This window comes from Bradyrhizobium tropiciagri, from assembly GCF_001189845.1.
Classification (GTDB): Bacteria; Pseudomonadota; Alphaproteobacteria; order Rhizobiales; family Xanthobacteraceae; genus Bradyrhizobium; species Bradyrhizobium tropiciagri.
Map to the genome: position 1 here is coordinate 56,453 of NZ_LFLZ01000008.1, position 55,841 is coordinate 112,293.

Below are 55,841 nucleotides of genomic sequence, written 5' to 3' on the forward strand. Positions count from 1 at the left end.
TCGTGGTCAATGGCCGCGGTCAGGCCAAGGTCGATGCCGCGGTCGCCGCGATCGAGCAGGCGGTGCCGGGTGCGAAGCTGCGCGGCATCGCGGCCGACGTCTCGACCGCGGCCGGTTGCAAGGCGCTGCTTGCGGCGCTGCCCGAGGTCGACATCCTCGTCAACAATGCCGGGATCTTTGAGCCGAAGGGCTTCTTCGAGATTCCCGATGAGGACTGGAGCCGCTTCTTCGAGGTCAACGTGATGTCGGGCGTGCGGCTGTCGCGCGGCTACATGCAGGGCATGCTGAAGCGCAACTGGGGCCGCATCGTCTTCATCTCCTCGGAGTCCGGCCTCAACATCCCGACCGAGATGATCCACTACGGCATGACCAAGACCGCGCAGCTTGCGATCGCGCGCGGGCTCGCGGAGCTGACCCGCGGCACCGCCGTCACCGTCAATTCCGTGCTGCCCGGACCGACGATGTCAGAAGGCGTCGAGACCTTCGTCAAGGATCTCGCCAAGCAGAACGGCCAGTCGGTCGAGGAGGCGGCCGCCAACTTCGTCAAGCAGCACCGCCCGACCTCGCTGCTGCAGCGCTTTGCCAGCACCGAGGAGATCGCCAACCTCGTGGTCTATGCCTGCTCGAAGCAGGCGTCGGCGACCAATGGCGCCGCGCTGCGCGCCGAGGGCGGCATCGTCAACACGATCGCGTGAGACGCAGCCATGTCAGCCTATGTGATTTCCGAGGTCGACGTGAAGGATGCGGCAGGCTTCGAGGCCTATCGCACGATCGCCGCCCAGGCCATCGCGCAATTTGGCGGACGTTATCTCGTGCGCGGCGGTGCTGCCGATGTGGTTGAAGGCGGGCCGCCGCCGAAGAACATCATCGTGGTCGAATTCCCGTCGATGGCGCGGCTGCGCGAATGGTATGCGTCGCCGGAGTACGCCGAGGCACTCAAGCATCGTGCAACCGCGCTGGAGCGCCGGCTGATCTTTGTGGAGGGCGTGCCGCCGGTCTAGCCTTTGGCGCCGTCCAGAAACTCGCTGAATCCTGCGGGGCGATAGGGGCCGAAGCATATCTGCTCCAGCACGCCAATTCCGGTCCGGTCGCTTTGGCGGGCGCGCACCACTTGCTGCACGTGGACGTTCTCGCGGGCCAGCGGATCGAGCGTCGCAGGATCGAACGATTCGCCGCCGATCTCTAGCTCGCCTTTCCACATGCCCTGGCCCCATTGCGGATGACCGTAGCCGAGACCCTTCATCTGGAATTTGAGGATCGGATCGAGTGCGATGGTCGTGGTGTGGCCGTCGATATCGACGAGGTCGATCTCGGCCGACTGCGCCAGCCGGGTGTTCGGAACGTATTTGACGCGATGCCGCGCGGTCGCCATGCGGCGGTCGAGCCCGTCGACGACGCCGGGGATCTCGGCCTCGCTCCGGTACAGCGGCGCCGTGATGCCCTCGCGGACCAGCGCCTCGCCTTGCGTCCCGTCGAAGAAGATGGCGTGCGAGATGTGATCGTCCCAGACCAGCGGCGCCCACAAGAAGAACACGCTCGGCGGCGGCATCGGCGCACCGCCGACGTCGCGTTCACCGACATTGCGGACGCCCCAGGAGCGATCCTTGGTGCCATAGCAGGTGCGATCGTCGACCTTGATCCCGCCGTCGGGGTGATGCACGACCCCGCTCCAGCGGCCGAACTGGTCGAACCGGGTCGAATCCATCGCGCGGCGGTCGCCCGACCACAGCGTCTGGCGGGCTTCCTGGATCGCCGCCGTGCGCGCGGAAAAGGTCAGGTCGCAGGCAAGGCCGGTCGCGTTGTCGTCGAGCACGACGCGGGTCCGCAACATCGGTTCGAGCACCTCGAGCCGGAACGGACCGACCTGCATCTCGGTGCGCTCGATCGGCGCGCGCCGCGAGCCGTAGAAGCAGTGCTGTCGTCCGCCGCGCTCAACCACGCTGAAGGCGCAATCGAGGATCTTGCGATGCGGGTAGATCGCAATCCCGATGCCGAAATAATACGCGCCGTCGGCGGTATAGCCGTTGAACCAGGTGCGGTCATAGACATTGCGGTCGCTGGTTGAGGGAACCGCGATCGGCTCGGGCGTCTGGTGGATGGGGAAGTCGTCAAGTTTGTTGAGCACGCCGATCCCTTTCGCTGTTCTTGGAGCAAGATGAGTTTGGATTGAATCGGTTCGGCTACGCACTCACTCAACCTCGCCCCGATGGGGAGAGGTCGATTTGCGAAGCAAATCGGGTGAGGGGCCGCAGCACCAGCGAGGGACCGTGATCCCTCACCCGGCGCTACGCGCGACCTCTCCCAAGGGAGAGGTGAACTTCCGTCACCGATCCGGCTCAACCAATCTCATCACGTCTTAGTCCCGCCAGTATGAGAAACTGTCGTGATCCAGGGCTTGCGCGCAGGCGCCGCGGGTCATTTTCAGGAACAGCGCATCGCCGCGCTCGGAGCGCTGCACGCTGAGCGCGGAGACGACGCCCATCATGATTCCATGTAGCGTGTAGCGCCGGTAATCCCGCCAGCATTGATCCCAGCCGTAGCCCCGCACGCCGCGGCGGATCAGCTCCGAATGATAGAACCGCACCAGGTCAATTTCATGTAATCGCCGCTCGGACGGGTCGATGCCGGCCGACAGGAAATAGGCGACGTCGACGATCCCTGGCCCCACCGTCAGCGTCTGCCAATCCAGCGTCGCCATCGGATGGGTGTTACCGCGGACGTCAAAGAGGATGTTGTCTAACCTGAAGTCTGCATGTTGCAACGTTCGCGGCGTCGATCGATCGGACTGGTGGCGCGGTATCGCGTCCGGAAGCCGGTCGATCAGATCAAGGAACTCCGGCTCGATCACACCGTGATATCGCTCCTTGTAGTGACCGATGCTGCCGGGCAGCACCGCACGAAGGTCTCTGCGCCGGCTTGCGGCAACCACGAAGCATTGCACCGTGTCGAGCGTCGGGTCGTTCCAGCGTGGTGCATGCAGCGCGGCGGCCTCACGCATCGCCGTCAGACAATCCGCGATCGCGCATCCGGCGAGCTGGTCGCCGGGTCGCGCGGGCGCCAGATCTTCCAGGATCAGCGTAAAGTCGTCGGTCGCCGGATCGATTTCGGCGAGGATCGGCCGCGGCGTGTGAATGGCAACGGTCGCCGCCAGCTCGCGATAGAACGCGACTTCGCGGACATAAAGCGTGTGCGCGGAACCGGAACGGCGGCTGTCGGGATCTGCCGCCGGAAATTTGCCGACGACGCTTGCGGGCGCGCGCGGCTCATTGCCGTCATAGGTCAGGTGAAATCGATAGCTGTCGCCGACGAGGCCATTGCCGACCGGCGTGCACGCGAGATCGATGACCCTGACCTGGTCGATCAGGCCGGCTTCGCGCAGCGCCCGCGTCATCCACTCCGGATCGATCCGCGACGGATCGGCCGTGAGCAAACTCATCGGTTTCCTCCCATCCCCTGTATCCCCTTGGGGCGTCACCACCGTTCCAGCCGCGTCTTGCGCGGCGGGATTGAGGACGGGGTGATCGTTGCCGCGGATCATACAGGCGATGGCGGCTTTGGCAAAAGCGCCGCGCCGGCGTGTGGGGATATCTCGTAGGGCGGGTCGCTGCTCTTACCGCATTGCAGCCGCTTTTCCCCAGATCAAGTGATGGTAAGTGAATTCGGTCGTCATTGCGAGCGAAGCAATCCATCTGCCCGCAAACGCGGTTAGATGGATTGCTTCGTCGCTATCGCTCCTCGCAATGACGACCGAGGCAGAACCGTGACGTAATAGGCCTAATCCCGTGCTGCTGTGGGCCTACCAACCCTCCAGCACGATCTTGCCGCGCGACTTGCCGCTTTCGAGCAGCGCGTGCGCGCGCTTGAGGTTGGCGGCGTTGATGGTGCCGAAAGTCTGGTCGAGCGTGGTGCGCAGCACGCCCTTGTCGATCAGGTCGGCGACATCGTTGAGCAGATGATGCTGGGCGATCATGTCAGGGGTCTGGAACGACGAGCGCGTGAACATCGACTCCCAGTGGATCGACACCGCCTTGCCCTTGAAGGCGGCAACGTTGAATTCGGCGGGATCGTCGATCAGGCCGAACTTGCCTTGCGGTGCGATGAAGTCGGCGATCGACTTGTAGTGCTGGTCGGTGAAGGTGAGGCTGGCGACGAGGCCGACCGGCGGCAGCTTCAGCTTCTCGATCTGCTCCTTCATCGGCTGCGAGTGATCGATCACCGCATGCGCGCCGAGATCGCGGCACCACTTCTGCGACTCCGGCCGCGTCGCGGTCGCAACCACGGTCAGCCCCGTGAGGCGGCGCGCCAGCTGGATCAGGATCGAGCCGACGCCGCCGGCGCCACCGGTGATCAAGAGCGTGCGCGGATCGAGGCTCTTGCCCGGCACCGCGCCGAGCCGGTCGAACAGCAGCTCCCATGCGGTGATCGATGTCAGGGGCAGGGCGGCCGCCTGCGCGAAAGACAGCGATGCCGGCTTGTTGCCGACGATGCGCTCGTCGACCAGATGAAATTCCGAGTTGGTGCCCTGGCGCAGGATCGAGCCCGCGTAGAACACCTCATCGCCGGGCTTGAACAGCGACACGTCGGGCCCGACCGCATCGACCACGCCGGCCGCGTCGAAGCCGAGGATCTTGTAGCCGCCGTCGGTCGGCGCCGCGCGCTTGCGCACCTTGTAGTCGACCGGGTTGGCCGAGATGGCCTTCACCGCGACGCGGATGTCGCGCCCCCTGGGTTCGGGCTTGGCGATCTCGAAATCGACGAGCGAATCCGCCGCCTCGATCGGCAGCGACTTTTGGTATCCGACGGCCTTCATGCCTGGTCTCCCTGGTGGGCGATTGCCTGCCGCTTACCTGTCGCGCTGGCGTCCTTTTGGCAAGTACTGTAAAAACAGGGAACTAGTCCCTGTTTGTATACTATTGGGAAATTACCGATGAAACGGAAGAATTTTGCCCGCCGGCCGGGCTGCGCGGTCGAGGCCGCGCTCGACCTGATCGACGGCAAATGGAAGGGCGTGATCCTGTATCATTTGCAGGCCGGCACCCAGCGCTTCGGCGAGTTGCGGCGTCGGATGCCCGGCATCACCCAGCGCATGCTGACCAAGCAGCTGCGGGCGCTCGAGGACGACGGCCTCGTGATCCGCAAGGTCTATGCCGAAGTGCCGCCGCGGGTCGAATACACGCTGTCCGAGCTCGGCGAGAGCCTGCGTCCGGTGATCGACATTCTGAAAGCCTGGGGCGAGGGCCATCAGGAACGGCTGTCCTGCGCCCCGGCGCCGGAGGTCGTCGTGAGGAAGAAGCGCGCGGCCTGACAGGCGTTCGCGCTTCACCTCTCCCGGAGGGAGAGGTCGGATCGCATCGCAAGATGCGAGCCGGGTGAGGGATTACGCTCCATCGAGGAAGCGGCAGCCCTCACCCGAATTGCTTCGCAATTCGACCTCTCCCCATAGGGGAGAGGTAAGTCACGTCAGAACGCGACCTGCGTGCGCAACGCGACCGCGTCGAACTTCGAGCCGGCGTCGGCAGGCGAGGTCGTCGAGACCTGCTTGGCGATGTCGCCGTGCAGGTAGTTCAGCATGAAGCGGACGTTGTTGTTGACGTACCAGTTCAGCGCGGCGGTGTAGACGGTCTGCCGTCCACCCGCGACGCCGACCGCCTGGCCGACCTGGTCGTTGAGGTTCATCGTGCTGACGCGGCCGGCGATTTCCCAGGCGCCCCAGCCGCCGCCGGCGAGCGATACCGGATCGTGCGGCTTGATACCGCCATAGGAGGCCGTGGCCGGGTTGTAGGCGTGGTTCTCGCCGGTCAGCACGTAGCCGACCTGCGCGTAGCCGCCGTCGAATTTCAGGCTCGGCGCGCCGAACGGCGGCAGCCCGGTATTCGCGGAGCGGTCGACATTGAACCAGTAGTATTCGCCCTGCGCGATGAACGGGCCGTAGGTCGCCGCCGCCTCGACGCCGTAGACCTGAGCGCCAGAGACGTTGGCGATCGTGCCGGTCGAGATCAGCGTCGTCGGGTCGATGCGCAGTTCGGGCCGGTCGCTGAGCGTGAGCGTCTGCGCCTGCGTCAGCTGGTTGCGCGGCGGCTGCACCAGCCATTCCGCGTCGGCGCCAATATGCACCGAGTAGTTCTTGCCGCTGATCGGATTGCCGGCGACGCGGACGACGCCGCCATACTGCTCCGACGTTCCGGCCGGCGTGACCGAGGACGCGGAATGGATCGCGCCTGTCGTCGGCCCGGTGACATAGCCGCCGATCCACAGCTGGTCGTTCCACCAGCGGGTGCCGGCGCCCGAACGGAAATCACCGGCCGCGATGTTCTGCGCGATGATGCCGACCGAGGCGCGCTCCATGAACAGGATGTCGTTGGAGCTGGTCGATTCGTCCAGCGTCCACGGGATGTCCATGATGCCGCCTTCGATCGCCATCTTGCCACCGAACGGCTTGAAGCCGGTGTAGCTCAGATAGGCATTCTCGACGCCGGAGGTGCCGCCGCCGGGCAACGATCCCGGTGCTGCGCCGCCGAAGCCATCGGCCGAGCCGCCGAAGTCGTAGATCAGCGCGTAATTCCAGTCGCCGAAGAATTTGCCGACGATGCCGATGCGGGCGCGGCGCAGGTTCTCGCCGCTGTCGAGCTTCTGCGGCGAGGTGTTCGCGGTGTTCGGACGATAGTCGTAGCCGCCGACATCCCAATGCACGCGGCTCGTGATCGCAACGCAGTTCTGTTCGTCGGCGGTGCAGATCGTCGGCCGGTTGTTCGGCATCGTCACCACGACGCCGGACGGTGCGACCGGGCCCTTCACCGGGATCGCGGCATTGGCGCTTGCGACGCGCGCGGCCTTGGCATCCGCCGCCTTGGCATTGGCGTTTGCGCTGGCCGCAGTCGCGGTATTGGCATTGGTCTGCTTCTGCAGCTTGTCGAGCTTCTGCTCGAGCATCTTCAGCTGCTGCTTCAGCAGCGCGATCTCCGCGTCGCTGCCGCCTCCGGCCGATTGCGCATAGGCCGGTGAGGCGGCGAGCGCCCCTGCTAGCCCGATGGCGATTGCACCAACTTTTGTCGCACCCATTGTGCACCCCTGTTTTGTTTGAAGTCCCCACTCACTCACTGAGACGTCCTAGGAGTCGAACGTGACTGACGCACGACAGTGCTTCCAGGCATCGCAGTTCCGCTTGTTGTCCGCGGGCAACAAGCGGAGCGGCGCAGTGAGATGACAGCCATCATAGATGCTTGGCGGCGCGCTTCAACGCGGCGGCCAGGGGTTTTGCACCGGTCCGGCCGGGGCCAGTTATCCGCCCTGGCGCCCTTCATTTGCCCGGCGAACACGCCTATATTCCGGCGTTTCCACGAGAGGTGAGAATGCTCCAACCCGTCCGATTCGCTGCAATATTCGCTCTGTGCGCCTTGGCTTTCATGGGGAATCCGTCCCCGGCCGCGGCCCAGGATCGTCGCGTGCCGTCGTCGCAGGCTGAGCTCCAGCTGTCCTATGCGCCGATCGTGCAGCGGGTGCAGCCGGCGGTGGTCAATGTCTATGCCGCCAAGACGGTGCAGAACCGCAATCCGTTCCTGGACGATCCGATCTTCCGCCGCTTCTTCGGCGTGCCGGGGCAGCAGCCCGAGCAGATGCAGCGCTCGCTCGGCTCCGGCGTGATGGTCGACGGCTCCGGCCTCGTGGTGACCAACAATCACGTGATCGAGGGCGCCGACCAGGTGAAGGTCTCGCTCGCCGACAAGCGCGAATACGAGGCGGAAATCGTGCTGAAGGACAGCCGCACCGATCTTGCGGTGCTGCGGCTGAAGGGCACCAACAAGGAGAAATTCGCGACCCTCGACTTCGCCAATTCCGATCAGCTGCAGGTCGGCGACGTGGTGCTCGCGATCGGCAACCCGTTCGGCGTCGGCCAGACCGTGACGCATGGCATCATCTCGGCTCTGGCGCGTACTCAAGTCGGGATCACGGATTATCAATTCTTCATTCAGACCGACGCCGCGATCAATCCCGGCAATTCGGGCGGCGCGCTGGTCGACATGACCGGACGGCTCGCTGGTATCAACACCGCGATCTTCTCGCGCTCCGGCGGCTCGCAGGGCATCGGCTTTGCGATCCCCGCCAACATGGTGCGGGTGGTGGTGGCCTCCGCCAAGAGCGGCGGCAAGGCCGTGAAGCGGCCATGGCTCGGCGCGCGGCTGCAGGCGGTGACGCCCGAGATCGCGGAGACGCTGGGACTGAAGCTGCCGACCGGTGCGCTGGTCGCCAATGTCGCACCGAACAGCCCCGCGGCGAAGGCCGGGCTGAAGCTGTCCGACCTGATCGTCGGCATCGACGGCACGCCGATCGACGATCCCAACGCGTTCGACTACCGCTTCGCGACCCGTCCGCTCGGCGGCAACGCCGAGATCGAGGTGCAGCGCGCCGGCAAGCCGGTGAAGCTGACCGTGCCGCTGGAGACCGCGCCGGACACCAACCGCGACGAGATCGTGCTGACCGCGCGCTCGCCGTTCCAGGGCGCGAGGGTCGCCAACATCTCGCCGGCGCTGGCCGATGAGCTGCATCTCGACGCCGGCGCGGAGGGCGTGGTGGTGACCGAGCTCGCCGATGACGGCACCGCCGCCAATGTCGGCTTTCAGAAGGGCGACATCATCCTGGCGGTCAACAACGAGAAGATCGTGCGAACCAGTGATCTCGACAAGGTATCGAAAGCGGGCTCGCGGATCTGGCGCATCACGCTGGTGCGCGGCGGCCAGCAGATCAACGTGACGCTCGGCGGATGAGCCCGAAACAACCGCGCGAGGCCAGCAACCTGTTCGCCGCGGCGGGGATGGAGCAGGACGCGCCACACCCGCTGCCGGACCGGTTGCGCCCGCGCACGCTGGCCGACGTCGTCGGCCAGGATCACATCCTCGGCCCCGACGGCGCGCTGACCCGCATGCTGGAGACGCGCACGCTGGGCTCGCTGGTGTTCTGGGGCCCGCCCGGCACCGGCAAGACCACGGTGGCGCGGCTGCTGGCCGATGCCACCGAGCTGCATTTCGAACAGATCTCCGCGGTGTTCTCGGGCGTCGCCGACCTGAAGAAGGCGTTCGATGCCGCGCGCGCCCGCCGCGAGACCGGCAAGGGCACGCTGCTGTTCGTCGACGAGGTGCATCGGTTCAACCGCGCGCAGCAGGATTCCTTCCTGCCGGTGATGGAGGACGGCACGGTGGTGCTGGTCGGCGCCACCACCGAGAACCCGTCCTTCGAGCTCAATGCGGCGCTTCTGTCGCGCGCCCGCGTGCTGGTGTTCCACTCGCTTGATACGGCGGCGATCGAACGGCTGTTTGCCAATGCCGAGAAGATCGAGGGCAAAGCCCTGCCGCTCGATGCGGAAGCGCGCGCCGTGCTGGTGCGGATGGCCGACGGCGATGGCCGCGCCTCGCTGACATTGGCCGAGGAGGTCTGGCGCGCCGCGCGCAAGGGCGAGGTGTTCAACGCCGAGCAGTTGCAGGCCATCCTGCAGCGCCGTGCGCCGATCTACGACAAGTCGGCCGACGGCCATTACAACCTGATCTCGGCGCTGCACAAGTCGGTGCGCGGCTCCGATCCGGATGCGGCGCTGTATTACCTCGCGCGGATGTTCGATGCCGGCGAGGACCCGCTGTTCCTGGCGCGGCGCGTGGTGCGGATGGCGGTCGAGGACATCGGCCTGGCCGATCCACAGGCGCTGGCGGTCTGCAACGCCGCCAAGGATGCCTATGATTTCCTGGGCTCGCCGGAGGGCGAGCTCGCGATCGCGCAGGCCGTGGTCTATCTCGCCACCGCGCCGAAATCGAACGCGGTGTACGCCGCGTTTGGCGCGGCGATGCAGACCGCAAAGCAGGGCGGCTCGCTGCTGCCGCCGAAACACATCCTGAATTCGCCGACCAGGCTGATGAAGTCGGAGGGCTACGGCTCCGGCTATCAGTACGATCACGATCAGCCCGACGCGTTCTCCGGCCAGGACTACTTCCCGGAGGCGCTCGGCCGTCAAACCTTCTACGATCCACCCGACCGCGGCTTCGAGCGCGAGATCCGCAAGCGGCTCGATTACTGGGCACGGCTTCGCAAGGAGCGGGGCGGGAGCTAGCTAAGACGGCCTCGCATAGGCGGATTGATCGACAGTGCGAGAGCTTGCTAAGGCCGATGATGTCATCGAATAACACGCCCCACTCGTTGCGGCGTGTTTGTCCGCCTCTGGCGCATCGCCGCATAGCCGCCGCCGGCTTCCAAGTCTCAACAAAGCCGCGACTCGGTCAGATTAAAGCGGCCGGCGCGGAGAACCGCGATGGGACGGAAGCCACTCTCGGTCAGGAGCCGATGATATTCCCTTTCGGTCCGTTCCCGTCCACCTGGACCGCGCAGCATGTTTAAATCGCTCATCGCGCACGACCTGCCCGCGTCATCGGGACCGGGCAATTCCGGCATCGCACGTTCGACTAATAGCAGTCTGCCTTTTTGGGGAAGCGCTTTGCGGCAGTTTCCCAGAATGATGCGGCTGCGCTCATCATCCCAGTCGTGAATAATGCTTTTCAAGATGATCGCATCGGCCACTGCAGGCACCGCGCGAAAGAAATCGCCTGCAACAAAGTCGACGCGATCGGAGATTCCGAGGTGCCCGAAGTGCTGGTTGGCGGCGTCGGCGCACCTCGGCAGATCGAAAACCGTTCCTCTGATGGTTGAATATGCCCTCGCCACCGCGCCCATGAGTTCCCCGGAGCCGCCTCCGACATCCATCAAGTGGGTGATCGTGCCAAGGTCGTAGGCCTGCAGTAGATCGTGCGTGACCAGCCGTGTCAGGTCTGTCATGGCTTCATTGAATATCCGCACATGCTCTGGCGAGCGCGCCATCAGGTCGAAATTGTCGTCGACGTCCTGAAGTTGGGAAGCCGTCTTGCCCGACATGATCGAATCCAGAAGACCATCCCACCTCCTGGTCAGCATGGAGCCTTCAAAAATGACCCAGTTCTTGAATGATCGTCCCGCAGCACCGTCGAGTCCCGCTCCCAGTTCGGTTAGCAAGTAGCGGCCTTCACCGACGCGAGAGCAGATACCGACGGTCGAGAGAGCGACGAGCAAGCGGGCAAGTGCGTCCCGATCCGTGTGGGTTCGACTCGCAAGTTCATCGACCGTTCGCGGTCCGTCGCGCAGCAACTCGGCGAGCCCCAGCCGGGCAGCGACATAGATCACTGCCGTCACGCGGTGCGATTGAACAAGATCCAACAACTTTTCGCGGGGATCGGTGGTCATGTGCCGCTCTAGCCTTCGATCGGGAATCCTGACGCCGTGACGATTGGTCCCCAGCGTTCGAACTCGGCGCGCTGGATATGTTTAAGTTCGTCCGATGTCGTTCCTGTTGGCTCGCACCCGATGGCATGAATCTTTGCGCGCATTTCGGGATCGCTCCCGATTGCAATGATCTCTTTTCCCAGGCGCTCAACGAACTGACGCGAGGAATGGGCACGCGCATAGAATGCGAACCACCCGGCCGCGTCGATATCGATCCCGCTCTCCTTCAGAGTTGCGGTCTGGGGCAGGAAGGAAGATCGCGCAGCAGCTGCGGTGGCGATGATGCGTATGCCACCGCCCCCATGTTGCTCCAGGAGTTCGGAAAGAAACGCCATATACATCGGGATCCGGCCGGCCAGCACATCCGGGAGAGCAGCAGACGTACCCCTATAGGGCGTGTGGCGCAGGTTTAGGCCAGTGATCCGGCCAAACTCGCCGCAGATGAAATGAGGTGCTGTACCTGCTCCCGGCGAGCCGTACACGGCCTGTTCGGGATTGGCCTTCATCCAGTCGATGAGTTCGTGCACCGAATGGATGGGCAGTTTCCCGCTGACCGCCAGAGCCAGATCGACCGTCATCACCTGGGAAAGTGGCACAAAGTCGCGCTCTGCATCATATCCCAGGCTCCTGAAGAGATGCGGCTGAAGTGTGAATTGCGAAGCGGAAGCAAACAGCACTGCCTCCTCTCCCGGTGCGGCATTCTTGACCGCCTGAGCGCCGATGCGGCCGCCAGCGCCAGCAAGGTTCTCCACAATCGCCACCTTGCCGAGCCTGATATGAAGCTGCTCGGCAAACAGCCGGGCGATCGAATCTCCCGACCCACCAGGCGCGAATGGAAACACGATCTTCAGCGGCCGGTCGGCAGCAATAACGGGTAGCGGAAGAGCCAGAGCCGAAAACCCGGCCAGTATGGCGCGACGCGAGTAAAGCTGCATGGCGTTCTCCATGTGCTTGGGACAGCAATGCGATGATCCGGCCGGCTTTCCATCTCGCTATTCTGAAGCAACAACGCTATAACCCGAAATTGCATTTTCCTATCGGGCTATAACGTGAGGTGAATACCCATGCAGTGGCACGACCGCATCGGCAGACGCCTACGCCTCAAGGATCTGCATACGCTGCAGACCGTCGCAGAGGTCGGCAGCATGGCCAAGGCGTCTCGCCGTCTCGGGTTGTCGCAGCCGGCGATCTCCAAAGCTATCACCGATATGGAGCATGCCGTCGGAGCTGCGCTGCTGGATCGCACTTCGCGCGGAGTTGAACTCACTCAGTGCGGTCGCCTTCTTGTTGATCGCACGCGCGTCGTTTTCGACGAAATAAAGCTAGGTGTTACCGAAATTGTGCAAAGGTCAGATCCGGCGCAAGGGCTCGTTGCGATCGGTACGACCGAGCCGGTCACCGCCATCGTTACAGAAATTATCGGACATCTCGTCCGCAGATATCCAGGCATGAGGTATCATATCACGATAGGTGATCGGGATGCGCTGGAGCATGCTCTGCGCCAGAGAACGCTTGATTTGGCGATAACGCGCTGGGCGCCGTTGCCGGTCGCCGATGATTTGTCCGCGGAGGTGCTGTTTAGATCCTCCCTTGCGGTGATGGCGGAGCGACGGCATCCGCTCGTGCGATCGAGGAAGAAGTTGAAGCTCGCAGAACTCATGCAAGAGCAATGGACGCTCTCGCCGCCCGATACTTTTTTGGGGCGTACCGGCGCCGAGCTATTTCAGCGACATAACCTGCCGCTTCCGCCAACGACGGTCACCACAATTTCAATCTACATGCGGCTGAATCTGTTGGCGAGCAGCCGGTTTATAACCCTATTGCCCATGCAGATACTCAGAATGCGATCGAGTAGCGCATGGCTGCGCGCGCTGAACGTCGATCTTGGCGATACTTCCGCCCCGATAGCCTCAATCACCTTGAAGGGACGACGGGCCGGAGGTGCCGTCAAATTATTCCAAGAGGCCAGCCGGGAGGTCTGTAAGGCGCTGGTTGGAGTGAGCTGATTGGTCCGAGCGGACTGAGCCCGCAAATGCCATATACAACAGCCTTGGGTCGAGAAGCATTTGCGTGACTTCTGAATATTAGAAATATATCTCTGAGTTGCCCGACGTGTCAAGTTGGCTTGGTCGAATGCCGGCCGTCGACTACTTTGCATGGGGTTGTTTTCGATATTTTGCCATGCCCGCTGCGAAGGCTCACAACTTCATATTCTCTAGCGCGTCACTTGACGCTCCTTCTGTTGCAGCGGTGGGTAGAGCGCGGCGGTCCTGGGCGGGTCGACGACGCGGCCGAGTTCCAGGAGTTTCCAGGCCAAATCTTCCGGCATCCGGCTTTGCTGGGCCAGCGCCGGGCCCGCGAGCATCAGGGCCGCCGCCAAAGCCGATATCGTCGATCTCATTCCAAGGATCCTTCCAAGGATCCTTCCGAGGCTCTGCTGGATTGCCGCAAGCGACCAAACATGGCCGAGTCGCGCCGGATTCGCACCGATTTCGCCGTGACGATTCGCGGCATTTGCGCTAGGCACAGAGCAGGTCTGGAGCCGAAAAACCACCATGAGCCGCCGTATCAAGAGAACCATATCGCCGCGCGACCGTGCCAAAGCAGGCGCGAAGGGATCCGTGAAGGGGCGTGACAGGGATCGCGATCAGGATCGTGGCAAGGCGGTGGCCGGGCCTCGCAGCCGCAAGCCTGACGACCGCAAGTCCAGCGACCGCCCGTTCTCGCAGCGCGCCGCCGCCAAGCCGCCACGCTTCGCCGAGCCGCGTCGCGACCGGTTGCAACGGCCTGAACCCGCGGCGCCGAAGCCCGCAAAGGCTGCGGCCGAGCAGCCCTTGCCGACCAAGGTGCAGACCGTGGTCGTCACGGCAGACGAGAACGGCATGCGCGTCGACCGCTTCCTCGAGGCGCGGTTTCCCGGCCTGTCGTTCTCCCATATCCAGCGCATCGTCCGGAAGGGCGAACTTCGGGTCAACGGCAAGCGCGCCGATTCCAAGGATCGGCTGGAGGAGGGCCAGAGCGTGCGGATCCCGCCGCTGCGGCTCGACACGCCAAAGACTACGGGCACGCTCTCGGAGGCCGAGGCGAAGACGCTGCAGGCGCTGAAGGACATGACCTTGTACGAGGACGATGACGTGCTGGTGCTGAACAAGCCGGCCGGTCTCGCCGTGCAGGGCGGCTCCGGCATGACGCGCCATGTCGACCAGATGCTGGAGGTGATGCGCGACGCCAAAGGGCAGAAGCCGCGCCTCGTGCATCGTATCGACCGCGAGACCTCCGGCTGCCTGCTGATCGCCAAGACGCGTTTCGCTGCATCGTTCCTCACCGGCGCGTTCCGTCATCGCTCTGCGCGCAAGATCTACTGGGCGCTGGTCGCCGGCGTGCCGAAGCCGAAGCAGGGCCGGATCTCGACCTACCTCGCCAAGGAGGAGAGCGAGGAGGACAGCATCATGCGGATCGCCGAGCATGGTGACGAGGGCGCGAGCCACGCCGTGACCTATTACGCCGTGGTCGAGGCCTCCGCGACCAAGCTCGCCTGGGTCTCGCTCAAGCCGGTGACCGGCCGCACCCATCAATTGCGCGCCCACATGGCACATATCGATCACGCCATCGTCGGCGATCCCAAATATTTCAACAAGGAGAACTGGCAGCTGCCGGGCGGCTTGCAGAACCGGCTGCATCTGCTAGCCCGCCGCATCGTGATTCCGCACCCGCGCGGCGGCGTGATCGATGTCAGCGCGCCGCTGCCGCCGCACATGCTGCAATCCTGGAATCTGCTTGGGCTCGAGGCCGACCGGTTCGATCCGATCGAGAACGCGCCCGAGGAGTGACGGGCCGGGCGCCGCCCTGCAATATCCGTCGCGGACAGCAAGAACGATCAAACCGCGCCGCGCACAGCCTCTATGTTGCCGCGCGCCGGTGGTTGCCGGCATGCCATCATCAAAGAGGCTGTCCATGACCGGGCCCTGGCTACGCATCGCGCTCTTCCTCATCGGCTCGGCTGTCGCCTCGGTGGGGGCGCATGCCGAGACCATGGTGCTCCGCGGCGGCACGCTCTACGCGTCCGCCGATGCGGCTGCGCTGCCGGATGCGGTGATCGTGATCTCGGACGGTGTCATCAGCGCGGTCGGCAAGTCCGGCGACGTCAAGGTGCCCGCCGACGCGCGCGTCATCGATTGCAGCGGCCAGACCGTGGTTGCCGGGTTCTGGAACAGCCATGTGCATTTCACCGAGCACGTCTGGCACCTCGCCGGCGAGACGCCGGCCGCGCCGCTGACGCAGCACGTGCAGGAGATGCTGACGCGCTGGGGGTTTACCACCGTCTGGGACCTCGGCTCCGATCCGCGAAACATATTGCCGCTGCGCAAGCGCATCGCCGCCGGAGAAGTCGCTGGTCCCAACATCTTCCTCGCCGGCAGCATCTTTCCGAAGGACGGCCATCCGGCCTATCTGCCTGCTGACATGCAGCTGCCCGAGGCATCGACGCCGGACGAGGCCACGCAACTGGCGCGCAGCTACATGGACCTCAACCTCGATGGCGTGAAGCTCTTCACCGGTGTCTTCAAGGGAAACAAGCCGGTCGTGAACATGGACCCGGCGATCGCCAAGGCTGCGGTCGACGTGGCGCATGCGCAAGGAAAGCCAGCGTTTGCCCATCCGCAGAACAAGACCGGCGTCGAGACGGTGATCACGGCCGGCGTCGATATCATGGCGCACACCGACCCGAGCGAAGGCGGCTATACGCCGGAGCAGCTGGCGCGGTTCAAGGCGCAGGGCATTGCACTGATCCCGACGCTGTCGCTGTTCACGACCGTTGTCCTGGATCCTGCCGTGACAAACCGGCTGCTGGCCGCGACCGTAAACCAGCTCAAGCAATTTTCGGAGAATGGCGGGCCGGTGCTGTTCGGCACCGATGTCGGCTTCACCAAGCTGTATGACACCACGCAGGAGTATCAGCTGATGCACCGCGCATTGTCGGAACGCCAGGTGCTGGCGTCGCTGACGACCAATCCGGCGCAGTTCTTCAAGGCCGCGAAGAAAGGCAAGGTGGAGCAGGGCTTCGACGCCGATCTCGTGGTGCTCGACGGCGATCCGATCAGCGACGTCGCCAATCTCGCGAAAGTGAGCAACACCATCCGCGCAGGTCACGTGATCTATCAGAAGCCGTGAACGCCGGCCGGGGAACTCGCATATCAAGGGTGGCGTTGACGCATCTGGCAATCACTTGAACCAATGCCGCGCCGTCACGAGATATAGGCCATGAAGCGATCCTTGATTGTTGCCTGCACCTTGCTTTGGGTCATCGGCGCGCCGAGCGCCTTTGCGCAAAGGCAAATCCTCGGGCCCGGTGGTTCGATCTACAATCCAACCCTGCCGCCGCCGCCACCGCCACCTCCACCGCCCAAAATCGAGGTGCCGCCGATCCCCAAGATGGACGCGATCACGCAGCCGAACCTGCGTGCTCCCGCGCGCAGCTCGTTCGGCGACCGTGTCAGCCGGTGCCTCGACGATGCCGCGGCCAGCGGCCTGAACCAGAGCGACCGCGCCGCCTATTCGCGATCCTGCGCCAACACGCGTGACTGACACGTCAAATCCCGACCGCGCTATTGGGCGGGAAGGCGCAACGTCGTGACGTCGGAGCCGACGATCGTCGTCCCCGTGAAGCCGCCTGCCTCGGCGGCGGTGCGGTAGTCCGCTTCGGTCAGCGCACCACCAGGCACCTTGTAGGGACCGTGATGCGTCGCCCCGACCTGCGGCGCCAGATGGGTCAGCATCAGGTATTTGGCGCCGGTGCGTCTCGCCATCGCGCCAAGGTCGGGCGTCAGGCTCTGGCGATAATAAACCGGAGGCGGCATGCCGCTGTCGCGCTCCGGACCCATGACCGGATGCATGGTCGAATGCACGATCACCTCGGCGCCCTGCGCCAGCTTCTCGACTTGCGCCGATGTCGAGGTCGGGCGAGGCGGCGCCGAGCTGTCGTTGCTGGCATCGCCGCCGATCACGACGCTGCCGGCAGGTGTGTCGACGCGGAACGAGGCATGGCCGGCGACGTGGGTCGAGCGGATCGCGCTCACCTTGACGTCGCCCTTCGTCCAAACCAGCTGCGGCTCGTCGCTCGGCTCGAACGTGATGAGGTGCGCGAGCTCGGTAGGTCCGCCCGCCAATCGTCTCTTATCCTCCGAAACCCGCTGCGCGATTTCGCCGGACTGAACGAAGGCGTCACCGATATGTGTCACGAACTTGCCGCAGCTCATGGTGAAGCCGAGCGGTGAGGGCGCATCGCTGCTGCAGACGACATCGACCTTGGCTCCGCTGGAACTCCAGTTCCAGCGCGCGAGCAGGAGGTCAACGAAGCCCTCGGTGTGGTCCGAATGCATATGGGTGAAGAACACGGCATCGATCTCTGCGGGATCGATGTTCAGTTGTGACAGCCGCAAGACGGTGCCGCGGCCGGCATCGAACTGCAGCTTCGTTGTGTTGCAGCCGGCACTGTCGTCGCCATAGCGCACGAGGGTGCCGGCACCGGCGACGCCATTGATGAGGGCCGGCCCGCTCATCGTGCCGGTCAAGGTAACGAGCATGCAAGGCGCCGATTGAGCGGGAAGCGGGACGTGCAACCACGCCGCGGTCAGCAGGGCTATCGGAAGAGAGAGGCGTCGCATGCTGTCGGCTCCCGTGTTCATTCCGCTGGTCGCGGAGACTGCCGGACTTCGGGGCGGTCCACAAGCGCAGGGAGATCGGCGGCCAGGCTCGCGCAGCTTATGATCATCCAGCCTGGCACAAACGAAATCCGCCGGCCTTTCGGGCCGGCGGATTGTGTTTCATCAAAAGCGGTCGTCAGTTATTCCAGTTGCCGCCCTGGTCGTTGCCGTCACCGTGGTGATGGCCGCCGCCGTCGAAGTCGAAGAAGTCGAACAGATCGCTGAGCGCCGGGCTGTTGACCGGAACGTAGGGATTGCCAGGCGCCGCAACCGGGTTCGGGAAGTTATCGCGGCTGCGATGGGTGATCGGCTCGAGGCGCCAGTTCCGCTCGATGAATTTGATGATCGAGACGTGATCGGCATATTCATGCGAGATGTGGCCCTGCCGCGCGAACGGCGACACCACGATCAGCGGAATGCGCGTGCCGTCGCCGAAATAGTCGAGCGGCTGCACGTAGCCGGAGTCGAAGTAGCCGCCACCTTCGTCGAACGTGATGAAGATCGCGGTATCCTTGGCGTAGTCCGAGGCCTGGACCTGGTCGACGATCTTCTTTGCGAAGCCTTCGAACAGGTTGAGCTTGGACGACGACGGGTGACCGTCGGTGAAGCCGCTCGGCTTGACGATCGAGACCGCCGGCAGCGAGTGCTTGGAGAGGTCAGAGTACAGATCAACCGAGTCCTTGATATGGGCTGCGACCTGTTCCGGATGCGACATGATCGAGGTGTCGTACTGGAACGGATTGCAGATGTTGCAGTACTCGTCGGCGGTCGGACCGGCTACGCCCCAGTTGAGCTGGTAGGGATCGTTGACGTAGTTGTTCCACTGGTCGCCGTAATACTTCCACGAGATATTCCGCTCGTTCAGGCTGTCGCCGATGCTCTTGCGGGTCGACGGCGGGATCGTGAACGGCGTGTTGGACGGGTTGGTGTCGGTGTAGGCATTCTTGCCGTTGCCGAAATAACCCGGATTGTAGTTGTTCAACAGATAATAGTGCCCCGGTTCGCAATTCGCGTTGATCCGGATGTGCTTCAGATAGTCCAGGATCGGCTTGACGCCGGGCTGGGTCGGATCCGAGCAGTCGCTGTAGGAGCCGCCGCCGGACACCGGGCTCGTCTGGAAGGGCGGCGGGAAGCCGCCATTGCCGCCGGCGCCGTAGCCGTCCTCGGTGTACCAGTTGTTGGTGCCAGCAGCCGGGTTCGGATTCTCGATCTCATGCACGATGCCGGCGTCGGGCGTGCCGCCGAACACCTGCGTGCCGTTCGGCGGTACCGCGGCGTTGCCGTAGGTGTCGCTGAAGTAGAGCATGTCGGCATGGCCGAACATGATGTGGTTGGCACCGGTGCGCCGTTGACCGACTGGTGGAAGTTGTCGCTCATCGCATATTTCTGCGCGAGTGAGGTGAAGTAAGGCACATCGCCCTTCTGCACGTTGTAGAAGCCGAGCGCGGTCGAACCTTCGCCCGTGGTCGTCGCCGTCGGCGAATAGTCGGTGGAGAAGTTCGAGGGCTGCGCCGCGCCGTTGGCACCGGCGCCGACCGTCACTTCAACCCAGGCGAACAGATTGGCGCCGCAGCCCGACGGATTGTCGCGGCTGGCCGCCGAGTGGTTGCAGTTCAGCTGCTGCCACATCTGGTAGAAGCGATGCACCGGGCTTGCCGAATAGGAGTCGTAGGGCATCGCGTCGCTATTGGTCAGCTGGAACGGACCGGCCGGCAGCGTGCTGACATTGGTGATGCGCTGATCGGGGGTCTGCGAGGTCTGGCCGGTGCCACCGGAGAGCAGGAACTGGTAGTACTCGGACGGCAGGCCGGATTCCGACTGCTGCGCCAGCACCAGCGAGGCCTCGCAGGTGGTGATCGGCGAGCTGCCGCACTTGTTCGGGATGTAGGAGACCTTGGGACCGCCGACCAGCGGAGCCGGCAATTGATCCTTCGGGAAGTTCTGCTTCGGCGGGCTCAGCAGGAATGCATCGTTCGGGCCGTTATCCATCGCCGCGTGCTGATGCGCCTTTTCGAAGTTCGGCCCGGGGATCGCATTCTTGCTGGCGTCGAGCTTGACGATGCCCTGCGAGAGCAGGTTGAACACGCTCTCGCCGTGTCGCTCGGGCACGTAGGTCGCGAACACGTGGTCGAAGCTGCGGTTCTCGCCGATGATGACGATCACGTGCTTGATCGGCGAACGGGTCTCGTGTCCACCGTGGTGATCCCAGTCCTGCGCAAGGACGGGGCCGGCGGTGAACTGGCCCAGCGCCAGTGCGCTGAGGGTGAGGCGGCAACTCTGCAGCCAACGTGACTTCCGCTTGTCGCGCATTAAAGCTCTCCTTTTTGCTGGTTGAGCGGCTTGGTAGAACTTGCAGTGTCTCGCGGCACGACCTTGATCCGCCCCATCATGCCGCCGTCCTCATGCTCGAGGACGTGGCAGTGGTAGACGAAGGTGCCGACGATGTTGGGATCGCGGAAATCCATGCGCAGGCGCACGCTCGGATATTTCAGCATCCGGGTGTTGTAGTAGGGCACGTTGACGGTATCGCGCAGGAACGGCTCGTTGACCGCGACGCCGGACCAGTCGAGCAGCTGGAAGTGAAGCTGATGGATGTGGAAATCATGCAGCTCCATCGAGCGGTTCTCGATGATCCAGTCCTCGACGTCGCCCTGCCGCACGGTGATGTCGGGAACGTCCGAATGCGGATCGAATGGCTTCGGCGTCTCACCGTCGAGGGTCATGAAGAACTTGGTCGGGCTGTTCGGGTCGTTCGGATTCTCCGGCTGCTCGGAGAAGAACAGTTTTCTGACGCGCACCGGGGCGACATTGCCGACCCACGGCCGCTCAGGTCGCGCCAGCGGCTCGGCGTGAGCGGGCAGGGCGGCCTGCGGCTCGCCAGCGTTGGCCGAGGCCGTGACGGCGAGCAGCGCGCGGTTGGGATCGTTCTCGCCGGCCGGCCCGGTGTCGACCGCGCGCGTCACCAGCAAGGCTGACGCGCCGGCGGGCGGTCCCTCGACGATGAACTCGGCGCGCGAGCCCGGAGGCAGGCCGATATGGTTGACCCATTGCACCGACGGCGACGGGCTGCCCTGGAATTGCAGTGGCACGCCATCGAGCCCTACGATGCCGATCTGCTGCGGCGCGCGGCCGACCAGCAGCGCGAGGTTGAGATAGGTGATCGCGGATGCGTTCAGCACCCGCCAGAGCTGCCGCTCGCCGGGCTTCATCGTCAGCCTCGCCGGCGGATAGTTCGGATAGGGCACCGGCACGAAGTTGACGGAGAGATCCTTCGACGGCTTGCCGAAACCGGTGCCGGAATTGGCGACGTCGCCGTCATTGTCGAGCTGGCTCTTGGTCATGACCGGCTCGAATTTCGACGGCGGCGCGTCGGGATTGACGAGATCCTGGTCGCGGATCACGAGCACGCGCTCGGGCAGGCCGGCGAGCTGTGGATCGGCGCGCTCGATGCCCTCGATGATGATGGCGCCGGAGGCGCCGCCGAGCACCTGTGTCTTGCTGAAGCCGTGCAGATGCGGATGATACCAATAGAGGCCGGGCGCCGCGTCGTCGGCAATGCGCAGACGATACTCGAACGGCGCGTCGTCGGGCTGGATCGAGGTTTTCAGCACATCATCCTGGTGGCAGACCGGCGGCACGGTCAGCCCGTGGAAGTGCAGATTGGTCGAGATCGGCGTCATCGCGCCGCTCTCGCAAATGTCGGCCTTTGGTCTCGTCGTGCAGATCGGCGCGCCGGCGAGCGGACGGTCGATCGCGGGCGTTGCCGTATCGAGATCGACGAGGTCGTTCTTGAAATGGATCACCAGTTGATCGCCCGGCTTCAGCCGCAGGGTCGGCGACGGCTTGCCGTCCGGTGTCAGGTAGCAGTAGCGGCTCGTTCCATCCGGCAGCTTTTCATCATGGATGGTGAGGTCGGTTTCGAGCACACCGTCGCGGCTGCGCAATTCGGCGGGTTCCTCGATCGCGCTTCCGGGGGCGGGCCGCGCACAAACGTCCTGCTGCGTTCGCGGCGCATCCTGCAAGCTTGCGGCGGCGAGCCAGGTCGTCATGCCGCTCGCAGCCAGCCCGAGGCAAGCTGCGGCGATGACACAACAAACGGTCGAAAGTCGTCGTGCCACGCCGCCCCGCTTATGCGCCGCCACGCGCGCGCAAACGCGCGACCGACGCCACGCGTGACGTCAGTTCACGTCTTGCGACCGCAATGGTCGGCAAATGCTTCTGTTTGGTATCGGGACGCTAGCCGCGCGTTGTTGCCGAAATCTGGCAGGTTTCTAACACGCAGATGACAGGAATTTGCGGCACTTCGACGCAGCGGCGTGCGCGATGTTCAAACCTGCTGAGCGATCAATCGGATGAGCCATTCACCGACTGAATTGCGGAGATACGGAGACGCGCAGGCAATCGGCAGAAATTTTTTCGGTATCGCCGATCCTGTCATCTGCCGACGTGCCGATAAGTGAGTTTAGCGCCTGAACTGCGTCAGGAACATCCGCAATGAATCGTGCGGGCTCTCGACATCCGCGATCACCCAGCCGTCGGGGCCGTTGACGACGATGAAGTTGAGTGTGACCGCGCGGCCCTCATTGTCGAAGGTCACAGTCACATCGGTCTTGTCGAACTGGCGGCGCGGCGTTGCGATCGAGATCGGGCCGATCCGCCAGCTCGGGCTCTGGACCAAGAAATCGTACGGCGCATCGTGCAGGGCGGTCCAGGCGCCGCGCAGGCCGGGATCGAAGAACTGCCGGGCGGTTTCCTCGTCGCGCGGCAGGCCATTGGAAAACGCGGCGCTGCCTTTGCCATAATGGGCATAGACGTTGCGGATCAGCGATTCCGGCGTGCGGAACCCGGCGTCGGCGGCGCCGGCTCCGAAAACCGCCGCAACGAGGGAGACACCCGCGAGGAATTTGCCGCGTCCCATCAGCTTTATTTGCCTCTGCCGCTGACATATCTTGCAGGGAAATCCCTGGAAACGAAAGCCGGCCGGCGCGATGCGCGAACTCTTCGACGATATCCCTGAACAAGCTCCGCTCGATCCGCAGGAGGCGGTGCGGCGCCACATCCGCACGCCCAAGCGCAAGCGCTTCTACACCAGCGCCGCCGTCGCTGACGCCGACGGCGGATTTGCGATCATGCTCGACGGCAAGCAGATCCGCTCGCCGTCAGGCAACCCGATCGTGGTGCCGACCCGCGCCATTGCGGATGCCGTCGCGGCCGAATGGAATGCGCAGGGCGACACCATCGATCCCGTGACCATGCCGCTGACGCGCCTCGCCAACAGCGTGGTCGAGGGGGTGATCGATCGCGTCGACGAGGTCGCTGACGATGCGGCCAAATTCCTCGGCAGCGACCTGCTGTTCTACCGCGCCGGTCATCCCGAGACGCTGGTGGCGCGCGAGGCCGAGCATTGGGACCCGATCCTGTTCTGGGCCGCCGATGCGCTCGGCGCCCATTTCGTGATGGCCGAAGGGGTCATGCATGTCGGCCAGCCCGAGCCCGCGATCAGGGCGGCGCGCGCCGCGTTCCCGACCGATCCCTGGCCGGTCGCGGCGCTCCATGTGGTGACGACCTTGACCGGCTCGGCGCTGCTGGCGCTGGCCTTGGCGCATGGTGTCCGTGACGAGGACCAGGTCTGGGCCGCCGCCCATGTCGACGAGGACTGGAATATCGAGAAATGGGGCGTCGACGAGGAGGTCGCGGCGCGCCGCGCGGCCCGCCAGGTCGATTTCAAGGCCGCCGCCGGCGTCCTCAGGGAGTTCAGGCCGCCTGCCGGTTAACGAGACCTTTACGGCGCCGGGCTAGCCTGCGGCACATCCCTTGTGCCTGGCCGAGACCTCCGACATGGCTATCGCCGTCAATCCCGTGCAGCCGGTGCTCGCCTCGAAGGAGGCGGACAGCGTTGCACCGGACCTCACGCTGGAGGCGGGCAGCGTCATCAATGCGCAGGTCCTGAAGGTGCTTTCCGCCGATCTGGTGCGGATCGCGATCGCCAGCCTGTCGATCGATGTCCAGACCGAGGTGCCGCTGCAACAGGGCCAGAACCTGCAGCTTGCGGTGTCGCAGAGCAATGACGGCATCCGTCTGCAACTGGTTGGATCGGGCGCGGACACCGGCGATGCGGTGCAGCTATCGCCGGGCGCGGCCAACGCCACGGCCGCGCCGCAACCCGTCGCCACGGCGCCGAAGGCCGCGCTGACGCCGCTCGAGCGCGTCACCATCACCGCCACTGCACAGCACGCGGCGGCCGTGCAGGGCAGTCAAGCGCCGCTGTTTGCCAATCTCACGGCGGTCGCGTCAGCCAATCTGCCGCCAAAGCTGCAGGCCGCGATCGCCCAGGTGCTGGCGCAGCAGACCGGCCTTGACGAGAATTTGAGCGGCGATGCCGTCAAGGCCGGCTTCCAGAAGTCCGGCCTGCTGCTGGAGGCGACGCTCGCATCTAGCGTCGCGCCGGCGAGCGGCAGTGCGCCCGATCTGAAGGCCGCGCTGATCGTGCTGCGCCAGGCGCTGACCTCGCTCGGCGCGGGTGACGCCGCGAGGCCTGCGCCCACGCCGCTGCAGCAACCGGCGTTGCCCGGCGTCGGAGCGGCGCCGAGCCTCGTGCCGTCAGGTACGCCCGGCCTCGACGTCCAGGAGATCCTGCTGCCGCAGGCCCGCCTGCCGGTGGCCGAGGATCTCACCCGCGGCGTCACTGGGCTCGCCGGCGCGCTCGCGGATGCGCTCGATGCCGGCCCGTCTTCCGGTGGCGCGCTCAATCTGATCCAGGAAGCGCTGCATGAGCTCGGCAACCCGGCACGGCAGGACACCGCGGCCAGGGAGATGCTGCCCGGCGATGTGCCCGCGCGCGGCAGCACGCCGCCACCGCCGTTTCACGGCGCGCTGCCGTCGGTCCAGGCCGTCGCGGAGCCGTCGATCGCGCCAGGCGCGCCGCTCGCAACCACAGCGCATCGCCTGCTGGAAAACACCGATGCGGCACTGGCGCGGCAGACGCTGCTGCAGGTCGCCTCGCTGCCGGGCCACGGCGATGCTGCGCGTCCGCAGCTCGATGCGATGGTGCCACGCTGGAATTTCGAGATTCCATTCCTGACCCAGCAGGGCACGGCGATGGCGCAGTTCGAGATTTCCCGCGACGGCGGCGGCAATGAAGTCGAGGCCGCCAAGCGGGTGTGGCGGGCGCGCTTTACGCTCGACGTCGAACCGGCCGGGCCGGTGCACGCGCTGGTCTCGCTGAACGGCGAGCGCACTTCGGTGCGGATGTGGGCCGAGCGGCCGTCGACCGCCGCGCAGCTGCGCGCCGGCGCCTCCGAGCTGAGCCAGGCGCTGACCAGGGCCGAGCTGACGCCCGGCGATATCGAGATCCGCGACGGCAGTCCGCCGCAACCTGCGCCCGCGCGCGCCGGCCATTTCCTGGACCGCGCATCATGAGCGAGGCGCAGAACCAGCTCGCGGTCGCGCTGCACTACGACCACGCCGGCGCGCCGCGCGTGGTGGCCAAAGGCAAGGGCGCGATCGGCGCCAAGATCATCGAGGTCGCGAAGGCCAACGACATCCCGATCGAGGAGAATGAGGTCTTGGCCGGCGCGCTCTCCAACGTCGAGCTCGGCGACGAGATCCCGGCCGAGCTCTACAAGGCCGTCGCCGAGGTGCTGGTGTTCGTGCTGCGGATGTCGGGCCGGGCGCGGTAGCGCGCGGCGCGCGTCAGTCGAGACCCCAGGTGTGTGGCTCCAACAGTTCGACAGGTGGCTTGATCTCATCGATCGAGACCGGACGCCGCGTCAGGCGGGTCGCAATCCATGTCCTTGCAGAACCCCACGACAACAGGGTTTCCTTGAGAACGAGGCCGTCCTCGCTCAGGCAGTGTATCGTGCCGCCGTCGGCGACTCCCGGATCCATGCGATACCAGCGACACGTCTCACCGAGAATCGTATCGGTTCGACCCAAATCCGTTGGCGTTGTACGCGTCTCCATTGGCGGAGCGAATTTCAACTGCGTGACAGCAAGGTGATCGGGAACCCCAAATTCGTCACTTGTGTAGTAAAGCCGCGCCCAACTCGCATCGCGAGCGATTTCGATCCTGCGAGACCGACCGCCTATCTGCTCTTTGAATTGCCATGGGCCACTCCGGCGGACCGTCTGGATCGGGGGGCTGGTCGGTTTGGCATTTCCCGCTGGCTCCATGATGATCTCATGGTCCGGCTTTGTTGAGCTCATGGGCGTATCGCGCTGCCACCAGTCGAGTGCCAGCAGTGGGCGTGGCGGATGGACCTCGTTGTCGGCGACCGGCCGGCGTTCGATGTTCGTCGCCTCGACTGATCTTTGGACTTCACCCCCGTAAATCGATCTGTGCCAGAGCTCGATGCCATCATCAGTCACGCAGCTGGATTCGGAGGATTTCAGGCGACCATAGTCCGGCTTGCTTCGCAGGGTTTCCCACACCGTACAGCTTTCACCGAGATGGGTCTGTCGCTCACCTGTGTTGTGCGCCTCGTAGTCGATACCGTCCCATCGCAAGCGGCGGCGCCTGATATCAATTCCCCCGGCATAGTACTCAATAGCGACCCCGTTGCCTGCGTAATACACGCCATTTGGCGAGTCCCTACCTGGGGTTGCGCGGGTCCAATGATCGTGGTGTATCACGATCTGGCTGCCTTCCTTAGGATCATAGGATTTCGTAACTGTAGTGGTTACTTCATAGTCCGGTGGAGATATTCCGGGCGGCACGAACGGCGCCTCGGCGGCGGCCTGGCCGGCAGTCACGCAAAACATGATCAGTAGCAGCCCACGCAAGACGCGCTCCTGTTCGAGCATTCCAAGCGCCTCAACCTTGGCGCGAATTGTGCCGGCAAGTTGGCGGCGGAACGCCTGATCTGGCGTTTTTGCTGTCATTGTTTTACCACGATGCCATCCACCATCGTCGTCAACCCGAAACAGTTCAGGTCCCCTCGTGATCCATCGCCGCCATGCGCTCGGTCTGTTTGCCACCGCCGCTATCCTGCCGTCGCGCAGTTTTGCGAATGTGTCCTACCAGCGCAGCGAGTTTCGCGAGGATTTGCAGAAGCGGTTCTTCGATCTTGGCACCGAGGGCACCTTCGTGGGCTACAAGATCGACGACTATCTGATCATCGCGAGCGACAAGGTGCGCTCGGGCGAGGGCAGGCTGCCGGCTTCGACCTTCAAGATCCCGAACGCGCTGATCGCGCTCGACACCGGCGTGGTGCAGGATCCCGACAAGGACGTCTTCAAGTGGGACGGCATCACGCGTAGCATCGAGGCCTGGAACAAGGACCACACGCTGCGCTCGGCGATCGCGGTGTCAGCCTTCCCGGTGTTCCAGGAGATCGCCCGCCGGATCGGCGAGGAGCGGATGAAGACATATCTCGACACGATCGACTACGGCAACCGCGACATCGGCGGCGGCATCGACCAGTTCTGGGTCTCCGGCAATTTGCGGATCGATCCGGTGCAGCAGATCGATTTCCTCGACCGGCTGCGCCGCGGCGTGCTGCCGGTCGGCAAGCGCAGCCAAGAGCTGGTGCGCGACATCCTCCCCGTGACGAAGGTCGGCGACGCCGTCATCCGCGCCAAGACCGGCCTCACCGACAAGGAACACGGCTCGCTCGGCTGGCTGGTCGGCTGGTCCGAGAAGGGCAGCGACATCACCGTGTTCGCGATGAACATGGACTGCAAGACTCAGGCGCAGATCGACGCGCGGATGAGCGTCACGCAGCAATGCCTGACCGATATCGTCGCACTGTGACGGGCTGACCTGCGCGCGCCGCGGCTGGTAGGCGCTGTGCGGCTCGACTAGCATCCTCCGATAAAATCAAGCGGAGGAAATCATGCATTCAGCAACAGTCTGGCTCTCGTCGCTCACGCTGGCCGCGGCCGGCGGCTGGCTCGCGGCCACGGTGTTATCAGTGCCGGCCACCAGCAAGGAGCCGCGCTTCCCGCAGCTGACGATGGATCAGCTCAACGACCTGCAGAAGCCGCTCGGCGAGCAGATCATGAAAGTGTCGAGCGTCGGCATCGGCGGTCCCTACAATCCGATCATCAGGAGCCCGGTGCTAGGCCAGCGGCTCTATGATCTGTTCTATTACCTGCGCTGGCAGACTTCGGTGCCGACCAGGCTGAACGAATTCGCGATCCTGATCATCGGCCGGCAGTGGCGCTCGCAGGTCGAATGGTTCGCGCATGCGCCGCTCGCGGCCAAGGCCGGGCTGTCGGCCGACGTCATCGCCGAGCTGAAGGCCGGCAACCGTCCGTCGAAGATGGCCGACGACGAAGCCGTGGTGTACGACTTCGTCACCGAGCTGACCACGACCAAGAAGGTTTCCGACGCGACCTATGCCCGAGCCAAGACGATCTTCAACGATCAACAGATCGTCGATCTCACCGCGCTCGCCGGCAATTACGTGATGGTGGCGATGATCCTGGCGATGGCCGAGGAGACCGTGCCGCCGGGCAAGGAAGAGCCGTTCAAGGTCGGCGAGAAGTAGCGACGCAGACTTCGCTTCACGTCGCCCCGTAAGAGCGGGGCGACGCAGCGCCGCTCGACCTGATCTCATCTCGCGCTAGTGCCGCGCGAGCGCCAGCGAAACCGCCGTCACGTTGCTCTGCTGCGGACGGATCGACACGGATTGCTTGCCGCCACGCGTGGTGAGCGAGAGGTCGGCGGAGAAATTGTTGCCGCGCGCGGCGGCGTCAACGCGATCGCCGGTCGCGCGCCCCGAGATCGTTCCGGACGCATTCCGGCTCGCCTCGGTCCATGCGCCGGAGATCGCACCACCGCGATATTCGACGTCGCTGGTGAGATCGAAATTGTAACTCGCGCTGGCGCATTTGAGCGACAGGCGAAGTTCGGCGCCGGTGCCGTCGACGTCGTATTTGGCGCGGCAGCGCAGTTGCTCCTGCATGCCATCCGATGTCGTCAGCGTGCCTCCGCCGGACCATGAACCCGCCATGGCGAGCAAAGGCGAGGCAGGCGCGGCTTGCGAGGGCGATGCAAATACGCCGAGCGACAGCAGCACGAGGCTGGTCTTCGCGAGTGTTGATCGAGACATCCTGAGCTCCTCTACCGGTTGATGCCTCATAACGCGGCAGGGTTCCGAAGGTTCTTACCGCGCGCCGTCGCGCGCAAGGCCGGTTCCGCGCCGACCGAAGATTAGCGCCCGATCGCCCGCTGCAACGCAGGCATCAGTTTCGGGTCGCGGCACTGCGCGACGTTGAAGCGCATGAAGCCGGTGGCCGATTGCGTGGTGCTGAACACGTTGCCCGGCGCCAGCACGATGTTGTCGGCGAGCGCAGCGCGTGCCACGTCCGCAGAGTCGCAGCCGTCGGGCAGGCGGCACCAGAGCTGGAAGCCGCCGCGCGGCATCAGCCACGGCTCGATGCCGATGCGCTGCAATTTCTCGCCGACGTCGCGGCGGGCGCGCGCGAGCCGCCGGCGCAGCTCCTCGACATGCTTGCGGTAGAAGCCGGTCGCCAAGACGCTCGCGATGATTTCGGTCGCGACCGCGCAGGGGCCGCCGAACCCGGTCGCGACCTGCAGATCGACCAGCTGCTCGACCCAGTCGGCGCGCGCCGCGATGAAGCCGCAGCGCAGCGACGCCGACAGCGTCTTGGAGAAACTGCCGATCCGGATCACGCGGTTCAGCCCGTCGAGGGCCGCGAGCCGCGCCGACGGCTCCGGCTCGAAATCGGCGAAGATGTCGTCCTCGACGATGGTGAGATCGTAGGCGGTGGCGGCATTCAGCACGCGGTGCGCGGTCTGCGGCGACATCGTCGCCCCGGTCGGATTGTGCAGCCCTGACACGGTGATGTAGAGCCGCGGCCGCTCGGCGTCGAGCACGGCCTCGAAGCTTGCGATATCGGGCCCCGACGGGGTGTAGGGCACGCTGACGAGCTTGACCTGATGGGCGCGCAGCAGCGCCCGGAAATTGAAATAGCAGGGATCGTCGATCAGCACCGTGTCGCCGGGCCGTAGCAGGAAGCGGCAGATCAGGTCGATCGCCTGGGTGCCGGACATCGTGAGCAGCACCTGCTCGGGCGACACTTCGAGGCCCTCGTCGGCGAACCGCGCCATCAACGTGCGGCGCAGGGCCAGCGAGCCGCGCGTCGCACCGTAATCGGCGAGCACGGCGTCCTCGGCCCGCGCCAGGCCGCGGAACGCGCGCCGCAGCGCCTCGGTCGGCATCCAGTCGGCGGGCAGCCAGCCGCAGCCCGGCTTCAGCGCGCCGCTCGCGGCGTCGAGCGATTGCCGCGACACCCAGAACGGATCGACGGCGCGGTCGTGCTGCGGCTGGTCCTTGGCCAGCGAAAGCGGCGGCAGCGCCGCCGACGAGACATAGAAGCCGGAGCCCGGCCGCGCCCGGATCAGGCCCTCGGCGGCGAGCCGGTCATAGGCCTCGACCACGGTCGAGGGCGAGACGCCCATGGTCGCGGCAAAGCTGCGGATCGAGGGCAGGCGGTCGTCGGCGGCGAGCGCGCGGCTCGCGATCCTGGCGCGGATCGCGTTCATCACTTCGGTGGTTCGGGTCGCCTTCGGTGCGTTGGCTGGTCGCTGCAAGTGTATGCCTACCTTTACCCATACAGTCTGGCGATATTGTACTGATCCGTAACTGACTTGGCTAGCCCGTCGCCGCTATCCTCGTCCGCGAAAGACGAGGTACGTGATGAGCGATTCGAAGACGTTGTCGGGAAAGTCCTGGGCCGGCGAGGGGAGCGGCGGCGCGTCGCTGGAAGGCTGGGGCAGCGGCCTGCTCGGTGTGATCATCTTCAGCGGCTCGCTGCCTGCGACCCGCGTCGCCGTCGCCGGGTTCTCGCCGCTGTTCCTGACCTCGGCGCGCGCGGCGATCGCGGCGCTGCTCGGCGCCGTGCTGCTCGCGGTGTTGCGGCAGCCCTGGCCGGAGCGGCGCGATCTGGTGTCGCTGACCATCGTCGCGCTCGGCGTCGTGATCGGCTTTCCGCTGCTGACCGCGCTCGCGCTCCAGCACATCACCTCAGCGCATTCGATCGTGTTCATCGGGCTGCTGCCGCTGTCGACCGCGGTGTTCGGCGTGCTGCGCGGCGGCGAGCGGCCGAAGCCAAAGTTCTGGCTGTTCTCCTGCATCGGCAGCGCGACGGTCGCAGCCTTCGCTCTGTCGGGCGACGGATCGGCGTCGCTGACCGGTGACTTGCTGATGGTCGCCGCCATCATCGTCTGCGGCCTCGGCTATGCCGAAGGCGCGGCGCTGTCGCGCCGGCTCGGCGGCTGGCAGGTGATCTCCTGGGCGCTGGTGCTGTCGGCGCCGGTGGTGCTCTTGATGACCATCATGACGCTGCCGCCGAGCTGGCAGAGCATCGGTGCGCCGGCATGGCTCGGGCTCGCTTATGTCTCGATCTTCAGCATGCTGGTGGGCTTCGTGTTCTGGTATCGCGGGCTTGCGCTCGGCAGCATCGCCAGCGTCGGCCAGTTGCAGCTGTTGCAGCCGTTCTTCGGCCTCGCGCTGGCCGGGCTGCTGCTGCATGAGCCCGTGCCGTGGTCGATGATCGCAGCGACCATGCTGGTCGTCGTCTGTGTCGTGTTCGCGCGGCGTTTTGCTTGAGGGAGCATCGGACCTCCCGCCGAAGTGTAAAGCGCGCGCTAACCATGCCAAGTGGTAATTCATGGCGCCCGCCGCACCGCCCCGCATTGTTGCGGATCGGGTTTCAGTGATCCTTAAGCCGAGCTGCTCACCTTGCGCGCTGACGCGACATCAGAGGGGCAGATGACCTTCAGGTTCATTGCGCCTGACGTGATCAGGTCGGCAAGCCAGCGTGCACTGCTGGCGCAGTGGGATCAACTGGCCGCCGGCCGGCCATTTCCCGCCTTTGCCGAGCTGAAGCCGGATTCGGCGATCCATGATCCCCGGCAACTCGTCGCATGGGCGGTCGAAGGCGAGGGCCGGCTGCGCAAGTTTCGCGCGATGTATCAGGGCGAGAATGTTGCCGAGGCGTTCAATTCGGCCTGGGCCGGAAAGACCATGGAGCAGGTGGTCCCGATGTCGCTCCGGCGCATCACGCTGACGCCGGCGAAGGACTGCGCCGCAAGCGGCTGCGCGGTCTACATGGTGTTCTCCACCGTTGATGCCAACGATCAGCGGGTCGATTGCGAGCGGCTGCTGCTGCCGTTCGGCAATGGCGCGAAGGTCGAGCATCTGCTCGCATCGCTGCAATTGACGGCGGTCGCAAGCAGGCCCCGCATCGTCAAGCATTTCGACATGCAGGCGGACGTGCGGTTGCAGGTAAGGATCCGTTCCGGCTTCTCGGCGGTCGTGACCGCCGGCGACCAGCGCCGGGCTTCCCGGCGCAATGTCGCGCGGGCGGCACGGATCAGCTTTGCCCGGCGCAGCATGACCTGCATCGTCCGCAACCTCTCCACAACCGGCGCTGCGGTCGAGGCCACCGATCCCGCCGCCATCCCCGACAGTTTCCGTCTCGTGCTGGAGATGGAAGCGACCGAACGGCGCTGCCGCGTGGTCTGGCGCAGGAAAGGCCGGATCGGGGTCGAGTTCAGCTGAGCTTGCCGATCCGCCCGAGATGGGTGTAGCCGAACCCTGTTGAATATTTCAGTCCATAGCCGAGCGCGCGGTCGATCCCGATATGGGCGAGCCAGATCATCGCGATCGAGAGCACCAAGGGTCCTTCGCCGGCAAAACCCAGCGTCATCAGCGCCACCGGCGCGAGATAAGTGTGCGCGGCGTTGTAGACGATGGCGCCGACTCGCGGGCTGATCAGGTAGGCGGCAAAGCTGATGTCCGGCACCAGGAACAGCAGGACATAGACCAGCCAGGAACCTTCCCACTTGTAGTAGAGCACGGTCATCCCGACGAACAGCACCAGCCCCTCCAGCCGGAGCAGGGTGCGCACCCCGCCGGTCGCGGCGCCAGTCGCTTCAGTCGTCATGTCGGTCATTGCAGTCTCCCCAGATATCGGAAAATCCTACCGTTTTGGCGCTCAATACCGCCCACAAGCGCCTTTCCGGTTCCGAAATGGCCGTGCTAAAGCCAATCCGAACGAAGCGGACCCGGCTCGCACCGGGGCGCGGACTGTAGCTAACACGGGCGGAAACAAATGAAAGATATCCTCGATACCCTCGAAGAGCGGCGCGCCGGCGCCAGGCTGGGCGGCGGCGAAAAGCGCATCGAGGCGCAGCACGCCCGCGGCAAGCTCACCGCCCGCGAGCGGATCGAGCTCCTGCTGGACAAGGGCTCGTTCGAGGAATTCGACATGTTCGTCGAGCACCGCTCGATCGAGTTCGGCATGGAGAAGAGCAAGATCCCCGGCGACGGCGTCGTCACCGGCTGGGGCACGGTCAACGGCCGCAAGACCTTCGTGTTCGCCAAGGACTTTACCGTGTTCGGCGGCTCGCTGTCGGAAACCCATGCGCTGAAGATCACAAAAATTCAGGACATGGCGATGAAGGCGAGGGCGCCGATCATCGGCCTCTATGACGCCGGCGGCGCGCGCATCCAGGAGGGCGTCGCCGCGCTCGCGGGCTATTCCTATGTGTTCCGCCGCAACGTGCAGGCTTCGGGCGTGATCCCGCAGATCTCCGTCATCATGGGCCCCTGCGCCGGCGGCGACGTCTATTCGCCGGCGATGACCGACTTCATCTTCATGGTGAAGAACACCAGCTACATGTTCGTCACCGGCCCCGACGTGGTGAAGACCGTCACCAACGAGGTGGTGACGGCGGAAGAACTCGGCGGCGCCTCGGTGCACGCGACGCGCTCCTCGATCGCCGATGGCGCGTTCGAGAACGACGTCGATGCACTGTTGCAGATGCGCCGGCTGATCGACTTCCTGCCGTCGAACAACACCGACGGCGTGCCGGAATGGCCGAGCTTCGACGACATCGGCCGGGTCGACATGTCCTTGGACACGCTAATCCCGGACAATCCGAACAAGCCCTACGACATGAAGGAGCTGATCCTGAAGGTGGTCGATGAGGGCGACTTCTTCGAGATCTCGGAGACCTTCGCCAGGAACATCGTCACCGGCTTCGGCCGCATCGCCGGCCGCACTGTCGGCTTCGTCGCCAACCAGCCGATGGTGCTGGCGGGCGTGCTCGACAGCGATGCATCACGCAAGGCTGCGCGCTTTGTCCGCTTCTGCGATGCCTTCAACATCCCGATCGTCACCTTCGTCGACGTGCCGGGCTTCCTGCCGGGCACCGCGCAGGAATATGGCGGCCTGATCAAGCACGGCGCCAAACTGCTGTTCGCCTATTCGCAGTGCACGGTGCCGCTCGTCACCATCATCACCCGCAAGGCCTATGGCGGCGCCTTCGACGTCATGGCGTCGAAGGAAATCGGCGCCGATATGAACTACGCCTGGCCGACCGCGCAGATCGCCGTGATGGGCGCCAAGGGCGCGGTGGAGATCATCTTCCGCAGTGACATCGGCGACCCCGACAAGATCGCGGCGCGAACCAAGGAATACGAAGACCGCTTCCTGTCCCCCTTCATCGCCGCCGAGCGCGGCTACATCGACGACGTCATCATGCCGCATTCGACGAGGCGGCGGATCGCGCGGGCGCTGGCGATGTTGAGGGACAAGAAGGTCGAGATCCCGGCGAAGAAGCACGACAATCTGCCGTTGTGATGGATGGAGACAGCCGTGGCAATGTGGCGTCGACGATCGAGGCTTTGGCAGAGCGCCAATCGATCGTGCGACCTGGGTGTGGTGTCCGCAATACTTGCGATGGACATAGTGTGCTTCGCGCAAGATACCGAGATGATGGTTACCGCCCGGACGTCAGAAGAGGCCGTTATTAATGGCTACGCATTTGCCGACAAAACATGCGCGCCGGTCGAGCTCCCACAGCTCTTGCTCATAAACCCGCCCAAATATGGGACTGTTTGTTTCCGTATCGAGGATTTCGAGGTGGCGGGCGACTCGGGACTGGATCGAGCTTGTATCGGGCGCTGGGTCCGCGGCATAAGCGTTTTTTACCTGGCCCGATCCGGTTACAGCGGGCCGGATAGTCTCCGATATGAAGCGATCGACCGTCGAGGACGGGAGCGAGTGTCTGTTCGTGTCAGGGTCTTGCCCGGCCATTCAAACGCATCGGCCAGCGTTGACGGCTCTTCGCGCGAGTCGGTGATGTCGGCTGGGCCTGTCCCTGCGTGCGTTGTGCCGGTGTCCTGAGAGCGTGTAGGGCGGGTTGGCGAAGCGGCCGCGCCGGGCGTTGACCACGGCGCGAACGTTGCGCTTGGGCCATTGCTTGAGAAACGTGTCGAGCCCGGAGAGACTGTCGGCATCGAGGCCGATCTCGGCGGGAGCCGCAACGGCCCAGCCGTCGTCAAGCATTGAACTGGCCAACATTGATTTGAGTCCCAATTGGATGACCAGGAGCTAGCGCGCCTGTGAAACGTAGCGATTCCTTGCGCAAAAGAACACGCCGGGTTACGGGTTCGCCTGACCCGCCAGACAGGTTCGAACCTGATGACCGAAGACGAGCCGGCCGACGAGATCTCCGAGATCGAGGCGCAGATCGAGGAGCTTGCCGAGAGCGCCGAACGGTCGCGGCGGATCATTCTCGGATCGAAGGTGGCCATCGCCGGCGGGTTCGCGCTGCTCTTCGCTGCGCTGCTCGGCCTGTTGGGCTCAGGAGAAACCGCAGCGCTCGGATCGATTGCGCTGGTGCTCGGCGGCATTGTGTCGCTCGGATCGAACGTCAGCACCTTGCGGCAGACCGAGGCCGCCATCAGCACCGCCGAGGCGCGCCGCGCGCGGCTGATCGGCAACATCGACTTGCGCCTGGTTCACGATGCGCCGCTGAAGCTGATGTGATGTGATGTGATGGGAGCGGGCGCGTCTGATTGGTTCCCCCGCGTCGTCCCGGGCAAGCGACTTGTCCGCCGTAGCTCAACGAGCGAAGGCGGAAGCGCGACCCGGGACCCATAACTAAGAATACCAATTGGTTCGCGAAGCTGGAGCCACAGCGCGCTTCAACAACGCAGCCCTGTGGTTATGGGTCCCTGCTTTTCGCAGGGACGACAATCGGAGAAAGTCGCTCCTTACTCAGACGCCAGCGGCACGTAGTCGTATTCCCCGACGCCTTGCAGGATCAGGAACGTCAGCGACGTCGTGCCGGCGTTGGTGACGAGGTGCGGGCGGGTGGGGCGGACGGCGTAGACTTCGCCGACCTTCAGGTTCACCTCCTCCTTCGGCTCCTGCAGGAACAGCCGCATCTGGCCCTCCAGCACGTAGAACGTGTCGGAGATGTTGCTGTGGGTGTGCCACGGCACTTTCTCGGTCGGCGAGAGCTGCAGCTCCATGATGCGAAAGCCGGGGCGGGCGGCGTGCAGCGCACGGCGCTCGACTTCGTAGAGGTGGCTGGCATCCTTGAGCGGTTGTCCTGACTTCACGGCGGCCTCCCGGAGATCTTCTTATGATGCGCGATGCTAGTCCCGTTCGGCTGTCCATGAAACGGTGGAACGAGCATGACCGATGGGCGCGGACGAGGCCGCCGGATCGTGATGGTTGCGTGACGTCACGGCGTTGTGGACGCTGCAGCGAGACGTCGAGTTCCGCGAAACGTGATCGTGCGGTTCAGCGAACGTTCAGGTCGGGGCGAAAAAACTCAGGGAGTACGGTTGGTCCAACTCAGCAACAAAGGGAAACTCTCATGGAACGCCGCGATTTTCTCAAGATCGCCTTCGGTGTCGCCGCCGGAGCAGCCACGTTCGTAGCAACGGCCCAGGCCGCGCCGCTCGCGCCGCTTCCCCTCAACCAGGATCCACGTGCGCCGGCGGGCCGCGATGCGCATCCTGCCGTCACCACGGGCGACGAGGTTGATCATCTGAAGCCCGAGCAAGTGCGTTGGCATCACGGTTGGCATCATCGGCGCTGGCACCACAGGCATTGGGGTTGGCGCCGCCGTCACTGGCGCCGTCACTGGCGCCGTCATCACTGGCGCCGCTGGTAATATCGACTCCATGTCGAAAAAGAAAAACCCCGCGCGAAGCGGGGTTTTGTTTGTTCGGAATGCGCCGCGATCAGATCGGGCGGCAACGGCCGTAGCGCCAGGCGAAGCCATAGGGGCAGGCGCGGACGCGCGGCGCCACCACGACCGCGCCGGGCGCGACGACGACGGGGCGCTCAACCACGACCGGGCCGGGGGCAACGACGACGGGACCACGATTCCTGACGCAGCCGCCATAGGGACCACGATGCCAGCCGGGACCGCAGCCACCAGCCGCATCAGCGGCGCTGATGCCGGCGAATGCGGTCGTCACCAAAACCGCTGCTGCAAAAAGAAACTTCATGACTTCTCCTTTTATTTGGGCCGCGCTGCGGCACCGCAACAAACTTTTAGATTACCGATTCGCCCGGCCGGATCTTTGCAGAAGCAGCGCCCGATGTCGCCGACCATAATGTTGCGGGCTGAATGCGACATGAATGTTGCAGCTCACAGCTGCGTCAGTGCGCCGCAAGCACGCTCAGAATCATCTCGAAACATTTCTTAGCCACGTACGCAGCGCACGACGCGGGTGCAAATGCATCGGAGCGCGAGACAAGCGCGATGAGGGACGCGCATGAAAGCGCCGACGCTGATTTGAATGCGCGAGGTTACTCGCCTGCACCGAACAGCGCCGCGAACCGCTTCTCGCCGTTGCGCGAGAAATTGACCACCCGGCTGCCGGGCGTCGCGTCGCGTGCGGCCCATTTCAATTCGGTGAAGCGGTCCATCATCGCCGCGCCCAGCGTGCCGGCGAGGTGGTGCCGCCGCTCGCTCCAGTCGAGGCAGGCCTTGCACACCGGACGGCGCGGATGCGTCAGCGCATCGGCGTCGATCTGCAGCTCCTCGGCCATGAAGCGCTTGCCTTCGCCGGTCAGCTCGATCGCCTGCTTGCTCTGGCGCACCAGCTTCTGCCGCTTCATGCTGTCGAGCATCTGCACGCCGAGATCGCCGGCGAGATGGTCGTAGCAGATGCGGGCGTGACGCAGCGCCGGATCCTTCGGCCCGGTGCGCACGCGCATGTGGCCGGCGCGGGCGGCGATGCCCTGCAGGCCTTCCAGCACGTCGGCGACGTCGGGGTCGGAGAGGCGATAGTAGCGGTGGCGGCCCTGTTTCTCGGGCTCGATCAGCCCGCCGGCCTCGAGCTTGGCGAGATGCGAGCTCGCCGTCTGCGGGGTGATGCCGGCCTCCTGCGCCAGCTCGCTCGCGGTCAGCGCGCGGCCGGTCATCAGCGCGGTCAGCATGTTGCAGCGTGCGGGATCGCCGACCAGGGCGGCGATCCGGGAGATGTCGGGTCCTGCTTTCATAGTTCGATGATAGCCGAAGCATCGAGGTCGGGCAAGGCGGTAGTGTCTCACCGTGCCGTCATTGCGAGGAGCTCGCGACAAAATCGCGAAGGCAATTTTGCGCTGAAGCGGCGAAGCAATTCTTGCCGACGCGAGTGGAGCCATGGATTGCTTCGCTGCGTTCGCAATGACCGAGAACAGAGGACATCCCAATGACCATTACCGTTTTCATCCGCTACCAGCTCGATCCGTTCAAGCGCGCGATGTTCGAGGAGTATTCGCGGAACTGGCTGTCGATCATCCCGCGCTGCGGCGGCGATTTGCTCGGCTACTGGATGCCGCATGAGGGCACCAACAACATCGGCTTTGCGCTGATCTCGTTCGAGAGCCTTGCCGCCTACGAGGCCTATCGCGCGCGGCTGCGGCAGGACAAAGAGGGCATGGCGAATTTCAACTTCGCGGAAGAAAACCGCTTCATCCTCGCCGAGGAACGGACATTTCTGCGCAAGGTCGAGCTATAGTCGTTCCGCAACAACAATGAGCGGAGGCGCCTATGATCGCCGTGATCTTCGAAGTCTGGCCGAAGCCGGAGCACCGGAATCTGTATTTCGACCTTGCCGCCGAGCTGAAACCGATCCTGCAGGAGATCGACGGCTTCATCTCGGTCGAGCGGTTCGAGAGCCTCACCGAGAAGGGCAAGTTCGTGTCGCTGTCATTCTTCCGCGACGAGGCCGCGGTAGAAGCCTGGCGCAACACCATCGAGCACCGTCGCACCCAGGCCAAGGGCCGCGCGCGGATTTTTGACAACTATCGCCTGCGCGTTGCGAGTGTGATGCGCGACTACGGCCTGAACGAACGCGAGCAGGCGCCGAAAGACAGTCGCGCGGTACATGAGCAGCACTAGCGCCTACAAACGCGCGTGCCTATGTGTGCGCGGCCAACGACCTTAGGGAGCGACCAATGCCACTGCCAACTGCTGACAAACGCACAGCCTTCAAGAAGCTGCACGAGAGCGGATGCTTCATCATTCCGAACCCGTTTGATGCCGGCAGCGCCCGCGCATTGCAGCATCTCGCTTCAAGGCGCTGGCCTCGACCAGCGCGGGCTTTGCCTGGACCATCGCCAAGGCCGACAACCGCGTCACCATCGACGACGTCTGCGATCATCTGAGAGCGATGTGCGCGGCCGTCGATATTCCCGTCAATGCGGATTTCGAGGGCGGCTTCGCCGTCGAGCCGGAGAAGGTCGCGATCAATGTCGCGCGCGGCGTCAAGACCGGCGTCGCCGGGCTCTCGATCGAGGACTCCACCGGTGACGCGGCCAATCCGCTGTTCGAGCACAAGCTCGCGGTCGAGCGCATCAAAGCGGCGCGCAAGGCGATCGATGCCGACAACAGCGGCGTGCTGCTCACCGGCCGCTGCGAGGCATTCCTGTGGGGCAAGAAGGACCTCAACCTGGTGATCGAGCGGCTGCAGGCCTATTCGGAAGCCGGGGCAGACGTGCTCTATTCGCCGGGCATTTCGACGAAAGAGGAAATTACCGCGGTCGTGAAGGCGGTTGCGCCGAAGCCGGTCAATCTCCTGATCGGCGGCGCGTCCGAGCTGACGCTGCAAGCGGTGGCCGATCTCGGCGTACGCAGGATCAGCGTCGGCGGGGCGCTGGCGCGGATGGCCTGGACCGGCGTCATGAAGGCGGCGAAGGAAATGGCCGAGAAGGGCACCTTCACCGAATTCGCCAACGGCTATCCCGGCGGCGAGCTCAACAAGATGTTCAAGTAGACCTTGCGTGCAAAAAAGCAGCGGGCCGTTTGGGCCCGCTGCTCGCGCCTGGTCAGTGTCGTCAGTTATTGCTTCGAATTGTCGGCCGGCGGGGCGGCGGGCTTGTTCATGTCAGACTTGTTCATGTCCGACGGCGGGTTGGCCGGCTGAGCCGGCGCCGCGCCCGTGGTCGTGCCGGGCTGGCTGTTGGGCTTCGGCGTCACGTCGCGCATGCCCGGAGGCGCCCCGGCCGGATTGGCCGGCTGTTGCTGCGCGGTCTGCGTCGACGGCGTCGTGCCCGCCTCGTGGACCGACGTATTGTTCAACCCATAGAACAGGGCGCCGAGCACCACGGCCACCGCAACTGCGAACATCGCGATCTTGGTGCTGCTTGCCGATCCCTCCCGCAGTTCCGGGTCCGGCTGCAACTCGTTGTCCAGGCTGTTGAAGCGCGCCTGACGGCGGATTTCGTCATCGGTCAGGTTGGCGCGATACGGATCGTCAGGGTTGTAAGCCATTGCAAAGTTCCTCCGTTAGCACCTCAAAGCTAATCGCAGGGGACAATGGCTGGCGCGTTCGGATGTTCCGCGCCAATGTTGCAACCAGTTCATGCAGGAACCGGCGATTCCCAGCGGTTCCAAACCTGTTCCATGAGGCCTTTTCAATGTGGACCATGCCGCCCACCGATTCGGTGCTGCACGTGCTCTCGTTCATTGCCGTTGCGGCGCAATCGATGACGGCGGCGCTGGCCGCCGGCCGACGCAGCATGGATTGGGCCGGCGTCTGCATGCTCGGGGCGATCACCGCGCTCGGCGGCGGCACCATCCGCGACGTGCTGCTCGGGCATTATCCGCTGCTCTGGGTCGCGAACCCGATCTACCTTGCGGTCGCGGCGGCCGGCGCCTTCGCGACCATCCTGCTGGCGCGGCTGGTGGTCAGGCTCAATCTCGCATTCCTGGTGCTCGATGCGATCGGGCTCGTGGTGTTCACCATGGCGGGATGCGACGTGGCCTGGCAGGTCGACGCCTCGCTGCCGATCGTGATCGTCTCCGGCATGATCACCGGCTGTGCCGGCGGCGTGCTGCGCGACATCCTCTGCAACGAGGTGCCGCTGCTGTTTCGCAGCGAGCTCTACGCCAGCGTCTCCGTGGTGACGGGGCTGTTCTATGCGACCGCGTTCGGACTGAACCTCAACCCGCCGGTCTGGACCCTGCTGACCTTCGCGCTCGGCCTGAGCTTCCGGATGCTCGCGATCCGCTACAGATGGGAGATGCCGAAATTCGTGTTCTCTGACGAGGAGCGGTGAGCCGCTATTTCGCCGTCCGCGCCTTCATTTCGCTGTCCGCGCTTTGGCGACCTCGTCCGCGGTCACGGCCGGCGCCGCATTGCCCCAGGAATTGCGGATGTAGGTCGCAACGTCCGCGACCTCCTGATCGCTGAGTTTCGGATAGGCCGGCATCGACCCTGCGTTAGGCGCGCGCGGCGTGGTCACGGTCTGCGCGCCGTCGAGGATGATGCGCAGCGTGCTTGCAGGAGTGGCCGATTGCAGATTGGCGTTGCCGGGTAGTGGCGGATAGATCCGCGGCGCGCCGGAGCCGTCGAGCTCATGGCAGGCGACGCAGGCGCCGCGATAGATCCGCTCGCCGTTGTTCATCTGCGCCGGCGAGGGCGGGGTGACCGTCGGCTCCGGTGCGCCGGCGGGCAGGCTCTTCAGATAGGCGGCGATCGCGCGCACATCTCCGTCGCTCATCTTCGAGGTCGAGTTGACCACCACCTCGGACATCAGCGGACCGGCATGGCTGTGTCCGTTGCGGCCGCTCTGCAGATATTCGGCGATGTCGTCAGCGCTCCAGGACTTCAGCCCGCCGCGCTCCGCGCCATCGAGCCGCGGTGCGAACATGCCTTGCACCATGCTGCCCCCGAGCGCCTGATCGCGCCTGTCGGCGCCGAACGCGTTCTTCGGCGTGTGGCAGGCACCGCAATGGGCGAGCGCCTCGACCAGATAGCGGCCGCGATTCCATTCCGCTCCCTTGCTCTGGTCCGGCTGGATGATGCCCGGCGTGAAGAACAACGCGTTCCAGGCGCGCATCAGCACGCGGTAGCAATACGGCCAGCGCAGCTGCGGTGGCGGCGCCCTGTTGCTGACCGGCGCCAGCGTTGCGAGATAGGCGCGGATCGCCAGGATGTCGTCGCGGATCAGCTTCGTGAAAGAGGGGTAAGGGAAGGCGGGATAATAATGCTTCCCGTTCGGCGAGACGCCGCTGCGCAGCGCGCGGAGGAAATCGTCGTCACTCCAGCCGCCGATGCCGGTATCGCGGTCGGGCGTGAGATTCGCCGAGAACACTGCACCGAACGGCGTGTCGATCCGCTTGCCGCCGGCGAACGGCTTTGCCGGATCGGCGGTGTGGCAGCTCGCACAGTCGCCGGCGATCGTGAGCGCCTTGCCGCCGGCGATGATGTCGTCGGTCGGCGCAGCGGTGCCTTCGCGGGCCGCGAACGCACTGCACAACAGCGCGCCGGCCAGAATCGCACCCGTCGTTCGAAATCGTCGCCGCATCCATTCACCCTCCGGTCAACAAGACGCGTTACGCCATTTCGCCGCGGGCCTGTCCTGCGACAGAAACCGAAACGGCTCTCTGATATTCCCGGCACGATATTGCGATTTTTGAGCGACGGGCCTGGTCGCTCAGAATTGTGCTGCGCGGGCCGGAAAATCCGACATAGAGTGGTTCTAACAAGTTCGGATGACTAGCTAAAAAGCAGCCGTCGCGACCAGCGAAAAGAGGGCTAAATGGGAATCAACCAAGGGCCTATCAGTCTCGACCAGAAATACACCCAAGGCACCGGCCACGTCTTCATGACGGGCATCCAGGCGCTGGTCCGCCTGCCGATGGCGCAGATCAGACGCGACCGCGCCGCAGGCCTCAACACGGCAGGCTTCATCTCCGGCTATCGCGGTTCCCCCCTCGGCGGCTACGACCAGCAGCTGTTCGCCGCCCGCAAGCATCTCGAGCAGTACAACATCAAATTCCAGCCCGGCGTGAACGAGGACCTCGCGGCCACCGCGATCTGGGGCTCGCAGCAGCTCGGGCTGTCGGCCGGCGCCAAGTATGATGGCGCGGTCGGCATCTGGTACGGCAAGGGCCCCGGCGTCGACCGCTGCGGCGACGTGTTCCGCCACGGTAACGCGGCGGGCTCCGCCAGGCACGGCGGCGTACTCTGCCTTGCCGGCGACGACCACGGCGCAAAGTCCTCCACCGTCCCGCATCAGTCCGACCACGCCTTCATCTCCGCGCTGATGCCCTACCTCTATCCCTCCAGCATCCATGAAATGATCGAGATGGGCCTCCTGGGGATCGCGATGTCGCGCTACTCGGGCTGCTGGGTCGGCATGAAGGTGATCACCGAAACGGTCGAGACCACGGCCGAGATCGACCTCACCGACGAGATGACGCCGTTCATCATCCCGGCCGATTTCGAGCTGCCGCCGGGCGGGCTGAACATCCGCTGGCCCGACGACCGCTTCGAGCAGGACCGTCGGTTGCAGGACTACAAGGGCTTCGCCGCCATCGCCTTTGCCCGCGCCAACAAGGTCAACCGGATCACCATGGATTCGCCGAACGCGCGCTACGGCATCATGGCCTCGGGCAAGAGCTATGAGGACATCCGCCAGGCGCTGCGCGAGCTCGGCATCACGCCCGAGATCGCCGCCAAGATCGGCCTCCGCCTCTACAAGATCGGCATGCCCTGGCCGCTGGAGCCGGAGGGCGTGCGCAATTTCGCCGTCGGACTCGAGGAGATCTTCATCGTCGAGGAGCGCCGCGAGATCGTCGAGAACCAGGTCAAGCAGGAGCTGTTCAACTGGCGCGACGACGTGCGGCCGCGCATCGTCGGCAAGATGGATGATCACGACAAGCGCTTCCTGACTTTCGCCGCCGAGCTCAGCGTGGCCTCGCTGGCGAGCTCGCTCACCGAACGGTTGCTTCGACTTAATCTCAATCCCGAAATCGCCGAGATGCTGCGCGCCAAGGCCGACTGGTTCAACGGCCGCCAGTCGACCCAGATGCAGGCGACGGCGCCGGTCAGCCGCACGCCGTATTTCTGCTCGGGCTGCCCGCACAACACCTCGACCAAGGTGCCGGAAGGCAGCCGCGCGCTTGGCGGCATCGGCTGCCACTTCATGGCGCTGTGGATGAACCGCTCGACCGAGACCTTCACGCATATGGGCGGCGAGGGCGTGCCGTGGGTCGGCATCGCGCCGTTCACCAACGAGAACCACATCTTCGCCAATCTCGGCGACGGCACCTACTTCCATTCCGGCATTCTCGCGATCCGCCAGTCGATCGCCTCCAAGGCCAACATCACCTACAAGATCCTCTACAACGACGCGGTCGCGATGACCGGCGGCCAGCGCCATGACGGCGACCTCTCGCCGCAGCAGATCACCTTTCAGCTCCACGCCGAAGGCATTCGCGAGATCTATCTGGTCTCGGAAAATCCCGGCGCCTATCCGGCCGATACCATCGCGCCCGGCGTCAAGCTGTTCCATCGCGACGAGCTCGAGAACGTCCAGAAGATGTGCCGCGACACCAAGGGCACCTCGGCGATCGTGTTCGTGCAGACCTGCGCCGCCGAAAAGCGCCGTCGCCGCAAGCGCGGCCAGATGGAGGATCCGGCGCGCCGCGTGCTGATCAATCCCGCCGTCTGCGAGGGCTGCGGCGATTGCTCGGTGCAGTCGAACTGCATCTCGGTCGAGCCGCTGGAGACGGAGCTCGGGCGCAAGCGCACCATCAACCAGTCGACCTGCAACAAGGATTATTCCTGCGTGAAGGGCTTCTGTCCGTCCTTCGTCACGGTCGACGGCGGCACGCTCAAGCGTCGCGCGCCAACTGAACTCGGCGACATCGGCGCCTTGCCGGAACCGGCCTCGAAGCCTGCGCTCGACCGGCCCTACAACATCGCGGTCGGCGGCGTCGGCGGCACCGGCGTCTTGACTATCGGCGCGCTGCTCGGCATGGCCGCGCATATCGAGGGCAAGGCCTCGATGATCCTCGACATGTCCGGCCTCGCGCAAAAGGGCGGTGCGGTGCTCAGCCATGTGCGGCTCTCCGAGCACACGGCAGATGTGACCTGCTCGCGCATCGTGACCGGCACCGCCGATCTCGTTCTGGCGGCCGACGAGGTCGTGGCGGTGTCGAAGGACACCATCTCGCTGTGTGAGGCGAGCCGCACCGTCGGCATCATCAACAGCCACGTCATCCCGACCGCGGATTTCATCCTGAACCGCGACTTCAACTTCCAGAGCCGCAAGGTCACCGGCGTGCTGGAGACCGAACTGCGCAAGGACTCTGCCTTCTTCGATTTCACCAAGCCGGCCGAAGCGCTGCTCGGCGACTCCATCGCCACCAACATCATGATGATGGGCTTTGCCTATCAGCGCGGGTTGTTGCCGCTGTCGGCGGAATCGATCCAGCAGGCGATCGAGGTCAATGGCGTCTCGATCAAGATGAACACGCAGGCGTTCCAGCTCGGGCGTCTGGCCGCGGCCGATCCGGCGCGGCTCGCCGCGATGATGAAGGGGCAGGATGACGACGCTGCCCCTGTCAAGTCGCTGGATGCGATGTCGCTCGACGAGATCATCACCCACCGCATGGCGTTGCTGACCGATTATCAGAACGGGCGGCTCGCCAGGCGTTACCGCAAGCTGGTCGACCAGGTCCGCGATGCCGCCGCCAAGGGCGGCTATGGCGAGGCGCTGCCGCGTGCGGTCGCGATCAACTACGCAAAACTGCTCGCCTACAAGGACGAGTACGAAGTGGCGCGACTGTTCACCGACGGCCGCTTCGAGAAGCAGCTGCGCGACCAGTTCGAGGGCGACTTCAAGTTCAACTTCAATCTGGCGCCGCCGATCCTCGGCGGTGGGCTGGACGCGCAGGGTCGTCCGAAGAAGCGCGCCTTCGGGGCGTGGATGATGTCGGCCTTCAAGGTGATGGCGCGCTTCCGCTTCCTGCGCGGCACGCCGCTCGACATCTTCGGCTACAACGCCGACCGCAAGCTCGAGCGGGATCTGATCGCGGGCTACGAGAAGGATGTCGCGACGGTGCTGAGCCTGCTGTCGCCGCTCAATCACGACATCGCCGTCGAACTGCTGTCGCTGCCCGAGCGCATCCGCGGCTACGGCCCGGTGAAGGAGAAAGCGGTCAAGGAGGCAAAGGTTCGCTACGCGCAACTCGCCGCCGACCTCGCCAACCCGCCGCCCGCGCCCCGGCAGATGGCGGCGGAGTAGGGTAGCCGCAAATTCAACGTCGTCCCGGGCAAGCGAAGCGCGACCCGGGACCCATAACCACAGGGTCGAGTTGTTGGATCGAGCTGCGGTCCCAGCGTCGCGCTACGATGAACGGCGGTGGTTATGGGTCCCGGCTCCCGTGCGCAATTGCGCACTAGGCCGGGACGACACCGGTTTTTGGGGCGCGTATATCGCGCGTCATTTACAGTCTCGCCTGACGGAATATTTCCGCGCTTGCCAAGGTCGCGTCGTCGGTTCAGAAAAACGCTGGAGCGAAAAACGCCAGCGGAGAGCGATTTGACCATCAAGGGCAAGGCCTACATTGCCGGGATCTACGAGCATCCCACCCGGCATGCACCCGATAAATCAACAGCACAGCTACACGCCGAGGTCGCCAAGGGCGCGATCGAGGATGCCGGGCTCACCAAGGACGATATCGACGGCTATTTCTGCGCCGGCGATGCGCCGGGCGGGCTGTGGCCGATGGTCGACTACCTCGGCCTCAACACCAAGAAGCTGCGTCACGTCGACTCCACCGAGACCGGTGGCTGCTCCTATCTGATCCATCTCGGCCACGCCGCCGAGGCGATCGCCGCGGGCAAGTGCTCGGTCGCGCTGGTCACGCTGGCGGGCAAGCCGCGTACCGGCCCGATGCCGCCGCGCGCCTCCGGCGCTGAGGCCGATTTCGAATTGGCCTACGGGGCTACCACGCACAATGCCTATGGCATGTGTGCTATGCGCCATATGCACGACTATGGCACCACCTCCGAACAGCTCGCCTGGATCAAGGTCGCCGCCTCGCATCATGCGCAGTACAATCCGCATGCGATGCTGAAGGAGGTCGTCACCGTCGAGGACGTGCTGAACTCGCCGATGATCTCGGATCCGTTGCACCGGATGGATTGCTGCGTCGTCACCGATGGCGGCGGCGCGATGATCGTGACGACCCCGGAGATCGCCAAGAGCCTGAAGAAGCCGCTGGTGCGCCTGATCGGTCACGGCGAGGCTGCGAAGGGTCCGCGCGGCGGCAAGGATCTCGACCTGACTTACTCCGCCGGCGTGTGGTCCGGCCCGCGCGCCTTCGAAGAGGCGGGCGTGACGCCGAAGGACATCAAATACGCCTCGATCTATGACAGCTTCACCATCACGGTGCTGATGCAGCTCGAGGACCTCGGCTTCTGCAAGAAGGGCGAGGGTGGCAAGTTCGTCGCCGACGGCAATCTGATTTCGGGCGTCGGCAAGCTGCCGTTCAACACCGATGGCGGCGGCCTGTGCAGCAATCATCCCGTCAATCGCGGCGGCATGACCAAGATCCTCGAGGCGGTGCGCCAACTGCGCGGCGAGGCGCATCCGAAGGTGCAGGTGAAGAACTGCGACCTCGCGATCGCCCACGGCACCGGCGGTCTGCTCGGCGTTCGCCACGCCGCCTCAACCTGCATTCTGGAGCGTGCGTGATGTCTGAAGCCAAGAAGTACAATGCCCCGGTGACCAATCCGGAGACCGCGCCGTTCTGGGAAGCGGCGAAGGCGGGCAAGTTCATGATCAAGCGCTGCACCACCTGCGGCGAGGCGCATTATTTCCCGCGCGCGATCTGCCCGTTCTGCTTCTCCGACAAGACGGTGTGGGAAGAGTCGAGCGGCGAGGCCACGGTCTACACCTACAGCCTGATGCGGAAGTCGCCGACCGGTCCCTATGCGATCGCCTATGTGACGTTGAAGGAAGGCCCGTCGCTGCAGACCAACATCGTCGATTGCGATCTGGAGACGGTGAAGATCGGCCAGAAGGTCAAGGTGGTGTGGAAGCCGACCGACGGCGCCCCGCTGCCGTTCTTCACGCCGGCGTAAGAAGTACCTTCCCCCCTTGCGGGGGAAGGTGCGTAGGCGGCCTTCGGCCGCCGTTCAACTAACGCCGATGCCCTGCATCGGCTATGGAAGCTGCCGGAAGAGGGGTGTCTCTCCACGGATCGAGTCTCCCTGCGGAGGCAACCCCTCTCCCAAGTGAGTTTGTGACTGATGCCGGTGTAGCCCTCTCCCGCAAGGGGAGAGGGCGCTGCAATGGGCACCGTGCCAGAGAAAATGTTCGGGGAGAAAACAACAATGCCAATCGTGTATGAACAGCTGATGGCCCTGAAAAATCTCGGCCAGAAATACAGCTACAGCGATCGCGACGTGATGCTCTATGCCTACGGCATCGGGCTCGGCGCCGATCCGATGGACGAGAAGGAGCTGGCCTTCGTCAATGAGGGCGTGCTGACGCCGCGTCCGCTCAAGGTGGTGCCGACCTTCGCGTCGGTCGCGGCTGGGGCGCCGGTCCCGGCGAGATGAACCTCAACCGCGTGATGGTGGTGGACGGCGAGCGCGACATCACCTTCCACAAGCCGTTCGCGACGGCAGCCCACATCACGGCCGACTCGACCGTGCTCGACGTGTTCGACAAGGGCAAGGACAAGGGCGCGGTGATCCGCCACCAGACCGTGCTCAGGGATGAGAAGGGCGACAAGCTTGCGACGCTCGTCGCCTCGCGCTTCGCTCGCGGCGATGGCGGCTTCGGCGGCCCGTCCGACGGCCAGCCCGAGCCGCACAAGGTGCCGGAGCGCGCGCCGGACAAGGTGGTCGACATCACCACGCGGCCGGATCAGGCGCTGATCTACCGGCTCTGCGGCGATCGCAACCCGCTGCACTCCGATCCGGAGTTCGCCAAGAAGGCCGGCTTCCCGCGGCCGATCCTGCACGGCATGTGCACCTACGGCATCACCTGCCGCGGCGTGCTGCAGACCTATGCCGATTACGATCCCACAGCCTTCAAGCAGCACGCGGCGCGGTTCTCCTCGCCAGTATTCCCGGGCGAGACCGTGACCATGGAGCTGTGGAAGGACGGCAACGTGGTGTCGTTCGAGGCCAAGGTGAAGTCGCGCGGCGTCACCGTGATCAAGAGCGGCAGGACGGTGCTGGGTTAGCGTCCTGCGACGGCCGTCGACTCCCTCGCCCCGCTCTTGCGGGGAGAGGGTGGGGTGAGGGGCACCTCCGCATCGGTGGTCTTCGCCGATAGACCTGTACCCCCTCACCCGGATCGCAAGGGCGATCCGACCTCTCCCTGCAAGCGGGGTGAGGTAAGGAAGAAAAACAAAACGGAGAAACAACCATGGGATTACTCGACGGCAAGGTGGCCCTGATCACGGGCGCGGGCGGCGGACTGGGTGAGGCCTACGCAAAACTGTTTGCGCGCGAGGGCGCGGCTGTGGTGGTCAACGATCTCGGCGGCCCGCGCGACGGCTCGGGCTCCGACAAGTCGATGGCCGACAAGGTGGTCGATGCGATCAAGGCCGAGGGCGGCCGCGCGGTCGCCAACGGTGCCGACATCTCGACCTTGGCCGGCGGCCAATCGGTGTTCGACGACGCCATCAAGCATTTCGGCCGCGCCGACATCCTGGTCAACAATGCCGGCATTCTGCTGGACGAGACCTTCCACAAGGCCAAGGAGGAAAACTGGGACAGGGTGATGAAGGTGCATCTGAAGGGCACCTTCTGCTGCACCCAGCCGGTGTTCAAATGGATGCGCGACAATGGCGGCGGCGTCATCGTCAACACGTCGTCGACCTCGGGCCTGATCGGCAATTTCGGCCAGACCAATTACGGCGCGGCCAAGGGCGGCATCTGGGGCCTCTCCAACGTGCTGGCCATCGAGGGCCGCAAGTACAACATCCGGATCTGGACGCTGGCGCCGGGCGCCCTGACTCGCATGACCGCGGACCTGCCGCGCTACAAGGAGAACCCGGGTGCGGCGCTCGGCCCCGACGGTATCGCGCCGGCCGTGCTCTACATGGTCAGCGATCTCTCGGGCGACCAGACCGGCAAGGTGCTCGGCGTCTCCGGTCCGCGCGGCGTCCGAGAGATGCGGATGATGGAAATGGAAGCTGGACGCCGCCGTTCACGGGATGGAAGGCGGAGGATATCGTCACCCACGCCAAGGAGATCTTCTTCTCCGAAGAAGAGATCAAGAAGTCGGCGCGGCGGTTCAAGTAAGTCCTGGCAAATGCCGTTCCGGTGCGATGCGCGGCATCGGACCGGAATCGATGAGCCGCGCGCCCGGGGGCAGGGGCTTCCCGATGCGCAATGGCGCACCGGGGAATGACGCTGTATAGAGGGCGGAAACAGACGAGGCACAAATGACCAAACTCACCGCCCAGGCCGCAGGAACCTTTGCGATCGCGCCGACCCCGTTCCATGAGGACGGCCGGATCGACGAGGCATCGATCGACCGGCTGACCGATTTCTACACCGAGGTGGGCTGCGACGGCGTCACGGTGCTGGGCATTCTGGGCGAGGCGCCGAAGCTCGATGCCGCCGAGGCCGAGCAGGTCGCGCTGCGCTTCGTCAAGCGCGCCAAGAAGCTGCAGGTGATCGTCGGCGTTTCGGCGCCGGGCTTTGCCACGATGCGCTCGCTGGCGAAGAAGTCGATGGATGCGGGCGCCGCCGGCGTCATGATCGCGCCGCCGCCGCATCTGCGCACCGACGACCAGATCATTGGCTATTTCAAGCAGGCGCAGGAAGCGATCGGCGACGACATTCCCTGGGTGCTGCAGGATTATCCGCTGACGCTCACGGTCGTGTTCACCCCCGCGGTGATCCGCAAGATCGTGATGGATTCGCCGTCCTGCGTGATGCTCAAGCATGAGGACTGGCCGGGCCTCGAGAAGATCTCGACCTTGCGCAATTTCCAGAAGGACGGCTCGCTGCGGCCGCTGTCGATCCTGGTCGGCAATGGCGGCCTGTTCCTCGATTTCGAGATGGAGCGCGGCGCCGACGGTGCGATGACGGGCTATGCCTTCCCCGAGCTGCTGATCGACGTGGTCAATCTGTCGAAGGCCGGAAAACGCGACGCGGCGCACGATCTGTTCGACGCGCATCTGCCGCTGATCCGCTACGAGCAGCAGCCCGGCGTCGGTCTCACCGTGCGCAAATACGTGCTGCAGAAGCGCGGCATCATCTCCTCCAGCGCCCAGCGCAAGCCCGGTGCGGTCATTACCCCGCAGGCGAAGGCCGAGGTCGACTATCTGCTCTCCCGCGTGGCGCGCGTCGACCGCCGCGCCAATCTGCAACCGCAATCCAGTGCAGCAGGCTAAGTGATGACCGAGATTGTTGCCCCGCGCCTTGCCTCGACCGTGCTGCTGCTGCGTGACGGTAGCTCGTCGAGCGAAATCGAAGTCTTCATGATGGTCCGTCATCACCAGATCGAGTTCAACTCGGGCGCGTTGGTGTTTCCCGGCGGCAGTGTCGACAAGAACGACAAGGAGATCGCCGCCGATCCCGCGCTCTATTCGGGCGGGGCAGGGCTCGACGGCGACGCGCTCGGTTTCCGGATCGCGGCGATCCGCGAGACGTTTGAAGAGAGCGGGATCCTGCTGGCGCGCCCGGCCGGATCTAAGGACCTGGTCGATGCCAAGCGCGCGAACGAGATCGCGACCGCGCATCGTGCGGCGTTGAACGAAGGCAAGATCACCTTCCTCAAGGTGCTCACGGACAACGGCATGGTGCTGGCGCTCGACGAACTCGTGCCCTATGCGCACTGGATCACGCCGGAGGGCATGCCGAAGCGCTTCGACACCTGGTTCTTCCTCGCCGCCGCGCCGCCCGAGCAGCTTGGCGCCCATGACGGCAAGGAATCGACCGACTCGATCTGGGTCTCGACGCGCGAGGCGCTGGAAGGCGGCGAGACCGGCCGCTTCAAGCTGCCGTTCCCGACCACGCGCAATCTGATCCGGCTCGGCAAACAGCCGAATGTCGGCGCCGCGCTCAGCGACGCCAAGAAGATGTCGATCGTGACCGTGACTCCCGTGATGACCAAGACCGCCACCGGCCGCCAGCTCCGCATCCCCAAGGAAGCCGGCTACGACGGCGAGGTGTTCGACGTCGGCGCGATGGGCTAATTGGTAATTCCGTCTGAGGCGCTCGCCCAGCGAGCCTCGAAGGATCGACGGCCACCAGCCGGGCCGTGCATCCTTCGAGACGCTTGCTCCGCAAGCTCCTCAGGATCACGGCTCACTCTCTTCACACTTCGGTCAGTACCGAAATATCATCGGCAGCCGTGCTGTAGATTCCGTCTCAACCCCCGAGACGGAATCTTCAGCCCATGACCACCACCCCACGCCAACCCAACATGGGCTTCGAGCTCGCTTTGCTGCTCGTGCTCGCCACCCTCTGGGGCGGCTCCTACACCTTCATCAAGTTCGGCGTCGCGACCATCCCGCCGATCACGCTGATCGCGGCGCGCACCGCGATCGCAGGCCTGCTGCTGCTGGTCATCATGCGGATGCGCGGCGTGACGATGCCGACGGACGGCGCGACCTGGCGCCGCTTCATCTTCCAGGCCTGTCTCAACAGCGTGATCCCGTGGACGCTGATCGCCTGGGGCGAGCGCTTCGTCGACGCCGGGCTCGCCACCATCCTCAATTCGGCTTCGCCGATCTTCACCTTCCTGTTCACCGCCGCGATCACCCGCCACGAGGCCGCGAGCCCGCGCAAGCTGGCCGGGGTGATCGCCGGGATGGCCGGCATCTGCCTGATCGTCGGCGTCGATGCATTCCGCGATCTCGGGCAGGGCATCGTGGCCGAGGTGGCGATCGTCGCCGCCACGATCTGCTATGCCTGCGCTGCGATCTTCAGCCGCGGCTTCAAGGGGCTCGATCCGATGGCACCGGCGGCGGGCTCGCTGATCGCGGGCGCTGCGATCCTGATCCCGCTCAGCCTCGCCGTCGAACGGCCCTGGACGCTGGCGCCGTCGACCAGTTCGCTGCTCGCCTTGCTGGCGCTTGCGGTGTTCTCGACCGCGATCGCCTTCGTGATCTACTTCCGCCTGATCCAGACCCTCGGTTCGGTCGGCACCACCGCGCAGGCCTATCTGCGGGTGCCGATCGGGGTTGCGCTCAGCGTCGCATTCCTCGGCGAACGGCTGAGCCCGACGGCGTGGGTCGGGCTTGCCTGTGTCGTCGTCGGCGTCGCCGCCATGACGATTCCGGCGCGAAAGCTCGCCACGGCCTGAGGCCATCGCCGCGACGACGATGCCCCGTGACGGGGCGCCGCGGCCTGACGTTTGATTCGCCGAACAGCATCAGGACGCCGGCATCCCGCCGGACCAGGCCCGGCTGCCTGCGCTGGAATCGGCCACCGGTGCCAGTCCCGGTGACACAGGTCACACCGCAGGCCTTCCGGGCCCTTCAGCATGTTTCCCCAAAGCCCGTAATTTCCCGTATATTGGGGTGTATTGGACCCCGGCCTTGATGACATGACCGCTGAATTGCCGCCGAATTCGCAAGCGCCGCGTGCGTTCTCCCTCTCGATTGGCCAACTCACGTTCGGCAGCTTCCTGCTGGTTCTGGCTGTGATCATCATCACATCCACGGCCAGCGTGATCGCGATTCGGCACATCGACACGACCTTTGCCGAGCTGCAGCGGCTGCAAAGCGTCGGCGACATTGCCGAGGATATCGACCGCCGCACCAACGAGCTGCGGCTGGCGGCGCGGGACTTCGTCACCGAGCCCGGCACCCAGTCGGCCCAGGTCGCGCAGGCGGCCCAGTCGCTCAGCGAGATCCTGAAGAAGACCCGGATCGAGCTGGCGCCCGAGCAGCAGGACATGATCGACGGCGTCACCCAGCGGCTGGCGACCTACCGCAGCGGGATCGAGCGCATTTCGGCGCTGCTCAGCCGCCGCGCCGAGATCGTCGCCGGACTGCCGCCGCTGCGCGACGCGTTCGACAAGGCGGTCGCCGAGAGCAATGACGCCACGCTCGCGAACACGCTGTCGCAGGCCCAGAGCCGCATCGCCACCGCGCTCTTGGCGCACAACACGTCGGCCGCCGAGCAGGCCGCGCAAAGCATGCGGGCGATGACGATCGCCGATCCCACCCTGCGCAGCGCGGTCGACAATTATGCCGAGGCGATCAGCGCGATTTCGGTGCGCGAGGGCCAGATCGCCGACATCGACCGCGAGGTGCTCGGCGCCGAGGGCCGCCTGATCCAGAAGGTCACCGAACTGTTGCGCGAGCTCAGCTCGCGTCGCGGCCATGTGCTGTCGCGCGATTTTGCCCGGACGCTGGCTGAGGCAAAATGGCAGAGCATCGTGCTCGGCACGGCGGGCGTGCTGATCGGCCTGTTCGCCTCCGTGCTGGTGGTGCGTCGCACCGTCCGCCCGCTCGCCAGGATCGCCAGCTCGATCCGCAAGGTCGCGGGTGGCGAGAAGAGCGCGTTCATCCCCGGCGCCGACCTCGACAACGAGATCGGCGACATCGCGCGCGCCGCCGAGGTGTTCCGCCAGACCCTGGTCGACGCCGACAGCGCGCGCGAGGCCGCACTGCGCGCGCTCGCCGAGCAGCGGCTCGCCGAGGAGAGCTACCACAAGCTGTTCGAGGCATCGGTCGACGGCATCTACGTCACGACGCCGGGCGGCACGCTGCTCAACGCCAATCCGGCGCTGGCGCGGATGATGGGCTACGCGACGCCGCAGGACCTGATCAACGGCATCGGCGACATCGCCTCCACCGTCTATGTCGACGCGGCGGCGCGGGAGCAGTACCAGCAATTGATGGCGCGCGACGGCACAGTGCGTGACTACGAGTATCAGGTGCGCTCGCGCGACGGCACCGTGTTGTGGCTGTCCGATTCCGCGACCGTGGTGCGCAACGACGAGGGCGAGGTGATCCGCTACGAGGGCACGGTGCGCGACATCACCGACCAGAAGCGCGCCGAAGATGCCGTCGCCGAAGGCCGCCGCATGTTGCAGATGGTGATCGACACGGTGCCCGCCGTCATCAACGTCAAGGAGCGCAATCTGCGCTATGTGCTGATGAACCGCTACATGGCGGGCATCTTCGGCGTCGAGCCGCAGGACGCGATCGGCCGGACCACCGCCGAGCTGATGCAGCGCTACGGCGCTGCCAAGACCGACGAGAACGACAAGCGCGTGCTGTCGGTGCGGCGCGAGCTCGGCTTCTACGAAGAAGAGTACAAGGACGCGGCCGGCAACATGCGGCAATGGCTGGTCAACAAGCTGCCGATCCTCGACGCGCAGGGCGACATCGAGAACATCGTGACGGTGGCGCTCGACATCGGCGATCGCAAGCGCTCGGAGCAGGAGATGCGCAAGGCGAGGGATTCCGCCGAGGCTGCGCTGCGCAATCTGCGGGAAACCCAGAACTCGCTGATTGAGGCCGAGAAGCTCGCCGCGCTCGGCCGTCTGGTGGCCGGCGTCGCCCATGAGGTCAACAATCCCGTCGGCATCAGCCTCACGGTGGCCTCCGCGCTGGAGCGCAAGACCGCGAACTTCGAGGCCCAGGTCGAGCGCGGCGACCTGCGCCGCTCCAGCCTCAACGATTTCCTGAACACGGCGCGGGATGCCTCCTCGCAGCTCGTCGCCAATCTGAATCGCGCCGCGGAGCTGATCCAGTCGTTCAAGCAGGTCGCCGCCGACCGCAACTATTCCGACCAGCGCACCTTCGATCTCGGCGATCTCACCGAGCAGGTGGTGATGAGTCTGCGGCCCGGC

At 64.9% G+C, this 55,841-nt stretch carries 51 protein-coding genes and 3 pseudogenes (2 of these 54 running past the window's edge); 32 read left to right on the plus strand and 22 right to left on the minus strand.

What is annotated here, in order from left to right:
- Positions 1-695, plus strand: the 3' portion of a protein-coding gene (locus tag AKN84_RS09180) for an SDR family NAD(P)-dependent oxidoreductase (protein ID WP_050420407.1). The gene continues 100 nt to the left of window position 1, outside the view; 695 of the gene's 795 nt are visible here — the last part of the coding sequence; its start codon lies beyond the left edge, outside the window; it ends in the stop codon at positions 693-695.
- A 9-nt stretch (positions 696-704) separates the two neighbouring features.
- The gene (locus AKN84_RS09185) at positions 705-1,001 is read left to right on the plus strand and encodes a DUF1330 domain-containing protein (RefSeq protein ID WP_050420408.1); all 297 of its coding nucleotides are present in this window, start codon (positions 705-707) and stop codon (positions 999-1,001) included.
- Here the strand turns inward: AKN84_RS09185 and AKN84_RS09190 are convergent.
- The 3 genes from AKN84_RS09190 to AKN84_RS09200 all read right to left on the minus strand — a co-directional run bounded on the left by AKN84_RS09190 (position 998) and on the right by AKN84_RS09200 (position 4,810).
- Positions 998-2,125 carry an Rv3169 family protein gene (locus tag AKN84_RS09190; RefSeq protein ID WP_050420409.1) on the minus strand — a complete coding sequence of 376 codons (1,128 nt, stop codon included), beginning with the start codon at positions 2,123-2,125 and terminating at the stop codon, positions 998-1,000. The two genes, AKN84_RS09185 and AKN84_RS09190, sit on opposite strands and share 4 nt — an antisense overlap.
- Positions 2,126-2,356: 231 nt before the next feature.
- Complete coding sequence (locus AKN84_RS09195; RefSeq protein WP_050420410.1) at positions 2,357-3,436, minus strand: phosphotransferase; 1,080 nt, start codon at positions 3,434-3,436, stop codon at positions 2,357-2,359.
- Between the two features lie 360 nt (positions 3,437-3,796).
- Positions 3,797-4,810, minus strand: coding sequence for a zinc-binding alcohol dehydrogenase family protein (locus tag AKN84_RS09200; protein WP_050420411.1), 1,014 nt, complete (start codon positions 4,808-4,810; stop codon positions 3,797-3,799).
- Between the two features lie 117 nt (positions 4,811-4,927).
- Between AKN84_RS09200 and AKN84_RS09205 the strand changes: the two genes are divergently transcribed.
- On the plus strand, positions 4,928-5,305 hold the full coding sequence (locus AKN84_RS09205; protein WP_050420412.1) for a winged helix-turn-helix transcriptional regulator: 378 nt from the start codon (positions 4,928-4,930) through the stop codon (positions 5,303-5,305).
- Positions 5,306-5,460: 155 nt separating this feature from the next.
- Here the strand turns inward: AKN84_RS09205 and AKN84_RS09210 are convergent, their stop codons facing one another.
- Positions 5,461-7,059 (minus strand): OprO/OprP family phosphate-selective porin, encoded by a 1,599-nt coding sequence (locus AKN84_RS09210; protein WP_050420413.1) that lies wholly within the window; start codon positions 7,057-7,059, stop codon positions 5,461-5,463.
- 344 nt (positions 7,060-7,403) lie between these two features.
- Between AKN84_RS09210 and AKN84_RS09215 the strand changes: the two genes are divergently transcribed.
- Together AKN84_RS09215 and AKN84_RS09220 are read left to right on the plus strand one after the other, a co-directional pair.
- Positions 7,404-8,762: a DegQ family serine endoprotease gene (locus AKN84_RS09215; RefSeq protein ID WP_128970569.1), complete on the plus strand. Its 1,359-nt coding sequence runs from the start codon at positions 7,404-7,406 to the stop codon at positions 8,760-8,762.
- On the plus strand, positions 8,759-10,093 hold the full coding sequence (locus AKN84_RS09220) for a replication-associated recombination protein A (RefSeq protein ID WP_050420415.1): 1,335 nt from the start codon (positions 8,759-8,761) through the stop codon (positions 10,091-10,093). Before AKN84_RS09215 ends, AKN84_RS09220 begins: the two co-directional genes overlap by 4 nt.
- Positions 10,094-10,239: 146 nt before the next feature.
- On the opposite strand, the gene AKN84_RS09225 is transcribed toward AKN84_RS09220, so the two are convergent.
- Together AKN84_RS09225 and AKN84_RS09230 are read right to left on the minus strand one after the other, a co-directional pair.
- Positions 10,240-11,253 (minus strand): methyltransferase, encoded by a 1,014-nt coding sequence (locus AKN84_RS09225; protein ID WP_050420416.1) that lies wholly within the window; start codon positions 11,251-11,253, stop codon positions 10,240-10,242.
- Positions 11,254-11,261: 8 nt separating this feature from the next.
- On the minus strand, positions 11,262-12,227 hold the full coding sequence (locus tag AKN84_RS09230) for a tripartite tricarboxylate transporter substrate-binding protein (protein ID WP_157863265.1): 966 nt from the start codon (positions 12,225-12,227) through the stop codon (positions 11,262-11,264).
- 129 nt (positions 12,228-12,356) lie between these two features.
- On the opposite strand from AKN84_RS09230, the gene AKN84_RS09235 reads away from it, so the two are divergent.
- On the plus strand, positions 12,357-13,298 hold the full coding sequence (locus AKN84_RS09235; RefSeq protein WP_050420418.1) for a LysR family transcriptional regulator: 942 nt from the start codon (positions 12,357-12,359) through the stop codon (positions 13,296-13,298).
- Positions 13,299-13,507: 209 nt separating this feature from the next.
- On the opposite strand, the gene AKN84_RS44755 is transcribed toward AKN84_RS09235, so the two are convergent.
- The gene (locus AKN84_RS44755; protein WP_193399636.1) at positions 13,508-13,693 is read right to left on the minus strand and encodes a hypothetical protein; all 186 of its coding nucleotides are present in this window, start codon (positions 13,691-13,693) and stop codon (positions 13,508-13,510) included.
- Between the two features lie 154 nt (positions 13,694-13,847).
- On the opposite strand from AKN84_RS44755, the gene AKN84_RS09245 reads away from it, so the two are divergent.
- The 3 genes from AKN84_RS09245 to AKN84_RS09255 all read left to right on the plus strand — a co-directional run bounded on the left by AKN84_RS09245 (position 13,848) and on the right by AKN84_RS09255 (position 16,875).
- Positions 13,848-15,122, plus strand: coding sequence for an RluA family pseudouridine synthase (locus AKN84_RS09245; RefSeq protein ID WP_050420420.1), 1,275 nt, complete (start codon positions 13,848-13,850; stop codon positions 15,120-15,122).
- Between the two features lie 124 nt (positions 15,123-15,246).
- Positions 15,247-16,461 (plus strand): amidohydrolase family protein, encoded by a 1,215-nt coding sequence (locus tag AKN84_RS09250; RefSeq protein WP_050420421.1) that lies wholly within the window; start codon positions 15,247-15,249, stop codon positions 16,459-16,461.
- A gap of 90 nt (positions 16,462-16,551) precedes the next feature.
- Complete coding sequence (locus AKN84_RS09255) at positions 16,552-16,875, plus strand: hypothetical protein (protein WP_050420422.1); 324 nt, start codon at positions 16,552-16,554, stop codon at positions 16,873-16,875.
- Positions 16,876-16,895: 20 nt separating this feature from the next.
- On the opposite strand, the gene AKN84_RS09260 is transcribed toward AKN84_RS09255, so the two are convergent.
- The 5 genes from AKN84_RS09260 to AKN84_RS09275 form a co-directional block, all read right to left on the minus strand.
- Positions 16,896-17,873 (minus strand): MBL fold metallo-hydrolase, encoded by a 978-nt coding sequence (locus tag AKN84_RS09260; protein ID WP_050420423.1) that lies wholly within the window; start codon positions 17,871-17,873, stop codon positions 16,896-16,898.
- A gap of 256 nt (positions 17,874-18,129) precedes the next feature.
- Positions 18,130-19,098, minus strand: coding sequence for an alkaline phosphatase family protein (locus AKN84_RS48475; RefSeq protein WP_202814669.1), 969 nt, complete (start codon positions 19,096-19,098; stop codon positions 18,130-18,132).
- On the minus strand, positions 19,023-20,156 hold the full coding sequence (locus AKN84_RS48480) for an alkaline phosphatase family protein (protein ID WP_202814670.1): 1,134 nt from the start codon (positions 20,154-20,156) through the stop codon (positions 19,023-19,025). Before AKN84_RS48480 ends, AKN84_RS48475 begins: the two co-directional genes overlap by 76 nt.
- A 146-nt stretch (positions 20,157-20,302) precedes the next feature.
- Entirely contained in the window at positions 20,303-22,042 is a 1,740-nt protein-coding gene (locus AKN84_RS09270) for a multicopper oxidase family protein (protein ID WP_050420424.1), read from the minus strand.
- 413 nt (positions 22,043-22,455) lie between these two features.
- Positions 22,456-22,911, minus strand: coding sequence for a hypothetical protein (locus tag AKN84_RS09275; RefSeq protein WP_050420425.1), 456 nt, complete (start codon positions 22,909-22,911; stop codon positions 22,456-22,458).
- A gap of 70 nt (positions 22,912-22,981) precedes the next feature.
- On the opposite strand from AKN84_RS09275, the gene AKN84_RS09280 reads away from it, so the two are divergent.
- The 3 genes from AKN84_RS09280 to AKN84_RS09290 all read left to right on the plus strand — a co-directional run bounded on the left by AKN84_RS09280 (position 22,982) and on the right by AKN84_RS09290 (position 25,672).
- Positions 22,982-23,767 carry an ATP12 family chaperone protein gene (locus tag AKN84_RS09280; protein WP_050420426.1) on the plus strand — a complete coding sequence of 262 codons (786 nt, stop codon included), beginning with the start codon at positions 22,982-22,984 and terminating at the stop codon, positions 23,765-23,767.
- A gap of 64 nt (positions 23,768-23,831) precedes the next feature.
- Complete coding sequence (fliK, locus tag AKN84_RS09285; RefSeq protein WP_050420509.1) at positions 23,832-25,412, plus strand: flagellar hook-length control protein FliK; 1,581 nt, start codon at positions 23,832-23,834, stop codon at positions 25,410-25,412.
- Positions 25,409-25,672 carry an EscU/YscU/HrcU family type III secretion system export apparatus switch protein gene (locus AKN84_RS09290; RefSeq protein ID WP_050420427.1) on the plus strand — a complete coding sequence of 88 codons (264 nt, stop codon included), beginning with the start codon at positions 25,409-25,411 and terminating at the stop codon, positions 25,670-25,672. Before fliK ends, AKN84_RS09290 begins: the two co-directional genes overlap by 4 nt.
- Positions 25,673-25,685: 13 nt before the next feature.
- Here the strand turns inward: AKN84_RS09290 and AKN84_RS09295 are convergent, their stop codons facing one another.
- Positions 25,686-26,873, minus strand: coding sequence for a hypothetical protein (locus AKN84_RS09295; RefSeq protein ID WP_050420428.1), 1,188 nt, complete (start codon positions 26,871-26,873; stop codon positions 25,686-25,688).
- 58 nt (positions 26,874-26,931) lie between these two features.
- Between AKN84_RS09295 and blaOXA the strand changes: the two genes are divergently transcribed.
- Both blaOXA and AKN84_RS09305 read left to right on the plus strand, forming a co-directional pair.
- Positions 26,932-27,744: a class D beta-lactamase gene (gene blaOXA / locus AKN84_RS09300; protein WP_050420429.1), complete on the plus strand. Its 813-nt coding sequence runs from the start codon at positions 26,932-26,934 to the stop codon at positions 27,742-27,744.
- Positions 27,745-27,826: 82 nt separating this feature from the next.
- On the plus strand, positions 27,827-28,483 hold the full coding sequence (locus AKN84_RS09305) for a carboxymuconolactone decarboxylase family protein (protein ID WP_050420430.1): 657 nt from the start codon (positions 27,827-27,829) through the stop codon (positions 28,481-28,483).
- A 75-nt stretch (positions 28,484-28,558) separates the two neighbouring features.
- Here the strand turns inward: AKN84_RS09305 and AKN84_RS09310 are convergent, their stop codons facing one another.
- Positions 28,559-29,047 carry a hypothetical protein gene (locus AKN84_RS09310; protein WP_050420431.1) on the minus strand — a complete coding sequence of 163 codons (489 nt, stop codon included), beginning with the start codon at positions 29,045-29,047 and terminating at the stop codon, positions 28,559-28,561.
- Between the two features lie 101 nt (positions 29,048-29,148).
- Positions 29,149-30,504 (minus strand): aminotransferase-like domain-containing protein, encoded by a 1,356-nt coding sequence (locus tag AKN84_RS09315; RefSeq protein WP_050420432.1) that lies wholly within the window; start codon positions 30,502-30,504, stop codon positions 29,149-29,151.
- Between the two features lie 154 nt (positions 30,505-30,658).
- Here AKN84_RS09315 and AKN84_RS09320 point away from each other — a divergent pair, with 154 nt between their 5' ends.
- Both AKN84_RS09320 and AKN84_RS09325 read left to right on the plus strand, forming a co-directional pair.
- The gene (locus tag AKN84_RS09320; RefSeq protein WP_050420433.1) at positions 30,659-31,570 is read left to right on the plus strand and encodes a DMT family transporter; all 912 of its coding nucleotides are present in this window, start codon (positions 30,659-30,661) and stop codon (positions 31,568-31,570) included.
- A 162-nt stretch (positions 31,571-31,732) separates the two neighbouring features.
- Positions 31,733-32,524 carry a PilZ domain-containing protein gene (locus tag AKN84_RS09325; protein ID WP_050420434.1) on the plus strand — a complete coding sequence of 264 codons (792 nt, stop codon included), beginning with the start codon at positions 31,733-31,735 and terminating at the stop codon, positions 32,522-32,524.
- Here AKN84_RS09325 and AKN84_RS09330 read toward each other — a convergent pair.
- Positions 32,517-32,918 (minus strand): DUF4260 domain-containing protein, encoded by a 402-nt coding sequence (locus AKN84_RS09330; protein WP_050420435.1) that lies wholly within the window; start codon positions 32,916-32,918, stop codon positions 32,517-32,519. The two genes, AKN84_RS09325 and AKN84_RS09330, sit on opposite strands and share 8 nt — an antisense overlap.
- Positions 32,919-33,077: 159 nt before the next feature.
- Between AKN84_RS09330 and AKN84_RS09335 the strand changes: the two genes are divergently transcribed.
- Positions 33,078-34,610, plus strand: coding sequence for an acyl-CoA carboxylase subunit beta (locus tag AKN84_RS09335; RefSeq protein ID WP_050420436.1), 1,533 nt, complete (start codon positions 33,078-33,080; stop codon positions 34,608-34,610).
- A gap of 456 nt (positions 34,611-35,066) precedes the next feature.
- Here the strand turns inward: AKN84_RS09335 and AKN84_RS47725 are convergent, their stop codons facing one another.
- Positions 35,067-35,333, minus strand: coding sequence for a hypothetical protein (locus AKN84_RS47725; RefSeq protein ID WP_128970572.1), 267 nt, complete (start codon positions 35,331-35,333; stop codon positions 35,067-35,069).
- A 120-nt stretch (positions 35,334-35,453) separates the two neighbouring features.
- Between AKN84_RS47725 and AKN84_RS09350 the strand changes: the two genes are divergently transcribed.
- Positions 35,454-35,801, plus strand: coding sequence for a hypothetical protein (locus tag AKN84_RS09350; RefSeq protein WP_050420439.1), 348 nt, complete (start codon positions 35,454-35,456; stop codon positions 35,799-35,801).
- 227 nt (positions 35,802-36,028) lie between these two features.
- Here the strand turns inward: AKN84_RS09350 and AKN84_RS09355 are convergent, their stop codons facing one another.
- Complete coding sequence (locus AKN84_RS09355; protein ID WP_050420440.1) at positions 36,029-36,379, minus strand: cupin domain-containing protein; 351 nt, start codon at positions 36,377-36,379, stop codon at positions 36,029-36,031.
- Positions 36,380-36,639: 260 nt separating this feature from the next.
- Between AKN84_RS09355 and AKN84_RS09360 the strand changes: the two genes are divergently transcribed.
- A complete protein-coding gene (locus AKN84_RS09360) occupies positions 36,640-36,939 on the plus strand; it encodes a twin-arginine translocation signal domain-containing protein (RefSeq protein ID WP_050420441.1) in 300 nt (99 codons plus the stop codon).
- A 70-nt stretch (positions 36,940-37,009) separates the two neighbouring features.
- Here AKN84_RS09360 and AKN84_RS09365 read toward each other — a convergent pair whose 3' ends face one another.
- Both AKN84_RS09365 and AKN84_RS09370 read right to left on the minus strand, forming a co-directional pair.
- Positions 37,010-37,279 carry a GCG_CRPN prefix-to-repeats domain-containing protein gene (locus AKN84_RS09365; RefSeq protein WP_050420442.1) on the minus strand — a complete coding sequence of 90 codons (270 nt, stop codon included), beginning with the start codon at positions 37,277-37,279 and terminating at the stop codon, positions 37,010-37,012.
- Between the two features lie 304 nt (positions 37,280-37,583).
- Positions 37,584-38,279: an ArsR/SmtB family transcription factor gene (locus AKN84_RS09370; RefSeq protein WP_050420443.1), complete on the minus strand. Its 696-nt coding sequence runs from the start codon at positions 38,277-38,279 to the stop codon at positions 37,584-37,586.
- Between the two features lie 191 nt (positions 38,280-38,470).
- Here AKN84_RS09370 and AKN84_RS09375 point away from each other — a divergent pair, with 191 nt between their 5' ends.
- The 3 genes and pseudogenes from AKN84_RS09375 to AKN84_RS09385 all read left to right on the plus strand — a co-directional run bounded on the left by AKN84_RS09375 (position 38,471) and on the right by AKN84_RS09385 (position 40,036).
- On the plus strand, positions 38,471-38,779 hold the full coding sequence (locus tag AKN84_RS09375; RefSeq protein WP_050420444.1) for an NIPSNAP family protein: 309 nt from the start codon (positions 38,471-38,473) through the stop codon (positions 38,777-38,779).
- Between the two features lie 32 nt (positions 38,780-38,811).
- Complete coding sequence (locus AKN84_RS09380; protein ID WP_050420445.1) at positions 38,812-39,162, plus strand: antibiotic biosynthesis monooxygenase family protein; 351 nt, start codon at positions 38,812-38,814, stop codon at positions 39,160-39,162.
- Between the two features lie 56 nt (positions 39,163-39,218).
- Positions 39,219-40,036 (plus strand): annotated as a pseudogene (locus AKN84_RS09385) (isocitrate lyase/PEP mutase family protein).
- Between the two features lie 65 nt (positions 40,037-40,101).
- On the opposite strand, the gene AKN84_RS09390 reads toward AKN84_RS09385, so the two are convergent.
- Positions 40,102-40,533, minus strand: coding sequence for a hypothetical protein (locus AKN84_RS09390; protein WP_050420446.1), 432 nt, complete (start codon positions 40,531-40,533; stop codon positions 40,102-40,104).
- 146 nt (positions 40,534-40,679) lie between these two features.
- Between AKN84_RS09390 and AKN84_RS09395 the strand changes: the two genes are divergently transcribed.
- Entirely contained in the window at positions 40,680-41,321 is a 642-nt protein-coding gene (locus AKN84_RS09395; RefSeq protein WP_050420447.1) for a trimeric intracellular cation channel family protein, read from the plus strand.
- Positions 41,322-41,345: 24 nt separating this feature from the next.
- Here the strand turns inward: AKN84_RS09395 and AKN84_RS09400 are convergent, their stop codons facing one another.
- A complete protein-coding gene (locus AKN84_RS09400; protein WP_050420448.1) occupies positions 41,346-42,572 on the minus strand; it encodes a c-type cytochrome in 1,227 nt (408 codons plus the stop codon).
- Between the two features lie 234 nt (positions 42,573-42,806).
- Here AKN84_RS09400 and AKN84_RS09405 point away from each other — a divergent pair, with 234 nt between their 5' ends.
- The 9 genes and pseudogenes from AKN84_RS09405 to AKN84_RS09445 all read left to right on the plus strand — a co-directional run.
- The gene (locus AKN84_RS09405; protein WP_050420449.1) at positions 42,807-46,301 is read left to right on the plus strand and encodes an indolepyruvate ferredoxin oxidoreductase family protein; all 3,495 of its coding nucleotides are present in this window, start codon (positions 42,807-42,809) and stop codon (positions 46,299-46,301) included.
- A gap of 297 nt (positions 46,302-46,598) precedes the next feature.
- The gene (locus tag AKN84_RS09410) at positions 46,599-47,756 is read left to right on the plus strand and encodes a thiolase domain-containing protein (RefSeq protein ID WP_050420450.1); all 1,158 of its coding nucleotides are present in this window, start codon (positions 46,599-46,601) and stop codon (positions 47,754-47,756) included.
- Positions 47,756-48,145, plus strand: coding sequence for a Zn-ribbon domain-containing OB-fold protein (locus AKN84_RS09415; RefSeq protein WP_021080623.1), 390 nt, complete (start codon positions 47,756-47,758; stop codon positions 48,143-48,145). Before AKN84_RS09410 ends, AKN84_RS09415 begins: the two co-directional genes overlap by 1 nt.
- 252 nt (positions 48,146-48,397) lie before the next feature.
- A pseudogene (locus AKN84_RS09420) lies at positions 48,398-49,257 on the plus strand (MaoC family dehydratase).
- 185 nt (positions 49,258-49,442) lie between these two features.
- Positions 49,443-50,323 (plus strand): annotated as a pseudogene (locus AKN84_RS09425) (SDR family oxidoreductase).
- A 143-nt stretch (positions 50,324-50,466) separates the two neighbouring features.
- Positions 50,467-51,423 carry a dihydrodipicolinate synthase family protein gene (locus AKN84_RS09430; protein WP_050420451.1) on the plus strand — a complete coding sequence of 319 codons (957 nt, stop codon included), beginning with the start codon at positions 50,467-50,469 and terminating at the stop codon, positions 51,421-51,423.
- Between the two features lie 3 nt (positions 51,424-51,426).
- Positions 51,427-52,227 (plus strand): NUDIX hydrolase, encoded by an 801-nt coding sequence (locus AKN84_RS09435; protein WP_050420452.1) that lies wholly within the window; start codon positions 51,427-51,429, stop codon positions 52,225-52,227.
- Positions 52,228-52,430: 203 nt separating this feature from the next.
- Positions 52,431-53,339, plus strand: coding sequence for a DMT family transporter (locus tag AKN84_RS09440; RefSeq protein WP_050420453.1), 909 nt, complete (start codon positions 52,431-52,433; stop codon positions 53,337-53,339).
- 243 nt (positions 53,340-53,582) lie between these two features.
- Positions 53,583-55,841: the 5' portion of a PAS domain S-box protein gene (locus AKN84_RS09445; protein WP_050420510.1), read on the plus strand. Its footprint extends 423 nt past the window's final position; only the first 2,259 of its 2,682 coding nucleotides appear in the window; the start codon lies at positions 53,583-53,585; its stop codon lies off the right edge, out of view.

Coding starts and splice junctions, on each gene's coding strand:
- AKN84_RS09435 (WP_050420452.1), top strand. CDS start 51,427: ATGACCGAGATTGTTGCCCCGCGCCTTGCCTCGACCGTGCTGCTGCTG.
- AKN84_RS09275 (WP_050420425.1), bottom strand. CDS start 22,911: ATGGGACGCGGCAAATTCCTCGCGGGTGTCTCCCTCGTTGCGGCGGTT.
- AKN84_RS09245 (WP_050420420.1), top strand. CDS start 13,848: ATGAGCCGCCGTATCAAGAGAACCATATCGCCGCGCGACCGTGCCAAA.
- AKN84_RS09290 (WP_050420427.1), top strand. CDS start 25,409: ATGAGCGAGGCGCAGAACCAGCTCGCGGTCGCGCTGCACTACGACCAC.
- AKN84_RS09440 (WP_050420453.1), top strand. CDS start 52,431: ATGACCACCACCCCACGCCAACCCAACATGGGCTTCGAGCTCGCTTTG.
- AKN84_RS09235 (WP_050420418.1), top strand. CDS start 12,357: ATGCAGTGGCACGACCGCATCGGCAGACGCCTACGCCTCAAGGATCTG.
- AKN84_RS09335 (WP_050420436.1), top strand. CDS start 33,078: ATGAAAGATATCCTCGATACCCTCGAAGAGCGGCGCGCCGGCGCCAGG.
- AKN84_RS09375 (WP_050420444.1), top strand. CDS start 38,471: ATGACCATTACCGTTTTCATCCGCTACCAGCTCGATCCGTTCAAGCGC.
- AKN84_RS09365 (WP_050420442.1), bottom strand. CDS start 37,279: ATGAAGTTTCTTTTTGCAGCAGCGGTTTTGGTGACGACCGCATTCGCC.
- AKN84_RS09415 (WP_021080623.1), top strand. CDS start 47,756: ATGTCTGAAGCCAAGAAGTACAATGCCCCGGTGACCAATCCGGAGACC.
- AKN84_RS09325 (WP_050420434.1), top strand. CDS start 31,733: ATGACCTTCAGGTTCATTGCGCCTGACGTGATCAGGTCGGCAAGCCAG.
- AKN84_RS09255 (WP_050420422.1), top strand. CDS start 16,552: ATGAAGCGATCCTTGATTGTTGCCTGCACCTTGCTTTGGGTCATCGGC.
- AKN84_RS09320 (WP_050420433.1), top strand. CDS start 30,659: ATGAGCGATTCGAAGACGTTGTCGGGAAAGTCCTGGGCCGGCGAGGGG.
- AKN84_RS09220 (WP_050420415.1), top strand. CDS start 8,759: ATGAGCCCGAAACAACCGCGCGAGGCCAGCAACCTGTTCGCCGCGGCG.
- AKN84_RS47725 (WP_128970572.1), bottom strand. CDS start 35,333: ATGTTGGCCAGTTCAATGCTTGACGACGGCTGGGCCGTTGCGGCTCCC.
- AKN84_RS09310 (WP_050420431.1), bottom strand. CDS start 29,047: ATGTCTCGATCAACACTCGCGAAGACCAGCCTCGTGCTGCTGTCGCTC.
- AKN84_RS09405 (WP_050420449.1), top strand. CDS start 42,807: ATGGGAATCAACCAAGGGCCTATCAGTCTCGACCAGAAATACACCCAA.
- AKN84_RS09260 (WP_050420423.1), bottom strand. CDS start 17,873: ATGCTCGTTACCTTGACCGGCACGATGAGCGGGCCGGCCCTCATCAAT.
- AKN84_RS09315 (WP_050420432.1), bottom strand. CDS start 30,504: ATGAACGCGATCCGCGCCAGGATCGCGAGCCGCGCGCTCGCCGCCGAC.
- AKN84_RS09370 (WP_050420443.1), bottom strand. CDS start 38,279: ATGAAAGCAGGACCCGACATCTCCCGGATCGCCGCCCTGGTCGGCGAT.
- AKN84_RS09215 (WP_128970569.1), top strand. CDS start 7,404: ATGGGGAATCCGTCCCCGGCCGCGGCCCAGGATCGTCGCGTGCCGTCG.
- AKN84_RS09205 (WP_050420412.1), top strand. CDS start 4,928: ATGAAACGGAAGAATTTTGCCCGCCGGCCGGGCTGCGCGGTCGAGGCC.
- AKN84_RS44755 (WP_193399636.1), bottom strand. CDS start 13,693: ATGAGATCGACGATATCGGCTTTGGCGGCGGCCCTGATGCTCGCGGGC.
- AKN84_RS09225 (WP_050420416.1), bottom strand. CDS start 11,253: ATGACCACCGATCCCCGCGAAAAGTTGTTGGATCTTGTTCAATCGCAC.
- AKN84_RS09250 (WP_050420421.1), top strand. CDS start 15,247: ATGACCGGGCCCTGGCTACGCATCGCGCTCTTCCTCATCGGCTCGGCT.
- AKN84_RS09295 (WP_050420428.1), bottom strand. CDS start 26,873: ATGACAGCAAAAACGCCAGATCAGGCGTTCCGCCGCCAACTTGCCGGC.
- AKN84_RS09380 (WP_050420445.1), top strand. CDS start 38,812: ATGATCGCCGTGATCTTCGAAGTCTGGCCGAAGCCGGAGCACCGGAAT.
- AKN84_RS09270 (WP_050420424.1), bottom strand. CDS start 22,042: ATGACGACCTGGCTCGCCGCCGCAAGCTTGCAGGATGCGCCGCGAACG.
- AKN84_RS09390 (WP_050420446.1), bottom strand. CDS start 40,533: ATGGCTTACAACCCTGACGATCCGTATCGCGCCAACCTGACCGATGAC.
- AKN84_RS09430 (WP_050420451.1), top strand. CDS start 50,467: ATGACCAAACTCACCGCCCAGGCCGCAGGAACCTTTGCGATCGCGCCG.
- AKN84_RS09185 (WP_050420408.1), top strand. CDS start 705: ATGTCAGCCTATGTGATTTCCGAGGTCGACGTGAAGGATGCGGCAGGC.
- AKN84_RS09350 (WP_050420439.1), top strand. CDS start 35,454: ATGACCGAAGACGAGCCGGCCGACGAGATCTCCGAGATCGAGGCGCAG.
- AKN84_RS09360 (WP_050420441.1), top strand. CDS start 36,640: ATGGAACGCCGCGATTTTCTCAAGATCGCCTTCGGTGTCGCCGCCGGA.
- AKN84_RS09195 (WP_050420410.1), bottom strand. CDS start 3,436: ATGAGTTTGCTCACGGCCGATCCGTCGCGGATCGATCCGGAGTGGATG.
- AKN84_RS09400 (WP_050420448.1), bottom strand. CDS start 42,572: ATGCGGCGACGATTTCGAACGACGGGTGCGATTCTGGCCGGCGCGCTG.
- AKN84_RS09395 (WP_050420447.1), top strand. CDS start 40,680: ATGTGGACCATGCCGCCCACCGATTCGGTGCTGCACGTGCTCTCGTTC.
- AKN84_RS09305 (WP_050420430.1), top strand. CDS start 27,827: ATGCATTCAGCAACAGTCTGGCTCTCGTCGCTCACGCTGGCCGCGGCC.
- AKN84_RS09230 (WP_157863265.1), bottom strand. CDS start 12,227: ATGCAGCTTTACTCGCGTCGCGCCATACTGGCCGGGTTTTCGGCTCTG.
- fliK (WP_050420509.1), top strand. CDS start 23,832: ATGGCTATCGCCGTCAATCCCGTGCAGCCGGTGCTCGCCTCGAAGGAG.
- AKN84_RS09210 (WP_050420413.1), bottom strand. CDS start 7,059: ATGGGTGCGACAAAAGTTGGTGCAATCGCCATCGGGCTAGCAGGGGCG.
- AKN84_RS09280 (WP_050420426.1), top strand. CDS start 22,982: ATGCGCGAACTCTTCGACGATATCCCTGAACAAGCTCCGCTCGATCCG.
- AKN84_RS09330 (WP_050420435.1), bottom strand. CDS start 32,918: ATGACCGACATGACGACTGAAGCGACTGGCGCCGCGACCGGCGGGGTG.
- AKN84_RS09200 (WP_050420411.1), bottom strand. CDS start 4,810: ATGAAGGCCGTCGGATACCAAAAGTCGCTGCCGATCGAGGCGGCGGAT.